This is a genomic window from Conservatibacter flavescens, from assembly GCF_002795425.1.
Classification (GTDB): Bacteria; Pseudomonadota; Gammaproteobacteria; order Enterobacterales; family Pasteurellaceae; genus Conservatibacter; species Conservatibacter flavescens.
In genome coordinates this window covers 346028-403698 of the sequence record NZ_PHHA01000002.1, presented here as the reverse complement: position 1 = coordinate 403698, position 57671 = coordinate 346028, and the positions used below count along the sequence as shown (strand labels likewise).

The following is a 57671-nucleotide window of genomic DNA, read 5'->3' as shown; positions in this document are numbered from 1 at the left end:
AACCAATTAAAGCTCCGACAATAATAGCTGCAATCCAGCCCATAATAATTTCTCCTATTTAAAAATATAAGACTTGTCCTGAATGCTACAAGTCTTATTTAGTCTAACGTGTTTTAGGAGGAAAATGCAAATTTTTGTCTATTTATTCGCTTCATGAGGGGATAATTTGCGAACAGATTTGCGGGACACTAACTCAGGGTGCATCTCGATACGAGTGCGTTCATGTGCTAAACCATTAATCCGTTGAAGGAGTAAATGTAGTGCCATGATACCCAAACGGGTTTTGGATTGATGGATAGTGGTCAACGGTGGTGAATAAAAACGTGAGGCATGAATGTTATCATAACCGATGATGGAAATATCTTGTGGGACAGATAGGCCTTTTTCATTGATCGCAGAAATTGCCCCCAGCGCCATGACATCATTGCAACAAAAAACGGCGGTGGGTAATGTCCCTTGAACAAGTATTTTATTCATGCACTCATAGCCGTCTTCCGGTTCAAAATGGCCTTCCATAATCCAATCAGGATTAACAGTAAGATTGGCATCATGCATGGCTTTGACAAATCCATCATAGCGTGTTTTTGCTGTTGTTTTACTTAAATCACCTGTAATTAAACCAATTTTAGTGTGTCCATGTTCAATCAGGTGTCGGGTTGCTAAATAGCCACCATCAAAGCTATGATCTAAAATAAGATCGGTTTGCTCATTGTCTGGTCCCCAATCCATCACCACCATAGGGAGTGAGGCAAAGTTTGATAATAAATCAAGGGAGTCAGTAGTATATTCAGAACACATGACTAATACGCCATCAACACGCTTTTGAGCAAGCATATCCAAATGATTTTTGATTTTCTCTGCGTTATTTTGAGTATTACATAAAAACAAGGAATAACCTTGACGGTAGCAATGTTCTTCTACTGCGTGGATAATTTCGGCAAAATAAGGCGCTTCGCTGGTGGTAACTATCATGCCGATTGATTTCGTTGTATTCACTTTTAAGCTACGAGCCACCGCACTTGGCGAATAATTTAACTGTTTAATAGCATCTAAAACCAGTTGTTGGGTTTCTTCTGCGACAAAGCGTGTTTTATTGATTACATGAGAGACTGTGGTGGTTGATACGCCAGCCATTTTTGCTACATCTTTAATTGTCGCCATATTATATTCCTGATCATTTTTTATAGTTATTATAATGCTTCACTTTCATGAAGCGAATTGAATTCTTTGGTTTTCTCTGAAAATAGTGTGTTAAGTCACATTTTTGCGCTATTTTAGGAGAAAAAATAGCTTTTTATGCAAGACTTTGATAAAGTTATCCTATCATTTTTAATGTTTATTCGTGAGGTGAGTATGAGTGATTTTGGCTATGCTATGATGATGGTTGTTTTTTCTTTAGGTATGATTTTAGTGTTAGCGCTGTCTATTTTCTAAAATTATCAAAAAAATAACCGCACTTTTTTGTATTTTATACGTAATAGGCCGATAGTTTCGGCCTATTCTGTTTTTAAATTTAAGTTAGTTCTGTTTGGGCTGTATCGCTTAATAACCGCGCGATGGTATTACGATAAGAGATTTCTAAGCTTTCTCTGCTAGTAGCGGTAACACCTTGATCCAATAATAAACCATCATTGACATCGTAAACCCAACCATGTAACGATAATTTTTTTCCCTTACGCCAAGCCGATTGAATAATAGAAGAGCTTCCTAAGTTATAGACTTGTTCTGCGACGTTAATTTTAGTCAACATATCTGCTCGGTGTTCGGGGGAGAGTTTGCCTAAAAGGTGGCTGTGTTTGTACCAAATGTCTCGAATATGTAACAACCAGTTATTAATTAATCCCAAGTCTTGATTGGACATAGCGGCATGGATACCACCACAATTCGTATGTCCACAAATAATAATATGTTCAATTTCAAGTACATCTACAGCATATTGTACAACAGAGAGACAGTTTAAATCGGTATGAATGACTTGGTTGGCCACATTACGATGTACGAACAATTCACCAGGACCGAGATTTGTTAACTTTTCAGCAGGAACACGACTATCGGAACAACCTATCCATAAAAAGCTAGGTTTTTGTTGATTTGCAAGGCGCTCAAAATAATCTGAGTTTTCATCTTTCATGCGCATTGCCCAGCGATGATTATTTTCAAAAAGCTGTTCGATTTTTTTCATTCTTAGTCCTGTATTTGTTATACTTTATTTTTAAAATCAATAGATCCTATTGTATGTAATCTTTTTTATTATCTCAATTATTATAAGTGATTATCTATTATGAATGCGTTAGAAATTGATGGATTAACCAAAGAATATCGTAATGGCGTTAAGGCGTTACATGGCATTCACTTGACTGTTAAAGAAGGCGATTTTTATGCGTTATTAGGCCATAATGGTGCAGGGAAATCAACGACAATTGGCATTGTCAGTTCTTTAGTGAATAAGACCAGTGGTACAGTGAAAGTGTTTGGTTATGATTTAGATCATGACTTGCTCGCACTGAAACAACAAATAGGCCTCGTGCCACAAGAGTTTAATTTTAACCAATTTGAAAAGGTGATTGATATTCTCATTAATCAAGCCGGGTATTATGGCATTGCGCGTGCTGAAGCGCTAAAACGAGCTGAAATTTGGTTAAAAAAATTAGATTTGTGGGATAAAAGAGAGCAAAAATCAATGCGTTTATCTGGCGGTATGAAACGACGCTTGATGATTGCTCGCGCACTAATGCATCAGCCAAAACTATTAATTTTAGATGAGCCTACTGCTGGGGTGGATATTGAATTACGTCGGACTATGTGGGCTTTTTTAAGAGAGTTAAATCAACAAGGGACAACAATCATTTTGACTACTCACTATTTGGAAGAGGCTGAAATGTTATGTCGTAATATCGGTATTATTCAGCAAGGGCAACTTGTGGTGAATACAACAATGAAAGATTTGCTCTCTAAGCTAGAAACAGAAACATTTATTTTAGATTTAGCTGAAAACAGCGCCTTACCACAGGTTAAACACTATGTTGTCACACCATTAGATAGCAATACTATTGAGGTGGAAGTGAAACGTCAGCAAGGACTGAATGATTTATTTGCACAATTATCAGCACAGGGAATAGAAGTACTCAGTATGCGAAACAAAGCAAATCGTTTAGAAGAATTATTTGTGACTATGTCGCTCAATAAACCGGTAGAGGGGGTATAAGATGAAATTGGCTTGGGTGGCATTTAACACGATTTTATATAAAGAAATTCATCGTTTTATGCGTATTTGGGTACAAACTTTAGTGCCTCCAGTAATTACAATGACTTTATATTTTGTGATTTTCGGACAGCTCATAGGTAGCCGTATTGGAGAGATGGCGGGAGTGAGTTATATGCAATTTATTGTACCGGGATTAATTATGATGTCGGCTTTAACAAATTCATTTACGAATGTTGCATCCTCTTTTTATAGTACAAAATTTGCTAAAAATGTAGAAGAATTGCTGATCTCTCCAGTATCTACACATATTATTATTTTAGGCTATATTGCTGGGGGAATGGTGAGAGGATTGGCTGTAGGGGCTCTAGTCACAGCCGTATCATTATTTTTTGTGTCTTTTGAGATTCAATCTTGGACCGCCATTTTTATGACCTTATTAATGACAACCGCAGTATTTGCATTAGGTGGGTTAATTAATGCGGTCTTTGCCCGTTCTTTTGATGATATTAGCATTATTCCCACTTTTGTTCTAACGCCATTAACGTATCTTGGTGGAGTATTTTATTCTATTTCTTTATTACCGGCATTTTGGCAAGGCGTGTCAAAATTAAACCCTATTGTTTATATGATCAATGGTTTTCGTTATGGTTTTCTCGGTATTTCAGATGTGAGTCTGGTGTATACTTTTGGCGTATTAGCGCTGTTTATTGCGGTTTTATATGCCATTGCATATTATTTAATTCATCGGGGTGTTGGATTAAGAACATAATCATCATATAACGCAAGTTTTCCTCTTGTATTGTCATCAAATCGTCATAATTGATTCCTATAATTGGCGCTGCTGATTTTAGGTTTTATGGCGCTTGCAAAGAAGATAGGCAGGATAATAGGAGAGGGATTTATGGTAAATACATCAGCAAAACAGAGTACGCCGATGATAGCGAATGTGTTATTTGGCTTCTTATTGGCGGCAATGAGTATTTATTTTATTACTTGGGGATTAGAATACACACTAAATCAACAAGTTTTATTATTTATGGTGTCCACCTTTTTTGGCATTTTTATGGCATTCAATATTGGTGGAAATGATGTCGCTAACTCTTTTGGTACGTCAGTCGGAGCGGGAACATTAACGGTAACTCAAGCATTAGCCGTAGCCGCCATTTTTGAAGTATCAGGAGCAGTATTAGCTGGGGCGGCAGTAACTGATACCATTCGCAGCGGGATTGTGAATATTGGGGACTTGGGTGTTTCACCAAACCAATTTATTTATTTAATGTTATCAGCACTTGCAGCCGCTGCATTTTGGTTATTATTTGCGACTAAAAAGGGATTACCCGTTTCAACAACGCATGCCATTATAGGCGGGATCGTCGGTTCCTCTATCGTTTTGGGAATTAACATTGGTGGTACAGAGTTAGCATTTTCAACCGTAAAATGGTCTAAAATCGGTGAAATAGCGATTTCTTGGGTTGTTTCTCCTGTATTAGGAGGCGCATTGTCTTATGTGTTATATGGTTTAATTAAACGTAAAATTTTAGCTTATAACGAGAGAATTGAAGAGAAAGTTAAACATTTAAAATCACAGAAAAAACAACTCAAACGTAATCAAAAATCGTATTTTGAACGTTTACAAGATTCAGAAAAATTACCTTATACTACCGCGCTATTACGTGATCAAGAAACATTCAAAGATGCAGATGTTGTGCGTGAAGAGCTTGAAACGGATTATTATAAACACCTTTATGATTTAGAAAATGAGCGTGATAGCTTAGATACATTGAAAGCTTTAAAAACATGGGTACCATTAATCGCCGCTTTTGGCGCAGTGATTATGAGTGCCATGGTTGTGTTTAAAGGCTTAAAAAATACAGGTGTGAATCTCTCAAACTTACACGCAAGTTTAATTATGGGAATGATTGGCGCAATGGTTTGGTTGACCGCCTTTATTTATACTAAAACCATTCGTGGAAAACATAAAGAGGATTTAGGGAAAGCCACCTTTATTATGTTCAGCTGGATGCAGGTTTTTACCGCTTGTGCTTTCGCATTTTCTCATGGTTCAAATGATATTGCTAACGCGGTTGGGCCTTTTGTTGCAATAATGGATGTTATTCGAACCAACGCTATCGCGGCAACAGCCGAAGTACCGGCACCCGTTATGATTACATTTGGTGTAGCCTTAATAGTCGGTTTGTGGTTTATCGGTAAAGAAGTTATCCAAACGGTTGGAACGAATTTAACTAAAATGCACCCAGCTTCAGGTTTTTCTGCTGAATTAGCTGCGGCCGCCGTAGTTATGGGCGCTTCAAGTTTGGGTATTCCTGTGTCAAGTACGCATATTTTAGTTGGAGCGGTATTAGGAATAGGTCTAGTTAATCGCAATACAAATTGGAAATTAATGAAGCCTATTGGTATGGCGTGGGTAATTACCTTACCAGCAGCAGCCATAATCAGCGCGCTAATGTTCTTAATTTTAACAAATATATTGTAAAAGAAATCGTCTATTACGAGTAGAGAACGTTTATAAAATACACGGGTATTTGGGTAGAAAATTAATGTTGATGAAATTTAATGCAATTAGTCGAATTTACCATGTTTTTACTTGCAAACAATTCATCGCAGGTTATAATTCACTACATTGAATAGGATATTACATTATAGTAAATCAACATTAGCCTGAGTGACGAAATTGGTAGACGTAGCGGATTCAAAATCCGCCGCCCTTAAAAGCGTGCCGGTTCGAGTCCGGCCTCAGGCACCAATATTCCAACCTATGTATAAAAAGCCAGTTTTAAAAACTGGCTTTTTTAGTCTTAAAACCCCTCTAAAATCAATAACTTAAAACTATATACTGTAAATAACAACACTGTTTATTATTTAGGGTGTTTACATTGTAAAACGCTTGTTTTATGATCTAAAAGGATCACGAATACAGCAAGTTTGCACCCGAATTTGCACCCGATTGCACCCGAATTTTAATCCTTAAAAAGGTTATGAAATGGCTACTCAGTGTTTAGCAAAGTTTAATTTTGAAGCAAATAATGCTGAAGTTTCTGAAACATTATTTGTTGAGCTGAGAGCTTTTCTTGGGAAACAATTTTACTAAGGTAAAAATTATTACTGAACAGCAGTGGTTGCAATATGCAAAATAGATTAAGGAGTTACAATGAAAAAATATCTTCTAATTGTTACCGCACTTTTTCTTTCATCATCGCTTTTTGCGGCGGAATATAGTTGCGAAAATTCAAGAAAATATTGCAAGGAAATAAAATCTTGTGCGGAAGCGAAATATTATCTTAATCAATGTGGTGAAAGCCGTTTAGACAGAGATGGTGACGGTATTCCTTGTGAAAATATCTGTGGCAAGGGGAAAAAGAAGAAATAGATAGAGAGATGGCAGTCATTTAATAATCTGTAGGTGACAAGGTCGAAAATGTACTTGGCTAAAGCTTATAAGAAGTGCATTGTAATTGACATTAAAGGAAGGAAAATCTGCATCTTATTAAATTGGAAGTTAGTCCAACTTTTTGGGATGCAGATTATTTCACAAACTATTCAGCAGTGGCTTGATTCCATTGACGCTCGTGCTCAGGCCGTTTGATTTGTAAGAGGAAACGTTGTCCTGATTTTGCCACAGGCTGTACAACTCGTCCTGATGGTGTTGCGAATGAAATTCCTCCTTTGAGGAATTGTTGTACAGAACCCGTGTTAAATTGTGCGCCTTGCCAACCTAGCTCAAAATTGTAACCAGATGAAATCCAAAATTGCGAGTTTTGTCGTACAAGATGATGGTGCTTATTGGCGATGAGGATATGTACCAATACTCGATCTCCGAGACTATTCAACTCCATGCGGTTAATTTTACCCACTTCAATACCTCGATAATAAATCGGTGAGCCTGATGTTAAATTCAGCGCATCATTAGTCTCTAATATGAAAGGAACACCATTATCATATTTATTATTACTTTCAACACTTTGGCGTAATGTAAATTGTGTTTTTCGTTTACCTGAACCGGCATCAATATCAATATAAGGTTGAAGTAAACTATCTAAATTTTGAATGCCGCCTGCGGAAATTTCAGGAGAAATGACTTGAAAACGGCTGTTTTCTTTTGCCACAATATCCATATAATTTGGATTGATAAGTGCCTTAGCAATAATACGGTTATTGTTTTTATCTAGATTAATTTGTTCTATTTCACCGACATTTAACCCCATATAACGTAGTGCCATGCCTTTGCTTAAATTAGAAGCGTTGGTTGTAATTAAAGTAATTTCTTGTCCTGCAGATTTTGCACGTAATTCATTAACATATAGTGTCTTATTTTGTGTATTTGAGCCTTCATTATCAAAACTAATTGCGCCTTTAAGTGTTCTAGCAAGAGGAGAGGCTTGGATGCTAATTCCTCGAGTTGTAATATCCACTTGTGCCGCACTTTCTACCCAAAATCTACTTTTTGTCGTCAGTAAATGTCGGTATTTAGGATAAATGAAGACATCAATGTCAAAATGTTTATTTTGTGGGCGAATATCTAAAATTTTCCCAACTTCGTATTGACGATAAAGCACTAAAGAGCCCTGACTGATACTTGGTAAGTTACTAGCTGTTAATGTAATAGTCGGTGTTAATTGTGCGCTAGTAATCCCATTTTCAGCTGATTCTACATTACGATATAGAGGGTAGCTAGAAAGAGGAGGATTTTTTGCTGATGTTTTCGCTAATATACGAACACCGCCTTCTAACCATTTTTCTGGTGGAGCAGCTTGTACGTTAAGTCCATCTAAACCAAGAGATAGGTCAAGATTAGAGGCCGCAACAAATTTTGTATCAGCTCCTATTAGTTGACGATATTCAGCAGAAATCGCAGCTTTAAATGTTACACCATCAATGGTAATGTCTTGACTAATTAATTCCCCAATAATGATACCATTATAGTAAATAGGCTGTCCCGCGCTCACCCCATAAGTTTCTGGTGCGGTAAGTGTAAAAACTAGGCTATTAGGCTGTTTTAATAATAATTCAGATTGGCGAATAACGGTAAATTTATCTTTGGGGTTTCCATCACCAGCGATAATCTCAAATGAATAACCTTTGAATAGATCCCAAACACTGTTTAGATTACCGAGAGTGAGTTTTTTATCACGTAAAATAATCGTGCTATTTTCTTTTAATAACCCTGACATATTAGGATTAATTAAGAGCTTACCTTGAATATGATTTTGTTGGTTATCTTGAGGTGGCATGGTCGGATCTTGATCATTTTTAACGCCTAATTCAGATAAAACGCCAACAGGCATACCTTGATAAAACACGAGGGTTTTATTAGGTTCTAATCCTGTAATATTCGGTAGCGTAATATCGACATTAATGCCACGTTTTGCCGCTTGTAAGTTAGGATATAGTGTATAGCGTTGTTGGGATTCAGCTTTCGGGCTGTCATCGGGAGAGTCAAAAGAAACCGCACCTTGTACAACGGAATTTAAGCTTTCCATATTCACTGAAATACCACCAAGATTAACATCCGCTTGAAAACCACTAATATTCCAAAAGCGTGAATCTTTTTTGATCAAGTTTGCATAGTTTTTTTCGATAACCACATCAATTTCGACTTTTTCTTGATCTTTGGTGAACCGATAATCAGCGATTTTTCCGACAGGCATTTTTTTATAATATACACTTGCGCCGGCAGAAATTGAACCGAGATCGTCTGCAATCAAATGAATGAGCAGATCTCCCTCGTTGACTTCAGCAATTGGACCTTCATTTTCAGCAATAAACTCATTTTCTTCTTCCCCATCACCAGGTTGAAGAGTAATATAATTACCAGAAACTAAAGCATCAAGACCAGAAATCCCCGCGAGGGAGGCACTTGGTTGCACTAGCCAAAATTTTGTATTTTCACGTAAAACACGGCTAGCTTCAGGATAAATATTAGCAATAACTTCAACACGTTTTAAATCAGGCGTAAAGTTGACTTTTTTGACTTCACCGATTTGTAAGCCTTGAAATCGAACTTGTGTTTTGCCTGCAACTAGCCCTTCGCCATTTGTGAAAGTAATTTTGATACTCGTTCCTTGTTCTTGAATAATTTGAAAGAACAAGATCGCACCAATACACAGGGCAATAAATGGAAGTAGCCAAAATGGTGAGATGCGTTTAAGCTGGCGAACCTTGGCAACATGGTTAGTGTTTTGTTCCGGTGTTTGAGTATTGTTTGTCATAAATTTTCCAAAGTAAACGACTGTCAAAAAGTGATGTAGAAATCATAGTTAAAAAAACAGCAGCCCCAAAGTATAAAGCTGCAGGGCCGACGGAGAATGTGATAATTTGTCCTCGAGTGACTAAAGACATCATTAAAGCAAGAACAAATAAATCTAACATAGACCACCGCCCAACAAAGTGTACTATATGTAATAATCGCATTTGCCATTTAATAGAATGACGCCATTGAAAATGAACTGACAGCAATAGATAAATCATAATTAATATCTTACTGATAGGTACAAAAATACTGGCGGTAAATACGACAAAAGCGACGAAATAACTTCCCATATTAATAAAAGAAATCACACCAGACATGAGTGTGTCCGCTGAAGGCGCACCTGCGAGATAAATACTGGAAATAGGGAGTAGATTCGCCGGAATAAGCATAATGATACCAGCAATTAATGTGGCCCAAGTCCCTTGTAAAATTAAGCTATCGTCTATATTTATTCGGTGTAAACAACGTGGGCAAGTCGGTTGGTTCTTGCGGTTTAATATGGCATGCTCAAAAGAGTATTCACAATTAGTACAGCAGCATAAGGCGTTTTGCTCTGACATATTTTGGATATGTTGATGTTCGGGATAAAAATCATTCCAAAGTGCTTTAGGATTAATTTTAATAAATAAGAGCGTAGTTAATAGGGCTGTAAAAACAAAGGCAATCAGATAAATATCAATATGTAGATCGGCATATTCACGCACTTTAAATGCAGCAACACCAATCGAAACGAGATAAACATCAAGCATCACCCATGGCTTGAGATAGTTAATTGTCAATAAAACGTTACGTGGTTTGATATTAAGCATTTGTGAAATACGGAGTAGCAGTACTAATAACGCAAAAAAAACAGGCGTAACAATTGCGCATAAAAAGACTAAAAATGCGGTATAGGGAAACCCAGCTGTTGCCATTTTCCAAACACCGTCCCAAACGGAGGCGTGGATAGGTGAACCGAGCAAATTGATACTAATGAGTGGAAACTTAAGCGCAAAAGGCATTAAAATTAAAATAGATAATGCAATAAAAGCACAGCGTTTAAGGCTCCAGCGATCAGCGGATTTTAATGTATGGTGGCAACGCGGGCATTCAGCAGTTTGTCGCGCGACTAGGTTAGGCACAGACACAAGCGCACCGCATTCTGTACAATGCGTTAATTGATGAAAGGTATTTTGGGGAGCTGTTGTGTCCATATATAATCGTCTATCAGTTTAAAATAGGGCGTTTTCATCTTAAAATCGCAAAGGCATAGTATATAAATCAGCAAAAATTTCTCAAGCGCTTTATCAAAAAATTATGTATTTATTGAACCGATAATATAAAGTGCGGTCTAAATCTGAAAGAGATTTTAAAAATTGATACTTTAGACGTGATTAACAATTGTCATTTAATCCGAAAGTACGATACACTATAAAGAGAAGATTTGATTATATTGGTTTTTTAGGATATCACATGGCAGACGTTGAAGTTGTTGAAGTTCAAACGCAAAAGTTTACAAATAATAAAGAGATTATTGCCTATTTAGCTGAGAAGTTTCCACTTTGTTTTTCAACTGAAGGAGAAGCTAAACCGCTTAAGGTTGGGATTTTTCAAGATTTATCAGAAGCATTGGAAGGTGATGAGCGTGTTAGCAAAACTCAGTTGAGACAGGTATTACGTCAATATACATCAAATTGGCGATATTTACATGGTTGTCGAGAAGGAGCGCAACGCGTTGATTTACAAGGTAATGCTTGTGGCGTACTAGAAAAAGAACATGCGGAACATGCGGCTGAGCAATTACAAACAGCAAAAGCAAAATTGGCAGAAAAACGCGCAGCCGAGAAAGCAGCCAATGCAAAACCACATAAAAAAGGACGCAATAAAATATCAACAAGTGGTCAAGAGGCTCAATCTCGAAAAACAAATACGCATTTAAAACGTAAGCCTAAGTTAGATTTAACCTCTGTGGATATGGAAAAATTATCGGTTAATGATGTGGTTAAAGTGAAAGCTGGCGATCGTACACAACATGCGACAGTGCTTGAAGTATATAAGGATTCAGCGCGTGTGCAGTTAAATAATGGGCTTGTAATCAGCGTGAATGCTGATCGTCTTTTTAACAATAACTAGGTGTATTTACTAAGATACTACAAAGCATCGATATGGGCGTTTATATGCTTGTCGGTGTTTTTTTATCTTTATCTGATTGAAAATTAAAGGATTCTATTAGAATGAAATTTACTCAGTCAAAACATTATTTAGCGACAATGTTATTGAGTTCAATTTGTTTATTATCGACTCACCCAGCATACGCGGTTGAGCCTAAAATTAAATTGAATGAGATTGTATTGCCTGTGCCAACAGAAGAAAACAGTTTAGCGACTAAGCGTGCAACGGCAAGATTAACTCAATCGCATTATCGTAAATTTACCCTTGATGATGCCTTTTCGCAAAAAATCTTTGATCGTTATTTAAACGCATTAGATTATAACCATAATACTTTTATTCAATCAGATATTGATGAAATGCGAGCGAAGTTTGCCGATAAAATTGATGATGAATTAAATGAAGGAAAATTAGATATCGCTTTCGCTATGTATGATCTCATGATGAAACGTCGTTATGAGCGTTATCGTTATGCGTTATCGTTATTAGATAAAGAGCCTGATTTAAAAGGGCATGATCAACTAGAAATTAATCGTGAAAATGCGCCATGGCCGAAAACAGAAGATGAAGCCAACAAATTATGGGAACAGCGCGTGAAAAATGATGTCATTAACTTATTACTCAAAGATAAGAAATGGCCTGAAGTGAAAAAGACATTGACTAAGCGTTATAACTTGGCCATTCGTCGTTTGACACAGACAAAAGCTGATGATATCACGCAGCTCTATTTAAATGGGTTTGCACGAGAAATTGATCCTCATACTAGCTATTTAGCACCAAGAACAGCGAAAAGTTTTAATGAGGATATGAATTTATCCCTAGAAGGGATTGGGGCAACTTTACAATCCGAAGATGACGAAACCATTATTAAGTCTTTAGTGCCTGGCGCACCTGCAGATAAAAGTAAAAAATTAAGTGCGGGTGATAAAATTATTGGTGTAGGCCAAGAAAAAGGTGAAATTGAAGATGTTGTTGGTTGGCGTTTAGATGATGTCGTTGACAAAATAAAGGGAAAGAAAGGAACAAAAGTGCGGTTAGAAATAGAACCTGCTAAAGGAGGAAAACCGCGTATTGTGACTTTAGTTCGAGATACAGTGCGCATTGAAGATCGTGCAGCCAAATTAACGGTTGAAAAAGTTGATGGGGAAAATGTCGCAGTAATTAAAATTCCAGGTTTTTACATTGGTTTGACTAAGGATGTTCGAAAATTACTGGAAGAAATGAAGGAGAAAAAAGCAACTTCATTAATTATTGATTTGCGTGATAATGGTGGTGGCGCATTAACGGAAGCTGTTGAGTTGAGCGGTTTATTTATCAGTGATGGACCGGTGGTACAAGTACGTGATGCTTTTGGCCGTATTCGAGTACATGAAGATCCGGATGCAGCACAAGTATATAATGGCCCACTTATCGTGATGATCAATCGTTTTAGTGCTTCAGCTTCGGAAATTTTTGCAGCGGCAATGCAGGATTATAATCGCGGAATTGTCATTGGACAAAATACATTTGGTAAGGGGACGGTACAACAAAGTCGCCCGCTGAATTTTGTTTATGACTTGAATCAAACACCATTAGGCTTTTTACAATATACTATTCAGAAATTCTATCGTATTGATGGTGGAAGTACTCAATTGAAAGGGGTTGCGCCGGATGTTCGTTTTCCTGAAATTATTGATACAAAAGAATATGGTGAAGACAAAGAAGATAATGCACTACCTTGGGATAAATTACCTCCAGCGCCTTATGCGCAAGTGGGGAACGCTAAAGCGTTTATTGGTGAGTTAACCAAAAAACACGAAGAGCGTATCGCTAAAGATCCTGAGTTTATTACATTAGCGGAAGATTTAGCCATTCGAAATGAACGTCGAGATCGCAAATTTATTTCCTTAAACTTTGCGGAACGCAAAGCGGAAAATGATAAAGACGATGCTAAACGTTTGAAAGATTTGAATGCGCGTTTTACTCGTGAAGGCAAGAAGAAGATTAAAGATATTGATGATTTGCCAAAAGACTATGAAGCGCCAGACTTTTTCTTAAAAGAAGCTGAAAAAATGGCGGCGGATTTAGCTAAATTGTGGAATTAAACTATTTATTTTTAGAGACAGAAATGGGGGCCTTGCCCCCAAATTTGAGTTTAGAGCGTATTGCTCTTTGTTGATTTTTAAAGGAACTTTTATGTTGAAGAAAACACCCTCTTTTAAGTTGGCACAGCTTGCCGTATTAAGCTCTGCTCTTTATATATCAAATATATGGGCAAATGAGCCTAATGCTAACGCGCCTTTTGAGGTAATGAGCGAAAAAGTGGAGGTGGCTCAGTCATTAACGGAAGAAGTGGGTGAGAATATTGCGCAATTAGAAGCGGAATATCGCGCAGAAGAGGAACGTAAAGCAGAATTAGCACGCCTTGAAGCGGCAGTGTTAAAAATTCAAGAAATTGTTGGGCAAAATGAATTACAGTTTAAACCGGCTGTTGCCAAGATTTATCTCGATAATGATTATCAAAAATTATGGACAGATGCTTCGGCTGAAAAACAATTTTTACGCGAGTATGCCGCAATTGTGGTGAGTGGGATTTCCCGGAAAGCACCTAAAATTCTAGAAGAAATTAGCCGAACAGATCCAAACAGTTTAGCTTATGATGTGTTATTAACTGATGCATTTCTAGATTATATGTATTATTCCCATAATATTTTAAAATCCGCGCAGCAGTGGCTTTATACAGCTAATGCTTATCGAGCAAAGTTACCAAGTGAAGTGCAGATCGCAGAATGGTTAGCGGCATTTAAATCGGGAGAGGCTTTTCAATTTGTTAAGAACTTGTCTTCGAATAACCCATTATATTTGCAAACGTTGGAGCGTTTAGCACAAATGCTACCTAAAGATGGCAAAGTTCAGCCAGTTCAATATGAAGAAGTTGAAGTGGTTGAAACCGTACCAGCAAAATCTCAGCCTGTTTCTAAAGGACCTTCCGCTGGGCTAACGACAACCTTGTATCCTGGCGATGTTTCTCAAGAAGTGATTTTATTGATTCGAGCGTTAAAACAGCGCGGTTATTTAAAAAATCATATTGATGGTCAATATTATTCCGAAGGTGTATTAGCAGCTGTAAAGGATTTCCAAACGAAAAATGGTTTGGCAGCTGATGGTGTGGTTGGGGCAAATACACGTGCCTTGTTAAACGGTGAAAGTAGACCACAACAGAAAGTGACTAAAGTCAAGAAAGTCGTAAAAACGCCACAAGGGGACAAAGTGTCCACCGCGCAATTGTATAAGTTAGCTATAAATGCTCAACGTTTGCGCGTGATTCCTGATTTTAATGATGGAATTTTTGTCAATATTCCAAGCTATCAATTACAGTATTATCGTGATGGTAATCTTGTTTTACAATCCCGCGTGATTGTGGGTAAAGATGCACGTCGTACACCTGTAATGTATAGCGAATTAAGTAATGTCGTTGTGAATCCACCTTGGAATACGCCAGCACGTTTAGTTAACGAAGATATTATCCCGCGAGCGCGTAAAGATCCTAGTTATCTTGAGCGTCGAGGCTATACTATCTTAGATAAACAAGGACGAGCGATTAACCCGAATAGTTTAGATTGGAGTAAAATTGATCCGAAAAAATTCCCATATCGTTTACGCCAGCGTCCAGGCGATAGTGCATTAGGGAATTACAAATTTAATATGCCAAGCTCTGATGCCATTTTTTTACATGATACGCCATCGCGAGGCTTATTTAATCAAAAAAATCGTGCATTAAGTTCAGGGTGTGTACGTGTAGAAAAATCAGATGAGCTTGCGACGATTTTATTAAAAGAAGCGGGTTGGAGTGATTCTCGTAAAAAGAATGTATTGGCGAGTAAAAAAACGACTTCCGCCCCAGTGAAATCTCATAATCCAGTTTATCTGTACTATGTGACGGCGTGGGTAGATAACGGGACGTTACATACTTTGCCGGATATTTATAAATATGATGTTACGCCAAATTTATCGCACATTAATTGGCAGACAGTGAATAAATATCTGTTGTAATTTTCAGCAAAATTTTAGTAGAATGGAAAGGTCGTTTTCTGACCTTTTCATATTTTTTTATTAGCTTTTAAAATTACGAACTTTTGATGAAAAGTGCGGTCGAAATTTTGTCATTTTTTAGGGTTAAAAATAGGAATTATGTACAATGAATGAAATAAACCGAACCCGCCGTAAATGGTTGTCTTTGGGAGGCATCATTTTAGGTGCCTCGTTATTGCCAAATACTGTATTGGCTTCTATTTCAACACCTAAACCTCGCTTATTAAATTTTAGAAATATTAATACTGGTGAAAAATTGAGTTCGACTTTTGTAGATGGTAAGGGCTTTTCAGCAGCAACTTTAAAAAAATTAGATCATTTATTACGTGATAGACGTTCCAATCAAATTCATAAAATGGATCCTAATTTATTTTCGAAGCTTTACCGCATTCAATCTCAACTGGGTTTACGTCAGGCTGAGATTTTAATTATTAGTGGTTATCGAGCGCCAGCAACAAATGCAGCAATGCGCCGTCGCAGTCGTGGAGTGGCGAGTAATAGTTATCATACTCGTGGGCAGGCTATTGATTTCCGTATTGAGGGAGCCTCACTTGCTAAGATAAAACAAGTTGCGGAACGCCTTAAAAATGGTGGTGTAGGCTATTATCCTCGCAGTAATTTTGTCCATATTGATACGGGGCCAGTCCGCACTTGGCGCGGTTCATAATTAAAAAAATAATGAAAAATAGACCGCACTTTTGCGGTTTATCTTTTTTAGACGAATAGAAATTGAGACTCATTATGCATTTAGAAATTATTCCAGTCACCGCATTTCAGCAAAATTGTTCATTGATTTGGGACGAACAAAAGAATGCGGCTATTATTGATCCTGGTGGCGAAAGCGAAAAGTTAATTCGTCGTATTGAAGAGTTAGAACTAAATTTAACCGCAATTTTATTGACCCATGGGCATTTAGATCATGTAGGCGCTGCACCAAAGTTAAAGGCGCATTTTGGGGTAGAGATCATAGGGCCTCATATTGCAGATGATTTTTGGTTTGAAGGTTTACCCCTACAAGCACGGAAATTTGGCTTATTTGAAATTGAGGCATTTGAGCCAGATCGCTGGTTGCCAGCACAGGGGGAAACATTAAATATTGCCTCATTTAATTTTGAAGTTCTACATCTTCCCGGTCATACACCTGGTCATATTGGTTTTATTGAGCATCAACATAATATAGCCTTTACGGGAGATGTTTTATTTCATGGTGGGGTTGGGCGGACCGATTTTCCAAGAAGCAATCATCAGGATCTATTAACCACAATTCGAGAAAAGCTTTATCCACTTAATGATGACATGGTGATTATTGCAGGACATGGGCCTTATACAACGATTGGGGCAGAAAAGCAGCATAATCCTTTTGTTAAAGGCTAAATTATAGGTAAATGCATGAAGCCCATTTTTCTTGAACTTCGACATTTGAAAACCCTGGTGGCTCTTAAAGAGACGGGCAGTGTGTCACTTGCAGCAAAACATGTGTATTTAACTCAGTCTGCATTATCACATCAAATTAAACTATTGGAAGATCAGTATGGTTTAACGTTATTTGAGCGTAAAACCCAGCCTTTGCGTTTTACCGCAGCAGGAGAGCGCTTGATTCAGTTAGCTTATGAAATTTTGCCGAAAGTGATTGAAGCTGAACGCGATTTATCCCGTGTGAAACAGGGAGAAGTCGGTGAATTGCGGATTGCCGTTGAATGTCATACTTGTTTTGATTGGCTCATGCCTGCAATGGATTCTTTTCGTCAAAATTGGCCATTGGTGGAATTAGATATTGTTTCGGGATTTCACACGGATACCGTTGGGTTATTGTTGACACACCGTGCAGATTGGGCGGTTGTTGCTGAAATTGAAGAAACGGCAGGCATAATACATAAACCGTTATTTGCTTATGAAATGGTTGGATTGTGTTCCAAAGATCACCGCTTGGCAAATAAAGAAGTTTGGCAAGCAGAAGATTTTATCAACGAAACATTAATCACTTATCCTGTTCCAGATGATATGTTGGATTTGTTGCGCAAAGTCTTACATCCAAAGGGGATTAATCCTACTCGTAGAACAAGTGAACTCACGATTGCGATTATTCAACTCGTAGCCAGTAAAAGAGGGATTGCCGCCTTACCTTATTGGGCCGTTAAACCTTATTTAGATCGCGGTTATGTGGTGGCGCGTAAAATTACTTCTGATGGTCTTTATAGTAATTTATATGCAGCTTACCGAGAAAGTGATGGGACGGTAGCGTTTGTTGACGATTTTTATGAGACTGTAAAAGCACAAAGTTTTTCGACACTACCGGGCTTATCCCTGCTTGAATAGTGAAATGCGGGTGGATAAAACCCAAAGTGCGGTCTTTTTTCGGAATTTTTTATTATGTCTAGTGTAGTCATTCAAGCAGCAAAAGCTGCTTTCCCTTATACCTTACCGATGTTTGCCGGCTTTGGTTTTTTAGGTGTCGCCTATGGGATTTATATGAAATCATTGGGTTTTGAGGCGATTTATCCCATCTTGATGGCTGCCAGTATTTATGCGGGATCAGTAGAGTTTATTACCGCGAGTTTATTGGTTATGCCTTTTTCACCATTTAATGCTTTTTTGATTGCGTTAATGGTGAGTGGTAGACAAATTTTTTATGGTATTTCTCTCTTAGAAAAATTTCGAGATGTGGGAAAGAAAAAATGGTTTTTAATTCCCACAGTCGTAGATGAAAGTTTTTCACTGAACTACATGGCGAATATCCCACCGAATATTGATAAAGGGTGGCACATGGTTTTTGTTAGCCTTTATCTATATTTGTATTGGATTTTTGGGGCGAGTATGGGGGCATTGTTTGGAGCAATCTTGCCTTTTGATTTGACTGGAATTGAGTTTGCAATGACAGCGTTATTTTTGGTGATTTTTGCTGAAAATTGGTCAAAGGAATCTTCCCACGAAAGCTCCATTTTGGGTTTGGGCATTACGTTCACCGCTTTGTTAATTTTTGGTAAAGCGCATTTTTTAGTGCCGACATTAATAGGTATTTGGGTGGTTTTAACTCTGCGACGTGGGCAGTTAAAAAGTAAAATTGAATCTATATAAGGGAAAGCATGATGACCTTAAGTGAACAAATTATTACTATTGGTGTATCGGTATTAGCGGTACAACTTTTCCGCTGGCTACCTTTTATCGCTTTTCCAGCCAATCGCCCTATCCCAGATTATATTCGTTATCTCGGTAAGGTCTTGCCTGCTGCGATGTTTGGTATGCTAGTCGTCTATTGCTATAAAGATATTGATTTATGGACTGGGAATCATGGCGTGCCAAATTTTCTTGCCGGTGCGTTAACCCTAGCCTTGCATTTTTGGAAAAAGAACATGTTTCTTTCTATTGCGGCAGGGACAGGGTTTTATATGTATTTGGTTCAGGGAGTATTTGTATTATAACTGTTGAAGTATTTTTTCAATATGTGCAAATCCATTTAATCGACTTGCACTTAATCGCTGGGCAATACCCAGTTGAGAAAGATAATTTTTGATAGAAAACTCTCGCAATTGTGTTGCACTTTTGTCTTGAATTTCGAGTAAAATAATCCACAATAATCCATTTATAATGCGAGATTCGCTATATGCATAAAATTGAAAAGTGCGGTTATTTTTTTCTAAATATTTAAACCATACTTTTACTTCACAGCCCGGAATAAGTTGCATTTGGGAAAGAGATTCTTCATCTGGTCGGGGAAGATTTTTAGCTGCTTGAATAATGCAACGGTAGCGTTCTTCCCAATCTTTTGCATTGAATAATTTTTGTTGTAATTCATTCTTCATTTAATAAACTCAAACTTTTATCTAAAGCCGTAAAAAAGGCATTCACATCTTGTTCAGTATTATAAGGCGCAAAGGACAAACGTAAAGTGGAAGATTGCCCTAAACGAGCGATATAAGGTTGTGCGCAATGTTCTCCTGTACGTAGGGCAATTCGTTGTTCAGCAAGCAGGGTGGCTAAATCAGCACTTGCTATATTGTTAAACACAAAACAGACTATAGTACTCGGTTGAGGAGAATTAAATAATCGGCAATGGGCATAATGGGCTAAGCGTGCTTTGACGGTTTCGGCTAACTGTATAGCATGGTTTTCAGCGGCTTGAAATGGAATGTTTTTTAACCACGTTAGTGTCGCATTAAACCCAATTACACTAGCAATATTGGGCGTACCGGCCTCTAAACGATAGGGAAGCGGAGCAAAGACAATATTTTCATGGGAAACCTGTTCTATCATTTTTCCGCCATAAAGTAATGGCTGTAGACGTGTTAAGGCGTTGAGTTTTCCGCTTAAAACGCCGAGACCGTTAGGGCCATAGAGTTTATGAGCAGAAAAGGCGATGTAATCAGCATCAAGATCTTGAAGATCAATGGGAACATGGCTAATGGCTTGAGCGGCATCAACCAATACTAACGCGTTAGAATATTGGCGGACCAGTTCAATCAGCCGTTTAAGAGGTTGTTCTGTGCCTGTCACATTTGAGATAAAGTTTAACGCCACAATTTTAGTTTGTGTATTTAATGCTTGAATCAAGGCATTTTCATCAATGAGCCAATTATCTAAAATAGGTAAAATTTTGATTTTCGCACCGCACTTTTTAGCAATTTCGTGCCACGTAACGAAATTCGCATGATGATCCGCTTCAGAAATGAGAATTTCATCATTTTCCTTGAGTTCAGATAATAAGCCATAAGCAACTAGATTAATGGCATGGGTTGTTCCTGATGTCCAAATAATGTGTTGTGAAGATTCTGCATTGATAAGTTCTGCACAATGTTGCCGAGCTTGTTCATAAAGTGCGGTTTGTTTTTCTTCATATTGGCTGCGATGTACTGATCCGGCAGATTGATAAAATTGTACCGTTGCCTCAATTAATATTTGTGGTTTGAGTGCGGTTGCTGCTGAATCCAAGTAAATGGCGGCATCTGCAGATTGCAAATAAGGGAAATATTGACGAAATTGTTGCACATCAAAAGACATAAAAAATTCCTAATGTTTAGAATATGTTGATTTTTGTTTGCGCCATAGGCTTGGCGGGATAGGTGCGGGATCTCGCCATAAACCGATACGCTGGCGTTCGGCTTTTGCTTGAGCTTGAAAATAAATGGGTGATTTTACGTATTGATGATATGCCCAAGCCATACCCGATTGTACCATAATTAAATTGATATTTTGTCCATGCTGATTATACACTGTTGCGAGGGTTCGTTGATAACGATCATAGCCTGAAATGTGTAGGCGCACAGGTTGTTTGTGAATTAATTGAGCAAGTGTTTGTCTTGCACGATGACCAAAAGGTTGGGCGCTTTCTGGCGCATCAATTTCATTTAAACGCACTTTAATGGTTTTTTTATTATTTAATAAACAGGTAAAAGTATCGCCATCAGAAATAGAGATAACCCGACAATGTAACGTACGATTACTGAAAGAGGTGAGGCTAAAACAAAGACATATCAAAAATAAAATCAATCGCATAATTATTAAGGATAAAGAAATTTTCCCTAAAAAGATAACATAAGTTATAAAATAAGCGTAAAATTATTTTGTTTTGATCAAAAGCTTGAGAGTGATGTCATGATAAAGTATGTGTTTAATCTTTGTCGTTCTATAGTGATTTTATATGTCATGTTATGGCTTGGCGAAAGAGTAGAAACTTGGTTGCCTATTGGTGTACCGGCGAGTATTTGGGGATTATTATTCCTTTTTTTAGGACTTGTTTTACAATTAATTAAGGTCCGCTGGATCCAAGTCGGCGCAAATTTGTTTATTCGTTATATGGCTCTGTTATTTATTCCAATTTGTGTCGGTATTATCCAATATACAGATTTGTTAGTCGAGCAAGGAAAATCATTACTTATTCCGAATATCGTCAGTACATTAACGACATTGATATTATTTGCGTTATTATCCGACTATGTTTTTTCTCGTCGGGGTTATCAACGGGTTAAAAAAAGAACAAACCTTAAGAAAAATGGCTAAGTGAAATATGACATCAGAAATTTGGATTTATGGTTATAGTTTATTGACAATTGGTGTATTTGTATTCGCGCTTCAAATAGGGAAGTATTGGCGGTCATTGGTGTTTAATGCGTTTGTGCTAAGTGTTATTGCACTGGTTGTTATTTTGCTGTGTGCAGATTTACCCTATGAACAGTATATACGTGGAAATGCGCCATTAAATCACTTATTACCTCTAGGCATTGTTGCGTTAGCATTACCCTTGTATGAACAACTTGCACAAATTCGCAAGCAGTGGCGAGAGATTCTATTTATTACGACCACAGCTTCGTTGTTTTCCATGCTGACAGGGGGAATACTGGCAGTTATTTTAGGCGCAACACCTGATATCGCTGCGACATTATTGTCCAAGTCAGTCACTATGCCAATAGCAATGGCGATGACAGAAAATATGGGCGGAGTGCCAGCCATTGCAGCAATTGGTGTCATGTTAGCTGGGTTGCAAGGCTCTATTTTTGGATATGTGATTTTGAAAAAATGCCATATTCGTTATCGAGAATCTATAGGATTGTCTATTGGCGCCGTTTCCCATGTGTTAGGTACCGCAGCCATGATGCAACAAGATACGAAAATAGGGACATATAGTTCCTTAGCTTTGGTACTATGTGGCATAGTTAGCTCATTATTTGCCCCGATGGTGTTTAAACTGGTGTACTTCTTGTTTTAATTTGTTAGGCGTCGGATAAGTTGATCCATGCCTTGTTGATCGTAGCCTTCAAAATCTTGATCGTTGTCTTCAGTAATCACAACATTATTGGCAGCCAAGCAGCCATAAGATTCTAATTTATGTTTAGTAAAATTAGAGCGAGCAGCGGAGCTTGCGTTATTTAGACTAATCACCCCAATAATTGCGTTATTACAACGATGTTTATTGATGAATACTAAGTTATAGCCAGATTCGCGGATATAGCCGGTTTTGCTAATGGCGGCAGCAAACATATCTTCACGCACTAATTTATTCGTATTCGGCATAAACACATTTTTACGATTGGTTTTTATATAAGTCGATTTTGTATTAGAAAGTTCGCTAATTTCCGGTTTTTGCATGGCATACTTAGCGAGTTTAACGAGATCCATAGCGCTAGAGACATTTTGGCTGGATAAACCCGAGCTATCAATAAAACGGGTTGAGTGCATGCCCAATTGTTTGGCTTTTTGGTTCATTTTATAAATAAACTCTGTGCGACTCATGCCGGCTGAACGTGCTAGCGCGTGTGCGGCATAGTTATCCGAATGTATAAACATCGCTTTTAAAAGCTCAGAGCACGCAATAGGAGTATGTTTAGGCAGTTTTGTTCTCGTTCCTTTGATGTAGTCTGCATCGTCATCAGTTAACGCCGTGCTGCAATGTCTTTTAGCATTATTTTCAAGAAAAATGATAGCCGTCATGAGTTTCGTTACTGAAGCAATAGGGCGTACATTATTTGAAGCGCGACTTTCTAAAACGCGATTATGCGTAAAATCATATACGACATATGATTGCGCAAGAACAAGGGGAGAACTCATCAGCAGTAATGAGCAAAACAGTGATTTTTTCAACATCTTTGAAAGGACCTAAACTTAACGAATGCGGGGCATTATAGCGGTTTTTTGAGGGTAGATCACTTCGATTTTTGAAAAGTGCGATACAATTTTAAAAATTTTTAAAACTTACCGCACTTTGAGGAAATTCTACTTAAACACGTTCAAATTTAAACAAGATCGCAGTGGCAGGATCAAGATGAATCAAGGTTAACCCTACTTTAGTGAGCCACTCACCTGTGAATTCAAGACTTTCTCCTTGTAAAGCTTTTTGCAACCATTGCGGATATTTTTTCATTAAATGGCCTGATGTGCCATTACGCAATCCTGTTGGCAAATCCAGCACGTGAACGCGATATGTCGCATTAGGCTGTAATTCTGGGACCTTGAATATACCTGGAAGTAAATATTCAGGCATAGCAAGTTGTACAAAACAGAAAATAGCCTCAGATTGGTCTTGAGCGACAACACCATGAATTAACTGGGTTTCATCCCGTGTATCGACACGTACGACATTCCCACTGTGTAACAATGTGCGCAGGGATTTGTGTAAGGCAATGTATTTGGCAAATCCTGCTTTTTCTGCCGCTTCTTTTACGGGATCCAGTTCAACCCCCATATGCCCAAAGAGGGCGGTTAGGCCGCGAAATTGTAGATCGAGTGTGCGCCCTGTAGAGCAGTTTTGGGGGCTAGAGATATGTGCACCCATAGTTTCCGGTGGAAAGAAATAGCTCATGCCACGTTGAATTTTTTGTCTCTCTAAGGCTTCGGTATTATCTGATGTCCAAAAACGTTGTGTACGTTTGAGGATTTCATAATCAATACGTCCTCCTCCTGAGGCACAAGCTTCAATTTCTACATGTGGGTGACGTTTGCGGATTTCATCGTGTAAGCGGTACATTGCTCTGGTTTGTCCATCAAGGGAACTACGTCCGTTGTGTCCGGGTTGCACGATACGGCGGTTCATATCCCATTTGATATAGTCAATTTTGTGTTCACCCAGCAGCCAATTCATACGCTCAAGTAAATAATCAAATACTTGTGGATTTTGCAGATCAAGGGTGTATTGGTGGCGTTCTTCCGGTTGATCGTATCCTTTTATTTCCAATAGCCAGTCTGGATGGGCCTGATAAAGCTTGGTGGGTTTATTGATCATTTCTAATTCAACCCAAATCCCAAATTCCATACCTAATTCATGTACACGATTAATCACGGGATTAAGGCCTTGCGGATATTTATTTTCATCTAAATACCAATCACCCAATCCACCGAAATCGTCATTACGCCCGATAAACCACCCGTCGTCAATAATAAAGCGCTCTACACCCATTTCAGCCGCTTTTTCAGCCATCGCGATAATATGTTCAACTTGATGATCGAAGAAAACACCTTCCCAAATATTTAAGTGTACAGGGCGAGGGCATGGACGTGGATATTTAACAATATGCTCTCGGACGTGGCGATGAAATTGTTGACTCATGCCATTCAGACCGCGTGATGAATAGGTGGTGTATAACCAAGGTGTCGTATAGCTTTCCCCTTCGGCAAGCACGATTTCACCCGCAAACAACAGCGACTCAAATTGCACAAAACGTCGACCATCAATGCGTACATCAGCGCGTAGGCGAGTATTTCCACTCCAAGCAAAGTGGAATCCCCATAGATTACCCTGCTGCTCACTAAAATGTGGTTCACCCACAATGAGTATTGGGGGATATTCATGAGAGCTTCGCCCCATTCGGTTTTCCTGTATGACCGCACCATGTTTTAATAAGGTGCGATTAGGTTGAAATTCACGTAGCCAACGGCCATAGAAACTCATGACTTCTTCAGCATGATCGGGAAGGGGAAAGGTGATCCCAAGTCGATCTAGGGTGTAATCACCTCCTTTTTGGTTGGTGATGGTATTACGCATTTTTAACACGCCATTGTGATCAAGGGTAAATTCGGTGGCAAAGGCTAAGCCCGCGATAGGATCAAGTGCGGTCAGTTTGACAAAATTTTTTTCAAATTCAACCGCACTTGTCTGAAAGACGGGAGACCAATCCATGCCATTACGGTGTCCTTCCAATGTTGGGCTATAGAAGTTGCCGCGCCCATGCTCTGCGGCAAGGGTTAATGGTACATCAACATCTAGTCCCCCATTGGGTATGGCACGTCCAAGACTAAGAATATCAGCTTCATCAAACTGTTCTAAATGTTCACCAAAATAGAGAATTTCAGGATAAGGCGCTGTGCGTAAGATAAGATCATTTACTGGGCTAGTTAAACGGATATATTCTTGCATTATCAAATCCTCCATTAAGCATCGATTTTACGGTATTTATCAAGCAAGCGAATATTGACTTTAGCCAATAAATCACCATGAAGTTTGTAGAAACGAAAATACACAAGCAGCTTGATTACATAGAAGAATATCGGGAGGGCAATCATGATCATTTCCATCCAGAAAATTGTATTTTCACTTTGTGGGACATTAGGTACGTAGTTGATCGCGGTGAGTAAGACCCCAATAAGGAAAGCGGAAACGGCAGAACCTGCTTTTACCACCATAGTTTGTACAGCATAAGCAATACTTTCAGAGCGAATGCCTAGTTTGTATTCGCCATAATCCACTGTATCTGCAACCATAATGACTTGTAATGTCCAAAATAGTGCGCTGCCGATTTGCATGAAAATGCCTGCGGTGATGATTAAGAAAACATTACCACGATCAATGATACCGGTATAAGCGAGTAGCGCACAGCTTAAAATGGAGAAAATAGAGATACTGGTCCATAAGGTTTTACGTGAGAAGAATTTTGCTAAACGGGCAAAAAGAATAATGATGGCCAGATTTGCGATCCCTGCATAGGACATAAAATAACGGAACATATCTTTGTCACCTACTACATAGGTGAAATAATAAATCGCAAAACCTGAAATAATGTTGCCAGCAATGTTATAGCATAACGCCATGACTAATAAACTGGATAGTTGATCATTGCGTGGAATGAGTGATACTAACGTTTTAAGTGGAATCTTGCGTTTAGGGATATGGCTATCTTTTTCTAAGTTATCAGAAGAGTATTTTTCCTTTACATTGACTAAGGTAATAATCGTGGAGATAACAAAAAAAGCGATAATGACTAAGGTAAACATACGGAAACCATAACCTTTGTCTTCCCCGCCTACATAATCAACAAATGGCATACAAATCCCAGCGGTAACAAACCCGGCTAAGCTGGCAAAAAATCGTGGGTATGGGACGAGTTCTTCACGTTCTCTTTGATCGAGGGTTAAAGTGGGAGTAAGAGACCAAAATGGGATATCCATTAATGTATAAGTCATGCCCCAAAGAATGTAGGTAACAGCAATATAAATGATTTGTTCCGTACCGCTAAAGTAATCGGCACAAAATAGAGAAAACAGCGCGATAGAGTTCACAATCGTCCCGATTAAAATCCAAGGCTTAAATTTTCCCCAACGGGTGCGTGTATTGTTGACTATCCACCCCATAATCGGATCATTTAGCGCGTCCCATACTCGCGCAACCATAAAAATGGTTCCGACAATGGCTGCGCTAACGCCTAATACATCGGTGTAGTAGTACATTAAGTACATATAAACAATACCGATTGCAAAATCTTTACCATATGCGCCTAGTCCAAAACTTATTTTGGTTTTCATTGATAGTGCCATATTGAACTCCTTATTTATTTTTGATTTATCCACGCAGGTAGCCAATCTTTATGCGCAAGTAGTAATTCATCTACTAATGCATAGATTTCATCAAGACTTAATACTGCGGCAGTATGAGGATCTAACATTGCGGCATGATAAATTCGCTCTCGATTTTCCGTCAGAATTGCTTCAGTTGTTAAACGTTGTACATTGATGTTCGTTTGCATAAGGGCGGCTAAATGGTTTGGAATAGCCCCAATTTTGGTCGGTTGAATACCATTAGCATCAACTAAGCAAGGGACTTCAACACAGCATCCCTGTGGCAAATTATCAATTAAATTTTTATTTTCGACATTGCCATAAATAACGCTTGGTTCGTTAGTCCAAATAGCATTGATAATAGTGCTTGCATATTCTCTAGAAGCCGGTAATGAAATACTTTCGGCTTGTTGATAGGTTTCAAAATCGGCTTTCCATTGGGCAATTTGTTCAACACAACGTTTAGGATATTCATCCAGTGGAACTTGGTAACGTTCAATTAAATCTGGACGATTGGGTTTGATGAAATAAGGAGTATATTCTGCAAAATGCTCAGAAGATTCTGTCACAAAATACCCTAATTTCTTAAACATTTCATAACGGACAATATTTTGGCAACGAGGATTGTGCGGATTCGGTTTGGGAGCAGATCCGTTTTCATAGGCATTAAGAAGGGCTGGATAGATACTTTCATACTGACCATCGGCGATTTTTTTCTCAATTTCTAAATAAAATGCCATATGGTTGATCCCTGCGCAGCGATAGCGTAAATCACGATGATCAATGTCTAAGTCATGGGCTAATTCTTCAGCGGTTCCTTGTACAGAATGGCACAAACCTACTTGTTTTATATGAGGGAATTTTTCAAACATTGCCCATGTATTCATGGCCATTGGATTGACATAATTGAGCATGGTGGCTTGTGGACAAACGTCCGTCATATCTTCACAAATTTTCCAGAGGTGTGGAATAGTACGTAATGCCCTCATAATACCGCCTACTCCTAATGTATCTGCAATGGTTTGTTCCAATCCATATTTCTTGCAAATTTCAAAATCCGTCACAGTACAAGGTTCATAACCGCCGATTTGAAAAGCAACGACGACAAAATCCGCGCCATCTAGTGCCGCTTTTTGATCGGTAAAACATTGGATATGGCCTTGTGAACCGGCAGAGCGCATGAGTTTTTGTATGACAACATGAGATTCTTCCAAGCGTACAGGATCGATGTCCATCAACGCGATATTGGCATGGCGTAGGGCGGGTTTGTGAAATACATCGTTTAAAATATTTTTTACAAACACCGTTGAACCGGCGCCAATAAACGTAATTTTAGGATATGACATAATCTATTCCTCCTGAAGTGAACTTATTTTCTAGAAACAATTTAATCATGTCACAGGCTTAATGGTTTTTCTATCCCGAACTTTTAGGGATAATTCCTGAAAGCTCAGTTTTGGTGATTATGATGATATAAAATGAGTTTTCAGGATTATTTTGCTAAAAAACGCGATTTTTATTAACATGTAGTTGTTTATCTAATTTCAAAAAGTGCGGTTAAAAATGGAAAAGAAATCAGAACACAGCTTACAATTTAAAATTAATGATGAAAATAAGTATGGCAGTGAAGCTATTAGCCCGCTTTCTCTTTGTTTGGCACACTATCCATTAAATGTTGTTTTACAACATCCTCCGGGCGTGATGTCTGGTTATCACTGGCATGGTCATATGGAAATTAATATTCCTTTTGATGATGATGTGGAATATTTGTTTAATGGTAAACCTGTGATTATTAAAGCAAACCACATCGCACTATTTTGGGCATCTGTGCCACATAGATTAGTCAATTTAAATGGGTGTACTAAAATGGCGGTAATTGATGTTCCCGTTCATCAATTTTTAGCTTGGACATTGCCTCAAAAACTGATTAATCATATTACACATGGTGTCGTGGTTGAGTCTCAACACCCAAATTTAGTCAGCCTTTTTGAAATTCAGCGTTGGGAGAGAGAATTGGCATTATCCGATGTAAATCGCCAGCAGTTAGTTCATGATGAAATACAATTAATGGTAAAACGGATTGCGTTTGATGGTTGGACGTTACGTTTAGAGCAGGGCTATGATATTGGCAATAACCTTCCGCATTCATCAAAATACAGCCAGCATTATGTTAGCTTAATGTTAGACTATATTGCTAATCATTATAATGATGCGCTTACCGTCAGCGATGTGGCGACGGCGGTAGGATTAAATACAAATTATGCAATGGGATTATTTCAGTCAGTGATGCAGTTAACCATTAAACAATATATTCTTATGATGAGGATTAACCATGCTAAAGCATTATTAAGTGATACAGATAAAACAATGTTAGATATTTCCTTAACGGTAGGCTTTAATGCCATTAGCCGTTTCTATGATAATTTTCAGAAATATACAGGGGTTTCCCCTCTGAATTACCGAAAGCTAAGCCGCGCGAATAGTCAGTGGCAAGCACAAGGGCTTAACCCTCTGACCCAAACAATAAAAGGCGCAAGCGATGGCAAAAGTTTGCTTTTACCTGATGCCTCGTTGTAATGCGGATATTCCATCACGAGAGATGAGAGTCCTGATGGCGATAGTGGTGTAAAAGCGCTGTGTTTTATGGTTATTTAGCGTAATTTGCTATAAATTCATTTCTAACCCTAATTGATATAATGCATTTTTTTTATAATCATAAAGCTCTGCGACGATAGCAGCTGCTTTTTTTAGGGGGAGTTCTTGACTAATCAGTTTGAGGGCTTGAATAGCTTGAGGATTAAACTGTTTTTCTTCAGAATTTATTTTACCCTCAATAATGAGCACCATTTCCCCTTTAGTGCGATTGGGATCAGCTTTTAGCCATGCTAATAGTTGTGCTACCTCGTTACCTGTTATAGTTTCCCACGTTTTTGTAATCTCACGGGCAAGTACAACATAACGTGTTTCACCGAAAACCGTTTTAATATCCTCTAAAGTATCTAAAATACGATGAGTGGACTCATAAAAAATCAATGTACGTTCTTCTTCTACTAAGCGTTGTAATTTATCACAACGGGCTTTTGATTTAGCCGGAAGAAATCCCTCAAAGCAAAAGCGATCAGAAGCAATTCCAGCCGCACATAATGCTGTAATAGCGGCACAAGCACCAGGTAGAGGGCTGACCGTGATGCCTGCTTGACGACATTTACGTACTAAATGAAATCCAGGATCACTGATTAAAGGTGTGCCCGCATCAGAGATAAGAGCAATATTCACCCCTTGTTGTAATTTTTCTACCAGTAAGTCGGCTTTTTGCTGTTCATTATGATCATGTAGGGCGAAAAACGGTTTTTTAATACCATAATGGCTCAGTAGTAGCCCACTGTGACGGGTATCTTCTGCGGCAATCAGATCCACTGATTGAAATGTATCAAGGGCCCGTTGTGTAATGTCTTGTAAATTTCCAATAGGGGTTGCTACGATGTATAGTATTCCGAATGATTTCTGCATAATATAGGTCTTTAAATTTGATTTTAATTGTCGAGAAAGTTAAGATCCCTTTGTTGTTAACAATAATGTATGACAACAATGAGCTTATCAATCCTTACGGAGTAATTATGTCTACTATTTTATTACAACGCATTAATTTTAAAAATCTATTAATGCCTTTTTTCTGTGCGTTATTTTTAGCAGGTTGTACCACAGGAGGGCTTTTTAGCTTTGGTAGCGGTTTAACTGATTTATTAAAGAATGATGCACATGCCAGTTCGGATTTTTATTTAGGACGAGTTGCACAACAACAAAATCCAGAAGATAAAATCACTTATCAGCTTTTGGCTGCTCGCGTGCTTGTGACCGAAAATAAAATCTCACAAGCAGAAGCGGTATTAGCCGAATTGGGTAAGGTGGAGAACAAGGAACAGTTATTAGACAAAGCATTAATTGAAGCGGATATTGCTGCTGTAAAACGCCAAAATGACAAAGCAGAATCTCAATTAAAAGCGATTAACCTGTCACAATTAAGCCCGTCACAAACGGCTCGCTACTACCAAACAGAAGCACGTATCGCGGAAAACCGTTATGACGTAGTCGGCGCAGTGCGTGCACGCGGTAAAATGGATGCGGTGTTGACGGATACGCAAAAAAAACAAGAAAATAATGACCGCACTTGGGCATTATTGCGCCATGCAAATAAAGGGATCATCAATAATACTGATGCGCAAGGCGATGTGACATTAGCAGGGTGGTTAGCATTGGCAAAGGCCTATAACGATAATGTTGCTCAACCCGCGCGTTTAAATGAAGCATTGCAAAATTGGCGTGCCGCTTATCCTAGCCATACTGCGGCGTATTTATTCCCAACGGAATTACAAAGTATTTTTAATTTCCAACAGACACAATTAAATCAAATTGGTTTGTTATTGCCGCTTAGTGGTAATGCGCAATTGATTGGAAATACCATTAAATCAGGATTTGATGATGCACGTGGTGAAAATGCAATGCCAGTGCAAGTTTTTGATACAGTGGCAACACCGGTTGCAACTATTGTTGAACAAGCTAAACAAGCGGGTATTACTGCCTTAGTTGGGCCATTAATTAAAAGTAATGTGGATACCATGCTAAGCAGTGATATTCAGGGATTAGATATTTTAGCGTTAAATTCAACACCAAATTCTAGAGCATTAACCCAAGTATGTTACTACGGTTTATCACCAGAAGATGAAGCAGAATCTGCGGCAAATAAAATGTGGAATGATGGCGTGCGTGAGCCATTAGTGATCGTGCCACAAAGTGATTTAGGACAACGTACCGCTTCAGCATTTAATATTCGTTGGCAACAATTGGCCGCAACAGATGCTAATATCCGTTTCTATACAAACGCTGATGATATTGTGTTTGCTTTGCAAGAGAACTTAAATCAAAATGTACAAGCCTTATATATTGTTGCCTTAAGTGAGAATTTACCGTCAATTAAAACGGCGATTGACAATAGTAACCGCAATTTGAAATTGTATGCGAGTTCTCGTAGTAATTCGAGCAATAACGGCCCTGAATATCGCTTATTAATGAATGGGTTACAATTTAGTGATATTCCATTCTTTAAAGATACAAGTTCTGAGCAATATAAGAAAGTTGAAGCGTTAACAAATGGCGATTATTCTTTAATGCGTTTATATGCGATGGGATCGGATGCTTGGTTGTTAATCAATCAATTTAATGAGTTACGTCAAGTACCAGGCTATAGTATTACGGGTTTAACGGGGACATTAAGTGCTGGACCGAATTGTAATGTAGAACGCGATATGACTTGGATGCAATATGAAAATGGTGAAATCAAAATTTTGAATTAACTATGTTTTCATTAAAGCGTCAACAAGGGGCGAAGTTTGAGTATCAAGCTCGCCTCTTTTTAGAATCTCAAGGACTTCGGTTTATTGCCGCAAATCAGCAATTTAAATGTGGTGAAATTGATTTGATTATGCAAGATGGGCAAACTCTTGTCTTTGTTGAAGTTCGTCAGCGTAAAAATCAAAAATTTGGTACAGCATTAGAAAGTATCAATTGGGCAAAACAGCAAAAATGGATTAAAGCGGCTAATCTTTGGTTAGCGCAACATGACACCAGTTTAGAAGAAGCCGATTGTCGCTTTGATGTGGTTGCATTTGGCGGTTCTGCACAAGAAATGCAATGGTTGCAAAATTTTATTGAATTTAATAATTAGGGTTTTTATGCGCGATAAGATTAAAGATCTTTATACAGAAAGTTTACAAACTCAGATTTCTGCAGCGGAATTATTGCCTGATGCAATTATGCGAGCGGCGGAAAAAATGGTGGAATGTTTGATTAGTGGACATAAAATCATTGTATGTGGTCACGGGCGTGGCTATGCAAATGCACAAATTTTAGTGGCCAATTTGCTCAATCGCTATGAATTTGAGCGTCCAAGCTTTCCAGCGGTATTACTTTCATTAGATAGTGCGGTGGGTTCCGCCATTATTTTTGATGATAACCATATGCAATTGTACCAACGCCAGTTTAATGCGGTGGCTCAAACCGGTGATCTTTTGATTGTTCTGGCGTCGGGTAATGAAGAGGTTATTGTGAATGTCATTCATGCGGCTGCGGGAAAAGATATTCCTGTTGTTGCATTAACAAATGCACAGAATGATCATGTACATGGTGCATTATCTGAAAATGATGTGGCCATCGCGTCGCCGGCTACTAAAGAAAGTCGTATTTTAGAAAATCATCTTTTTGTGATTAATGCATTGTGTGAATTAGTGGATTATCAGATTTTATTTGCGCCAAGCGCGCCATCAGAATAAAGGAGAAAATCATGCAAAGAAAATTTAAATTAGCTATGTTATTAAGTGCCGCGTTAGTATTACAAGGCTGTGTTACGGCCGCTGTGGTGGGTGGTACGGCTGCTGTGGCAACCAAAGTTGCAACAGACCCAAGAACATTGGGGACCCAAGTAGATGATGAAACCCTAGAAGAAAGAGTTTCTTCTGCAATTAAATCAGATGAGCAAATTAAAGAAGAAGGCAGAGTGAATGTGATTTCCTATAACGGACGTGTGCTGTTAATTGGACAAGTACCGCAAGAAAGCCTCAAAGAAATTGCAAAAAACCTTGCCAGTGGCGTGGAAGGGGTGACAGATGTGTATAACGAAATTCGTATTGGCACACCGATTTCCATTGGACAAGTGAGTAAAGACAGTTGGATTACTACACAAATTAAATCAAAGTTATTGGTTAATTCTCAAGTGAAGTCAACCAGCGTTAAAGTGATCACGGAAAATGGTGAAGTCTTTTTAATGGGAAATGTGACACAAGATCAAGCCAATGCAGCAACAGAAGTTGCGCGTAATGTTGCAGGGGTTCAAAAAGTCATTAAAGTATTTGCCTATATTAATTAAGCATAAAGTGCGGTTTGTTTGGGAAAAGTTTTGGCAAACAGACCGCACTTTTAACCCCTAACGTTTTGATTTTTTAATAAACTTCATCAAACGCTTACGCTTGCGTAATTGGTTTGGTGTTAAGGTATTACGACGTCCAGCAAATGGGTTATTGCCTTCTTGAAATAAAATTCGGATAGGAGAACCCACAATTCTTAAACTACGACGATAGTAATTGGATAAATAGCGCTTATAAGAGTCAGGCAATTTGTCCATCTGATTTCCATGTATCACAATAATCGGTGGATTATATCCGCCGGGATGGGCGTATTTTAATTTAATACGTCGGCCAGAAACCATTGGTGGCTGGTGCTCATCGGTAGCCATTTGCAGAATGCGCGTCAACATGGAGGTTGTCATTTTTTGAGTTGCACAGGCATAAGCTTCTTGAATGGAATCAAATAAGTTACCCACGCCACTACCATGTAGTGCAGAGATGAAGTGAACACGCGCAAAGTCAATAAAATCTAAACGACGATCGAGTTCCGATTTAACTTGATCTTTGACCTCATGATTGAGACCGTCCCATTTATTGATCACTATAACTAATGAACGCCCTGCATTCAGGATAAAACCAAGAAGAGACAAATCTTGATCAGAAATGCCTTCGCGAGCATCTATTGTTAAGAGTACAACGTTGGCATCTTGAATCGCTTGTAAGGTTTTGATTACCGAAAACTTTTCTACGGTTAAGGTGACTTTTCCACGCTTACGTACACCTGCGGTATCTATAATTGTATAATGTTGGCCATCTCGCTCCATAGGGATATAAATACTATCCCGTGTAGTGCCGGGCAAATCATATACTACCACGCGATCTTCGCCTAAAATTCGGTTGGTTAATGTGGATTTTCCGACATTTGGACGGCCGACAATAGCAATTTTGATATTTTTATCTTCTACGGTCTGTTCATTTTCTAATGCTTCATCTAAAAGTGCGGTATCATTTTCGTTAGAAAAATCGAAATCATGCTCCCATTCATCAGATTCATCAACATTTTCATTATTTTCCACCGCACTTTCTGCTGATTCTTCATGTTGTTTGAGATTCTCAGCGAAAGGGGCAAGGACATTTTCCATTAATTGATGCACGCCACGCCCTTGAGAGGCGGCAATTTGCGCAATTTCTCCTAGACCGAGCTGATAAAATTCTGCACAATGGGAATCCGCATCAATGCCATCAGTTTTGTTAGCGACGACAATAGTGGTTTTATTTTGACGTTGGCGTAGATAATGTGCAATACCAATGTCAGCAGCAGTTAAGCCAGCGCGTGCATCAACTAAGAATAGGACAATATCCGCTTCTTCAATTGCTAGCAGGGATTGTTCTGCCATTTTTTCTTCCACGCCTTCTTCAGTGCCATCAATACCACCCGTATCAATAACAATAAATTCATAGCCGGCTATATTGGCTTGACCATATTTACGATCTCGGGTTAAGCCTGGAAAATCAGCAACTAAGGCATCACGCGTACGCGTTAGGCGGTTAAATAAAGTCGATTTGCCAACATTCGGACGACCGACAAGGGCAACAACAGGAGTCATAAAAAACCTCAAATATATTTAGGGGCGATGATTGATTGAGAATTTGCCCAATAAAATAGCTGTTATTATAACGGAAAAATAGGGAATTGGCGATGTTGGTACAAGGAATTGAATTAAAGTGATTCATTTAAAAAATTGACGTATTAAAAGTGCGGTAAATTTTAGTCGAGTTTATTGATTTTAAAGCGCGGATCTGTGTCATTCTGTACTTTTTTTATTAAAATAAACTCGCTATAATTCTTAAAACCATTAACATAAACCTAACTTAACATTTAAAAGGAGTGAAATGTGAAATTAGATGAACTTGCCAAACTGGCCGGGGTATCTCGGACTACAGTAAGCTATGTCGTTAACGGCAAAGCAAAAGAATATCGCGTCAGTGATAAAACAATTGAAAAAGTAAGTGCGCTAATTAAGCAATATAACTTTAAGCCAAACGCTATGGCGGCCGGCTTAAGGGTAGGACGAACGAATACTATAGGGCTCATTATTCCTGATTTTGAAAATATGAGCTATGCAAGAATTGCTAATCACCTTGAAAATCGTTGTCGCGAAAGAGGTTATCAATTAATTATTGCTTGTTCAAATGATAACCCAGAAAATGAGATGAACTGCGCAACGAATTTATTTCAACGTAGAGTAGAAGCGCTGATTGTTTCGACTTCCTTACCGGTAGATTCGACGTTTTATCAAGAAAATTGTGGCGAAACACCTTTAATCTATTTTGATCGTCGTAGTAATTCAGAACAAGGCATGAAAGTGTTATCTGATGATGAAAACGATGCTTATTTATTAGCGGAGAAGTTATTTTCCGTGCAAGATAATATTAAAAATGTCTTGTTTTTAGGCGCGGTTGCTGATTTAGATATGAGCCATCATCGTCAACAAGGTTTCGAGCGTTCCGCTGCACGACACAATGTGAATGTGGAATATCTTTACGCCAATCGTTTTCATAAATATGAAGCGACGGAAGCGTTTGTAGATTGGTTGCAGAATAATCCTTTACCTGATGCGATTTTTGTGACATCGCTAACGCTCATGCAAGGTGTATTTGCGGCGTTATTGAAAGTGTTTAAACACATTCCAGAAGACATGGTTATTGCAACATTTGGAAACCATGAGATGTTAGACTTAGTCCCAAATAAGGTGGTTTGTAGTGTGCAACACCATGATAAAATTGTGGAAGCTTTGTTGCGCTCTGTGGAGTTTAAGTTAAAACGTAAGAAATTACAGTATGATCAAGAAGAGGTGATTCCTCGTCAGATTCTGTGTAATAACTGCGAGTAACTGATTCAAATCCCTCTTTGTTGTGAAATAAGAGGGATTTGGATAAAAAGTGCGGTGATTTATCAGAATATTTTTTATTGACGATATATCTCTTGGTAAATGCTGTTTTCAAAGCGATTTAGGGGGCCTCGTTGTGTGCGGCTTTCGTGTTCTCCAGTGGAATAACCATTAATAAATTGGACGAATGCAATGTGTTCGCCTTGTGCGTTGGTCATAAATCCGGCTAAATTATACACTCCTTTTAATGCGCCTGTTTTCGCTTTAATATTTTTCACAAGGGGTTCATTGATCATCGAACCCCGCCCGCTTAATGTGCCATCTACTCCGGCAATAGGGAAAGTGGCCATCAAGTTTAATGTTTCTTCATTCCTCGCAATATATTCAAGTATTTGTAACATGGTTTCTGGCGCAATTAAATTATGACGAGAAAGCCCTGAGCCATCAGCAATCACAGAATGGCCAAATTGGATACCCGCTTGAGAGCTCAATACTTTTTTCATGGCGAGTGTGCCTAATTGAAAAGAAGCTGGGCGTTTGTAAGTATGGTAAGCAACAGTGCGAAAGAGCGCATCGGCTATTTGGTTATCCGATTTTTTCATCATTTTAGTGAGTAAATCTGGCAAGGGCGCAGATAAATGCTCTGCGAGTAATTTTCCTTGTTGTGGGGTCAACGGTTGCTGAACTTGCCCCTTGAATTCAATATTAAGTCGTTTTAATTGACGCTGAATGATGGCGGCAGCATAAGCATCGGGATCTTGAACCGCAAAACTGAGTGCAAAAGGTTTCGTTTGTCGAGCAAGACAGCCTTTTATTTGGTAGCGATTATTATCATGCACTACAGCATCCAGTTGGCAATAGCCTGCTTCTTTTTTATCTGCAATGCGTACTTGTCCGAATACTTGCACAGGAAATGCGGCGGGAACATTAAATTTTACATGTTGTCCAACATCCTGATTTGCCTCTAAATCAACGTAAAAACAGTTATTGTCAATATTCACTGCAGCGGGAGGCGAATTAAAGCACATGGTTAAATCATTCCAAATCCAACCTGGCGCCCGATCGTGACTTGCAAACACAGACGTATCTAAAATTAAGTTACCATTGATTTTTTGAATACCTTGTTTTTTCAGTTCACTTAATAGATTGGCTAACTGACCGCTGGTGAGATCGGGATCTCCCGTAAATTTGGCGATGAGATCACCTTGTAATATACCATTTTTTATTGTGCCGTTAGTTAAAAGTGAAGTGGAAAAACGAAATGAATCGCCTAATGCTAATTTTGCAGTGAGTGCGGTGAGTACTTTTTGCGTACTGGCAGGTAGCATGAAGGTATCTGAGTTGTATTGGGCAATAACCTGGTTTTGCGTTAAATTTTTTGCGATAAAACCGAGACTTGTTCCTTGAGGTAGAGGTTGAAGAAAGGGTTTTATATCGCTGATTTGAGCCGTAGCGGTGTGAAAGAACAAGCTACCAATAACGAATGTTGATTTAAGTAATTTAGACATAGATTCATTTAACATGATAAGGCAAAGGAATTATTATAACATCGCTATACGAAAACCCTATTAGCTATGTTATAATCATTACTAAATTTTACGTTGGCCAATGGGCCTTAAATCATTCAGCCTTATTAGGTAAAATAGGGCTGGATTTCTTTTTGTTTAATTTTTATGGGAAAGTAATCATGAAACAAATTCCTATGACGGTTCGTGGTGCGGAACAATTACGAGAAGAATTAGAATTTCTTAAAACAGTGCGTCGCCCTGAAATTATTAATGCGATAGCCGAAGCACGTGAACATGGTGATTTAAAAGAAAATGCAGAATATCATGCTGCTCGTGAGCAACAAGGATTTTGCGAAGGACGTATTCAAGAAATTGAAGGAAAATTAGCTAACAGTCAAGTGATTGATGTGACCAAAATCCCCAATAATGGCAAAGTGATTTTTGGTGCGACGGTTGTGTTATTAAATACCGCCTCAGATGAAGAAGTGACTTATCGCATTGTTGGTGATGATGAGGCTGATATCAAAGCAGGACTAATATCGGTTAATTCACCCATTGCGCGAGGATTGGTGGGAAAAGAAGTGGATGATACAGTAACCATCACAACACCGGGCGGCACAGTTGAATTTGATATTATTGAGGTAAATTATCTCTAAATATTGTGCCTACTATGCGGAAGCGAAAATAAACGATTAGTTTAGGACTGCTATGTAATTTAGCAGTCCTTTTTACTATGGGGGATTATTCATTCCCTCCTTTGATATCTAGTTGGATATCTAGGGCTTTGAGTAATTCTTGTTCTTCGTTGAGATCCGTTAGTAATAGAGGATTGCGCGCAAGATAGCCGTTTTCAAACTCAAGTTCCCATTGTGTTGCATCATGATTAACGTGCAAAATATAGTTTTCTGTGAGTTCAGTGGCCTGACGAGAGCGATTAATGATGACCGCAAGCCGCATAATTAAGGTTAAAGCAATGATGTCTTGGCGATGAAAATAGCTTTCATGTTGTGGTAATTCCATATTTTTAAAGGATTTTACATGAAAACGCACAAGATGAACCAACAATTGTTTCTGCTCTGGAGAAAAACCGGGTAATTCCATACTTTGCAACATGTAGGCTGAGTGTTTTTGTATCCCACTATGGTTGAGCACTAATCCTATTTCATAGAGTTTTGTGGCCGCGATGAGAATGCTTTGTAGCTCATCTGTTTGGGTTAGATTTTGCCAGCGCGCGTATTTTTTAAATAATAAATTAGCTGTATTGCTTACACGCATCGCTTGCTCACGATCAACTGCAAAATTACGCATAATGCTGTTGATTGTGCGTTCTCGAATATCATCTACTTGGAAGCTTTGTTCTAAACCATACATCACACCTTCACGTAATGCGCCATCAGAATAGCGCATTTGTTCAATGCGGAAAGTTTCAAAAACAGCTCTTAAAATGGCCAAGCCGGGTAGAAATAAGTTCACGCGATCGTCGCTTAAACCGGCAATTTTAAGCTTATCTAGGCTGTCAGTCTTTAGCACCAGTTCGGTTAATTGACGTAAATTTTCAGCGGTAATAATGCCATCTTTATTAAAATTTTCCAGCATAATTTGGCTAATGGTTTTGATGGTACCTGACGATCCTAAAACAGATTGCCAGCCTAAATTGCGATAATCCCATGATAAATCTTCAATACGGGTTAGCGCTTCTTGATAGGCATGATTAAACTGTTTTTCACTGATTTTATTTTCGTCAAAAAATTGTTTAGCAAAGCTAACACAGCCAATGTGACGACTTTCCGCACGTAATGGTGTAAAGTTATCACCAATGATCATTTCGGTGGAGCCACCACCAATATCAACAACCAGCTTACGCCCGTTTTCAGGTTGGGTATGAGAGACGCCTGAATAAATCAATTCGGCTTCTTCTTGACCAGAGATAATTTGAATATCGAAAGGATAAACCGCTTTTGCGGCGTCTAAAAAATCCTGATTATTGACCGCTCTTCTCAGGGTGTAAGTGCCAACCGTGCGTATATTGGCTGCAGGAATACCTTGTAAGCGTTCAGCAAATAGGGCTAAACAAGCGACACCACGCTCGATTGCAGCTTGATTCAGATGATTTTTTTCATCTAATCCTTCGGCTAATTGTACACGCTGTTTAAGGCGCGATAATACTTGAATGGAACCGTTAACAATACGAACGATGATCATATGAAAGCTGTTTGACCCAAGATCAACAGCTGCAAATAGTTGTGGTGTAGCTTGTTTACTCATAATTTAATCTTTAGTTTTTTTCGTTTTATCCATGAGATATTGATGTATTGCAATTTGTGAACGACAAGGCGGATTGTCATTTCTCACATATTCATTTTTTTCTTGAGCGTCAATAATACGGGCTTTTATATTATCCGCAAGTTGAATATTGAGAATATCAATCACACATTGCTTCGTGTCTTCGTCATAAATTGGCACACCGACTTCAATGCGGCGATCCAAATTGCGTGTCATTAAGTCCGCAGAAGATAAAAAGACATCAGGATTACCGTTATTCTCAAAATAATAGACCCTAGGGTGTTCGAGGAAACGATCCACAATACTAATAATATGAATATTTTCACTCAACCCTTTCACACCCGCGCGTAATGAACACATACCGCGAATGATCATTTGAATTTTTACCCCAGCTTGGCTTGCGCTGTATAATAGATCAACCATTTCTTGATCTACCAGATTATTCACTTTAAGAATAATACCACTTTTTTTGCCTTTTTTTGCATTTTTCATTTCTCGCTTGACTAACATGGCAAATTTGTCACGCACATTGACAGGAGAAACGAATAATTCATTGAATTGGCTTGGGCTAAATGGCATTTCAATAAAGCGAAAAACATTGCTTACCTCTTTGGTAATCACAGGGTTTTGAGTTAATAAAGCAAAATCAGTATAAATTTTTGCTGTATTTTCATGGAAGTTTCCTGTGCCAATATGAGCATACTCCACAAGCTTATTCTCTTCTTGTCGGGTGATTAAAAAGAGTTTAGAGTGAATTTTAAATCCAGGTGATGAAAAAACCACTTTTATATTATTATCGGTCAATTTTTTAGCCCAGTGAATATTCGCTTCTTCATCAAAACGTGCTTGTAATTCAATAATTACCGTCACTTTTTTGCCATTATTGGCAGCATTGATTAAGGCTTCAATAATACGAGAGTGGGAAGCGACACGGTATAAATTGATTTTTAAAGATACCACATAAGGATCAAAAGATGCTTGTCGGAATAGCTCACAAATCGTATCGAAACTATGGTAAGGATAATAGAGCAAAATGTCTTTTTGACGAATCGCATCTAAAATAGGGTAGCCAGGTTTGATTTGTGGGTGATTAATGACCGCTAGAGGCTCGTTTAATAATTCTTTTTTATCTAATGAAGGAAATTGTAATAGATGCCTAAAGCTTAAATAACGTTCACCCGCCTCAATAGAATCAAGACTCGTCATGTTTAGCCGTTCTTTAAGAAGATTAAGTAAGGCTTTAGGCATGGTTTTTTCATATAAAAAGCGTACTGGTTGTGCGGCAATACGTTGTTTAAGACTGGAAGACATCAGTTCTAATAAGCTATATTCTACTTCAGTAATCAAGTCATATTCAGCATCGCGAGTCATACGAATCGCATAGGCATTGATTTCATCATATTTGAATACAGAATTAGAGAATAAATCTTCCAGACAAAGACGCAAAATATTATCCAATAGAATAATGCGCTGGTGACGTTTATAGCGTTCTTTGGGTAAGACGACAAAACGAGGAATTTTATCAGACGGAATAGGAAGTACGGCTAACTGTGTAATTTTATTATTTTTCTTTAATACCACGATTAAGTTGGAATTGTGGGAACTTAATGAAGTGGAAAGATCGATCTCTTCATTTAAGATGATGGGAAAAATATATTTTTTGATTTCTTTACGAAAATAATCTTTTAACCAATTTTGATGATAACTGGATAATTGATTTTCATTGATTAAAAAGATTTTATGTTTTGCCAAGCGTAGCATTAAACGGTTGTATATCTCTGAGAATTTTTTATTGAGTTCTTCCGTTCTTTTTTGAATAGACTTAATGTATGAACGTATTTGTTTTGCCTGTTCAGAATGTTGCTTAGGAATAAGCAAAAGCTGGTGTTTTAAATTTGCAAAACGCACTTGATAAAATTCATCTAGGTTGGAGGCAAAAATACCTAAAAAGCGAATGCGTTCCAATAGGGGATTATTTTCATCAGCTGCTTCTTGTAATACTCGTTCATTAAATGCAAGCCAGCTGATCTCTTTTGCGGTGTATTTTGTGTCATTATCTTTCAAAACGAACATTGGGAATTCTCCATATGATTATAAGGGGAAGTTTTGAAAAATTAGTCTATCGTCTGCAATTGAATTCTATAATTAATTGATTATATTAACAATATTTTATCTGGTCTAACCTTTAAAAATGAGAATTGTCATTAAATTGTCATAAAAAATTGTTAAGCTCGTACGGCCGAAAGGAAAATTATGTCTATTGTTTCGTTTAATCTTTTTAAAACTGCATTCATGTCACAATGAAAGCAAGTCCTTATATGTGTTAAATTTAGCATAAATGTCGTTTTCACAATATCATTATTATTTTTTATAAATAAAGGTTATATCATTAACAGAATCGTGTATAATTCAGAACCAATTTAGGTCGTTAATAAAAAGTAAGCGGAATATTTTGGGTTTAAGAGATGTGAAATAACTGCTGTGACCGCTTAAAAATACACATCAAATAATAGATTGAGATGAAGTGGGGCAAGTAATGAGCCAATTTTTTTATGTGCATCCTGAAAATCCGCAAGGGCGCTTGATTAAGCAAGCTGTGGACATTTTACAAAATGGTGGTGTCATTGTATATCCAACAGACTCAGGTTATGCTTTGGGTTGTATGATAGGGCATAAACATGCGATGGATCGCATTGTTCAGATTCGACAGTTACCAGAAGGGCATAATTTTACCTTAGTGTGTAGTGATTTATCGGAATTATCACATTATGCCGTAGTGAATAATTTAGCTTATCGTTTAATTAAGAATAATACACCTGGTCGTTATACATTTATTCTCACCGCAACTAAAGAGCTGCCACGCCGTTTAATGACATCTAAGCGTAAAACCATCGGGATTCGTGTACCTGATAATCGTATTGCGTTGGATTTGTTATCAGCATTAAATGAGCCAATATTATCTTGTTCTTTAATGTTGCCGAATGAAGAAAATATCACGCAATCGGATCCGGAGGAAATTCGGAATTATTTAGAACATCAAGTGGATTTGATTATCCATGGGGGATACTTGGGGCAGGAACCTACAACCGTAGTGGATTTAACCAGTGATAGCCCTATTATTTTACGTGAAGGAAGTGGTAGTACCGCACCTTTTATTTAAATTTGAAAAAACATGACGCTTGGGAAAGCGGCAATTAGAGGAATTATGAAGTCAAAAGCAGTATTTAAGCCTAATCGTGCAACAACATTTGCCAATTCGAACTCAAATACCCAGTCTAAAAGTAGAAGAGGAACGTCTAGATTGTCAGAACAAGAGTCGAACTCTCACAGAGAACCCAAAGGCAAATTACCCTTAAAACAATCTATATCAAATTCAACAGATAAAAAAACATCAGCTCCTAAAGCGAGTGTGAGCGGCGAAAAACTGCAGAAAGTGCTTGCGCGCGCAGGGCAGGGGTCTCGCCGTGAAATTGAAGCAATGATTGCGGATAATCGCGTGAGTGTGGACGGAAAAATGGCAACATTGGGCGATCGTATTAATGTGAATGCCAATGTCAAAGTGCGTATTGATGGGCATCTAATTAATTTAAATCATGCCCAAAAAGAAGTTTGTCGCGTATTGATGTACTATAAACCGGAAGGTGAATTATGTACGCGACATGATCCAGAAGGGCGACCAACTGTTTTTGATCGTTTGCCTAAACTGACTGGCTCTCGTTGGATTGCGGTGGGGCGTTTGGATATTAATACCTCCGGTTTATTACTCTTTACAACCGATGGGGAATTAGCAAATCGACTTATGCATCCAAGTCGTGAGGTTGAGCGTGAATATTCTGTTCGGGTATTTGGCGAGGTTGATGACGGTATGATTCAGCGTTTACGCAAAGGCGTGCAACTGGAAGATGGCCCTGCAAATTTTAAAGCGATTAAAGCGGTTGGCGGAACTGGATTAAATCAATGGTTTGATGTGACTTTAGTTGAAGGGCGAAATCGAGAAGTCCGCCGTCTTTGGGAGTCTCAAGGGATTCAAGTTAGCCGCTTGATTCGCATTCGCTATGGCAATATTAAATTGATGAAAAGCTTGCCTCGTGGAGGCTGGGAAGAAATGGATTTACAAAATGTGAATTATTTACGCGAGTTAGTGAGTTTACCTCCTGAAACCGAAAGTAAATTGGATGTCACAAGACAGCGTCGTCGTCCGAAAACAGGACAAATTCGTCGAGCAGTAAAACGTTATTCTGAACAGTCAAAACGTTATAAAAAATAAAATCAAAAAAGTAACCGCACTTTAAAAAGTGCGGTACAAAATGAGAAAGTTTTATTATGAAGATACAACAACTACGTTACATAGTTGAGATTGTAAATCAAAATCTCAATGTAACAGAAGCAGCAAACGCATTATATACATCGCAACCAGGTATTAGTAAGCAAGTACGTTTATTAGAAGACGAATTAGGGTTAGAAATTTTTGAGCGTAATGGTAAGCATATTAAGAGTATAACGCCTGCGGGAGAAAAAATCGTGGGAATCGCGCGAGAAATGCTGGTTAAGATTCAAGCTATTAAAGCCATTGCCAATGAGTATACGCAGCCTAATCATGGTATTTTACGTATTGCAACGACCAATACTCAAGCGCGTTATGCTTTACCGAATGTCGTTGAGCGCTTTTCTCGACAATATCCTGACGTGAGTCTACATATTCATCAAGGTTCACCTAATCAAATTTATGATGCTTTGCTTTCAGGCGAGGTGGATTTGGCCATAACAACAGAGGCGCAGTATCTATTTGATGATGTCGTGCTACTACCATGTTATCGTTGGAATCGTTCGATCATTGTGAAGCCCGATCATCCATTAGCACAATGTAAACATTTGACCATTGAAGAATTAGGAAAATATCCACTTGTGACTTATACATTTGGTTTTACGGGGATTTCTGATTTAGATTATGCTTTCAACCAAGCAGGTATTTTGCCAAATATCGTGTTTACGGCGACAGATGCTGATGTGATTAAAACCTATGTGCGCTTAGGTATTGGAGTGGGAATTATGGCATCTATGGCACATACACCGGCTGATGAGGATTTAGTGGCTATTGATGCAAGTCATTTATTTAAAGCAAGTAATACCCAAATTGCATTTAAACATAGCACTTTTTTACGTAATTATATGTACGATTTTATTCATTATTTTTCACCCCATTTAACTCGCCCCCTTGTGGAGCAGGCGGAAAGATTACGTGATAATGCCGCAATACAAAAGTTATTTGATGGAATTGAATTGGAAATGAAATAAAAAAGCCTTAGGGATAATGAGCTATATATAATTAACAAAGGCTTATGTTTGGATAGTAAGACAAAGTGCGGTCAATTTAAAAACGTTTTTAAAATTGACCGCACTTTCGTTAATGAAGGTGATATTATTTAGAAATTCGCATTGCGCGGTGAGCGCGGGAACGGAATCACATCACGGATATTTTGTACCCCTGTAACATATACGATTAAGCGCTCAAAGCCTAATCCGAATCCTGAGTGTGGCACGGTGCCGTATTTACGTAGATCGCGATACCACCAATAATCTTCAGGATTTAATCCCATTTCTGCCATACGTTTATCTAAGATTTCTAGACGTTCTTCACGCTGTGAACCCCCAATGATTTCACCGATACCAGGCGCAAGAACGTCCATCGCCGCAACGGTTTTACCATCATCATTTAGGCGCATATAAAATGCTTTGATGTCTTTTGGATAGTTTTTAACCACTACAGGCGATTTAAAATATTCTTCAGCTAAATAGCGTTCATGTTCAGAAGATAAGTCGATTCCCCAAGAAACCGGAAATTCGAATTTTTTACCTGATTTTAATAATACATCAATTGCATCAGTATAATCAATTTGCGCAAAATCAGAATTAATAAAATGTTCTAGGCGGCTAATCACATCTTTATCGACATGTTTTTCAAAGAATTTTAAATCATCTTGACGTTCAGCCAGTACTGCACGGAAAACATATTTCAACATATCTTCAGCGAGTTTAGCGTTATCTGCAAGGGTAGCGAAAGCGATTTCCGGTTCTACCATCCAGAACTCAGCTAAGTGACGTGTCGTGTTAGAGTTTTCTGCACGGAATGTTGGGCCGAACGTATAAATTTTACTTAACGCACAAGCATATGTTTCACCGTTAAGCTGGCCTGATACGGTTAAGAAAGATTCTTTACCGAAAAAATCTTGAGAAAAATCGACCGCACCTTGTTCATTACGTGGCAAATTCTCTAAATCTAGCGTAGAGACACGGAACATTTCTCCAGCGCCTTCCGTATCGGATGCGGTAATTAATGGAGTAGCGACCCAATAAAATCCTTGTTCATGGAAAAATCGGTGAATAGCTTGTGCTAAACAGTGGCGAACGCGGGCGACAGATCCGATAATATTTGTGCGAGGGCGAAGGTGGGCAACTTCGCGTAAGTATTCGATAGAATGGCGTTTGGCTGCCATAGGATAGGTATCTGGATCCTCGACCCAGCCAGTAACTTCTACTTGTTGCGCCTGTAATTCAACAGATTGCCCTTCTGCTGGAGACTCAACGACAGTTCCGGTTACGACAACGGAACATCCAGTAGTTAAACGTAATACTTCATTTTCATAGTTCACAATGTCATTATTGACAATAACTTGAATTGGGTCAAAACACGAGCCATCATAAACGGCAAGGAAAGAAAGTCCGGCTTTAGAGTCACGGCGCGTACGAACCCAGCCGCGTACGGTCACGGTTTCGCCAACGTTCACTTTTTCAGTTAGCACATCAACTACTGATGCTATTTTCGTCATAATTACCTCAAAATGCTTGAATCTATTTAAATACAAAAAAGTGCGATTAGTTTACCTCAAGTTTTCGGGAATACCAAAATCAATTCGGAAAATTTTGTGAGCTATTACGCATAATCGAAGGAAAATACTTGTTATTTATAGGGGTATACGTATAACATAGTGGGCTTTTAAAATAACATATTTCAGTATATTGTCTGAATTGGAAGATTTATGCCTAAAAAGAAAAAGGAAGAAGGGCGTTTTGCATTAAAAGTGCAACATCTTGGAACGATTTATCGTCTGATTGAACAATTTGAACTTATTTCACGAATTGACTTATCTAAGTTATCTGGTTTTGCGCCAGCCAGTATTACGGCTATTACGAAAGAATTAATTCAATTACAATTGATCACGGAGCGAGCGGTTCAAACCACTATCGTTAGAGGTAGACCCGCAGTGGGATTGTGTTTATCTTCGTCACATTGGCGAACAATTTGTGGGACGTTATTAGAAAATACGTTTGAATTAACATTATGTGAATTGAATGACAAGGTCATTGAAAAAAGAAGTTTTTCGTTGCAGGCGGAACACATGGCGAACCTTGATGTTTTCTTAGTTCAATCACTTAAGCAATTTTTGGCCGATATTAAAATTGATACCCTTTCTCTGTTAGCATTTTCCTTGACGGTTGCGGGAAGATTTGATCGTACCCATACACGTTTAGTAAAACTTGGGCAATATGATGTGGATATTGATCTCTCTGCTGTTTTTGTACCGCACTTTTCTGTTCCTGTGTTTATTCGTGAATATTTTCAAACATGGTTATTTGCCGAATCAACTTTAGGTAGCATTATTAACTGTAATAATGCGTTATTTTTGCAATTAGATGATGTGATTAATATGAGCGTGCTTGTGAAAGGGAAAATTCTCAACAGCGAAAAAGAAACACGCATGAATATTAATCGAGTGAATGTGCCTAAACTGAGTGAATTACAAGATAAAATTAATTTGGAACTGCCTGAAATTAAGCGTAATCAGTTACATAATCAAGTGACACATCAAAGTATTTATCAGATGGTGGATTTGCTATTTCCGCAAAATACATTGCCGAATAACTCACAGAAAATTGATTTTGTTTGTGAGCAGGCTAATCAAGGAAATCCACAGGCGATTCAAATTTTATATCATGTGGCAGATTGCGTTTCCTATGTGTTGATGAATTTAGTGAATATTTTTTCATCAGAAAAAGTCGTGATTAGTTCAAGTCTGTTACTTGCGAAAGATCTATTTTTAGCACGCTTGAATCAAAAATTACAGGAAAACTTATTACTAGATGATTTACATGTTGATATTGTGACGAGCCGTTATGCATGGAATAGCCCTATTTTAGCCGCTTCTGCGATTAAGCAGCGTATTTATGATGGTTCTTTGTTAATGAATTTATAAAAAATTCATAAAAATTTGTGTTAGCTCAATATTTGTCTTTGAGAATTCTTTTAAAATTCCCCTAAAAATTAAGGGGAAGAAGATATGGGCTGCTTTTTTATTACCGGCACAGACACTAATGTAGGGAAAACAATTGCTAGCCGGGCAATTATTCAAGCTCTGCAAAAACAACATGTTCAAATAGTGGGATATAAACCTATCGCTTGTTCAGAAAGTGAATCATTTTATGGTGAGAGCCAATCGGAGCAGGTCAATGATTATGGTAGTGCGGATAATCGTGATGTACAAATTTTAATTGAAAGTGCTAATCACAAATTGAATTATCAAGAAGCCAATAGTTATACATTAAGCCAACCCTTAGAACCCAATATTTTATTGGCAAAAACCATTAAAGTGGATATTGAAAAACTGAATTTTGACTTGAATCGATTAAAAATGCGTTACCAATGTGTCTTAGTGGAAGGGACATTTGGCTGGCTAACCCCTATTACAGAGCACAAAACCTTTGCTGATTGGGTCCGTATGCAAAATATGCCTGCGGTACTTGTTGTTGGGATTAAAGAGGGCTGTATTAATCATGCTTTACTGACTATGCAGTCGATTATTCAGATGGGCGTTCCTTTACTTGGTTGGGTGGCCAATCGCGTGAATCCCTGTTTGGGCTATTATGCAGAAATTATTGAAACATTAACCCAAAAAATTGATGCGCCTTTATTGGGGGAAATCCCTTATGTTCATCATCCTGAAACGCAAGATTTAAGTCGATATATTACCAATACGACACGATTAAGTTATATGAATACGGTGTTAAGTTAATACACATTATTAACGGGGAGATATCTCCCCGTTGGTTTGTTTATGGATTTGCCCATGTAGAGAATATGGATTCCGCTGCTTGTAATGTCCGATCAATATCTTGTTCAGTATGAGCGAGCGACATAAAACCAGCCTCAAAAGCGGAAGGGGCAAGGTAAATGCCTTTATCTAGCATAGCATGGAAGAATTGTTTAAAGCGTTCACTATCGCAATTCATAACATCTTCATAGCAAGTCACTTCGGTTTTATCCGTAAAGAAAAGGCCAAACATGCCGCCAACATAATTGACAACAAAAGGAATATTATGCTTTTCAGCGGCTTGCTTAAGCCCTAATGCCAGTTTTTCAGTAAGTTGCGCAAGGCGTTGCTCATTACCTGCTTTTTTCAACTCATTTAGACAAGCTAAACCTGCGCTCATGGCGATAGGGTTACCTGAAAGCGTGCCTGCTTGATAAACACCGCCTAATGGTGCGATATGTTGCATAATTTCTTTTTTACCACCAAATGCACCAACCGGCATACCTCCCCCGATGACTTTACCGAGCGTTGTTAAATCAGGCGTGACGCCATAGTATGCTTGCGCACCTTTTAGGGCAACACGAAAACCCGTCATGACTTCATCAATAATAAATACCGCACCATATTCCGTGCAAAGTTCGCGTAATCCTTGTAGAAAATTAGCTTGTGGCGGTATACAGTTCATATTACCAGCAACAGGTTCGACGATTAAGCAGGCAATATCATGGGGATATTGTTCGAAAGCTTGTTTAACGGAATTCAAATCGTTATAAGTACAGGTTAAGGTATGCTTAGCAAAATCGGCTGGCACTCCGGGTGAGTTAGGTTGTCCTAAGGTTAATGCGCCAGAACCGGCTTTAACGAGTAAGGCATCCGCATGTCCATGATAGCAGCCTTCAAATTTAATAATTTTATCTCGTCCAGTATAGCCACGCGCAAGACGAATGGCAGACATCGTCGCTTCTGTGCCAGAACTGACCATACGTACCATTTCAATAGACGGGATTAATTCGCATACTAATTCAGCTAATTCAATTTCTAACTCCGTTGGCGCCCCAAAACTTAGGCCATTTTCTACCGCACTTTTTACGGCATCGAGAATAGCGGGGTGGTTATGCCCTAAAATCATCGGTCCCCAAGAACCAACATAATCAATATAATTTTTTCCTTCGGAATCAGTAATATAAGCGCCTTTAGCTTTTTCAATAAATACAGGTGTGCCTCCTACGCCTTTAAACGCACGAACAGGAGAGTTTACGCCACCTGGAATAACTCGTTGGGCGCGAGTAAATAAATCGTATGAACTTGTCATAGTAAATATTCCTAATTAGAGTTGAAAGATGTTTTACTTATTGTACTGTAAAAATAAATTTTTGATGAGTTTTATTAAATATTCGGGAAATTATAGCGAATTCATGCGTTTTTAGACAGTGAATCAATGCCTAGATGGTCAGTCAATATCATAATGTAATATGACACTATGTGTTTGGCTTATATAAATAGAAAAGTCCGGTTTTCTGTTTAAATTTGAGAACCGGACTATCACTGCTAGATTAATTTAATCGGTTTTTACAGATTAAAATCGCCAAAATCATTAGAGTCTACTTTAGAATCGATTTGGCCAACTAAATAAGAGCTGACTTCGACTTCTTGTGGTGCAACCTGTACATTATCAGAAACTAGCCAAGCGTTGATCCAAGGAATTGGGTTTGAACGCGTTTGGAATGGTAATGGTAAACCTACAGCTTGCATGCGGATATTGGTAATGTACTCAACATATTGGACTAAAATATCTTTATTTAACCCGATCATTGACCCATCTTTGAATAAATAATCGGCCCAATCTTTTTCTTGTTCAGCGGCAGCGACGAAGAGATCGTAAGCTTCTTGTTTGCATTCCTCCGCAATTTCAGCCATTTCAGGATCGTCTTGTCCGGCAGCCATGATATTAAGAATGTGCTGGGTACCAGTTAAATGTAAGGCCTCATCTCGTGCAATGAATTTGATAATTTTTGCATTACCTTCCATTAGCTTACGCTCAGCGAAAGCGAAAGAGCAGGCAAATGAGACATAGAAGCGGATAGCTTCTAAGGCATTTACGCTCATTAAGCAAAGATAAAGTTGCTTTTTCAAATTGCGTAATGAAACAACGCATTCTTTACCGTCAACGGTATAAGTGCCTTCACCGTATAAGCTATAAAGTTGGCTATCGCGAATTAAATCATCATAATAAGCGGAAATATCTTTTGCACGTTTGATAATTTCTTCGTTAGTGACAATATCGTCAAATACAATAGACGGGTCGTTGACAATATTACGGATAATATGGGTATAAGAACGAGAATGGATCGTTTCTGAGAATGTCCAAGTTTCAATCCAAGTTTCTAATTCAGGAATTGACACTAATGGCAATAATGCGACGTTTGGGCTGCGGCCTTGAATGGAATCTAATAAAGTTTGATATTTTAAGTTACTGATAAAAATATGTTTTTCATGTTCAGGTAAAGCAGCATAATCAATACGATCTTGCGATACGTCCACTTCCTCAGGTCGCCAAAAGAAAGAAAGTTGTTTTTCGATTAACTTTTCAAAGGTTTCATATTTTTGTTGATCGTAACGAGCCACGTTCACATTTTGCCCAAAGAACATCGGTTCTTTTAACTGGTCATTTTTATTTTGTGAGAAAGTAGTGTATGCCATAGTGTTTTCCTTAATATTTTGTTTATATTTGACAATAAATATCAACAAAAGGTAAGTGGAAGCATGTGTTCCACATACCTTATCCTGCTTTTTGACACGCTATAATCTTTGTTAGATGGTGGTAGATGTTACCGTGTCAAAAGCTGACTTAAATCTTACATGCACCGCCAGCACAACCGTCATCTAAATCTTCTTGACCATCGTCTGCGCCATCACGCGTGTTTTGATAATAAAGGGTTTTTAGACCATATTTATAAGCGGTAAGCAAGTCTTGTAACAAGGTTTTCATTGGTACTTTACCATCAGAAAAACGCGTTGGATCGTAGTTGGTATTTGCTGAAATCGCCTGATCCACGAATTTTTGCATAATGCCGACTAATTGTAAGTAGCCATCCATATTCGGAATATTCCACAAGAGTTCATAATTTTCACTCAAGTTTTCATAATCAGGTACAACTTGTTTTAAAATACCATCTTTAGACGCTTTGATACTAACATGGCCACGTGGTGGTTCAATACCATTTGTTGCGTTGGAAATTTGTGATGATGTTTCCGATGGCATTAATGCAGTTAAAGTAGAATTACGTAAACCGTGAGTTTTAATGTCTTGACGCAAGGTTTCCCAGTCTAAATGCAATGGTTCTTGTGTTAAATTATCAATATCTTTTTTATAGGTATCAATAGGTAAAATGCCTTTGGCATAAGTGGTTTCATTAAAGAAATCACACGGACCTAATTCTTTGGATAAATTCATTGAAGCTTTTAATAAATAATATTGGATCGCTTCAAAAGTGCGATGGGTTAAATCGTTAGCTGAACCATCTGAATAGCGTACGCCATTTTTAGCCAAATAGTAGGCATAGTTGATGACACCAATTCCTAAAGAACGACGTCCCATAGAACCTCGACGCGCAGCTTTAATCGGGTAATCTTGATAATCTAATAAAGCATCTAAACCACGCACGGCAAGATCGGCGAGTTCTTCTAACTCATCGAGGCTTTCTAATGTCCCTAAGTTAAAAGCAGAGAGCGTACATAATGCGATTTCCCCTTCTTCATCGTGGAAGTGTGTAAGAGGTTTTGTTGGTAAGGCAATTTCCAAACAAAGATTGGATTGACGTACCGGCGCAACAGCAGGATCAAACGGTGAGTGAGTATTACAATGGTCAACGTTTTGAATATAAATTCGTCCTGTTGAAGCGCGTTCTTGCATTAAGAGTGAAAATAATTCAACCGCTTTTACGCTACGCTTGCGAATACTCGGATCTTGCTCATATTTTGTATAAAGCTCTTCAAATTTATCTTGGTCTGCAAAGAATGCAGTATACAGGCCAGGCACATCTGATGGGCTGAATAAAGTGATGTCTCCACCTTTGATTAAGCGTTGGTACATGGTTTTGTTAATTTGCACACCATAGTCCATATGGCGTGCGCGGTTTTCTTCTACACCGCGGTTATTTTTTAACACCATCAAACTTTCAGCTTCTAAATGCCACATAGGGAAAAAGACCGTAGCGGCACCACCACGTACCCCGCCTTGTGAACAGGATTTCACGGCAGTTTGGAAGTGTTTATAAAATGGAATACAGCCAGTGTGGAAAGCTTCTCCCCCTCGAATAGGGCTACCTAAGGCACGAATTGCCCCAGCATTAATCCCGATACCAGCACGCTGTGAAACGTATTTGATGATTGAGGCCGAAGTGGCGTTAATAGAATCTAAGCTGTCGCCACATTCAATTAAAACACAGGAGCTAAATTGACGTGTAGGTGTACGCACTCCTGCCATAATTGGAGTTGGCAAAGAGATTTTAAACGTAGACGTCGCATCATAAAAACGACGTACATAACTTAAACGCGTTTCTTGTGGATATTTAGAGAATAAACTGGCCGCAACTAATAAATAGAGGAATTGTGCAGACTCATAGATTTCGCCAGTCACACGGTTTTGTACTAAATATTTACCTTCTAACTGCTTAACTGCGGCATAAGAAAAGGTCATATCGCGCCAATGATCTAAATAGCCGTCCATTTCGTCCCATTCTTCACGGGAATAGTCCGTTAATAACGCTTCATCATACTTGCCCATACGCACTAATTTTTTGACATGATCGTATAAACGAGGTGGATCAAAATGGCCATAGGCCTTTTTACGCAAATGGAAAATCGCTAAGCGAGCGGCGAGAAATTGATAATCAGGCGTATCTTTACTAATTAAATCCGCAGCAGCTTTGATAATTGTTTCATGAATATCAGAAGTGCGGATCCCTTCGTAAAATTGAATATGGGAACGAAGTTCTACTTGAGAAACAGAAACATTTTCCAGTCCCTCTGCTGCCCAAGTAATGACACGGTGGATTTTATCAAGGTCGATAGGCTCGACGCGCCCATCACGTTTTGTGACCATTAATGCATTATTCATAGCGTTTACAGACCTTTTCTGTTGATGTGTTTAACACAATATATGGGTGTGTGATTAAATTTGGATACAAGATAATGTGTTGTGGCGGAAAGTTCAAGTATAAAATTTTTTACTTAAATTATTGACATAAACTAACTTACTTATTTATTTAGAAAAATTTTATTTTATTGAAATGTAAAGGTTGAAAAAAATAATTTGAATGAAAATTAACCTTACTTTAAGTAAGGAAATGGGGGCGATGCCCCAAGTGTTTAAGCTAAAATTTTCACGGTATCACCAACTCGGATAATCCCCGTATTGGTAGGAAGTAAATGGATTCCAAATATAGGTTCCCCTTTTTCATTACAATGATATTTTTTTAATGTACGAAATGGTTCGAGTTTTTCATGATTTAAACCCGTTTCCGGATCTCGGCTAGTTAAGACACAACGTGTACAATTTTTAGTGCGAATAAATGTGACGTTGCCAATTTGAATTTTATTCCATGTCTCTTCAACAAAAGCAGAATAGTCATCTATAACAATATTGGGTCTAAATTGTGACATGCTAATAGGCGCAGGGCATTGTGCTTGAAGCGCTTGTAAAGATTGCACATTGGTTAATAGTACAGGATAACCGTCGGCAAAACTTACTGTTGAGTCAGGGTATTTTTGTATATAGCGCTGAGATTGCTTGCCTAACCAACGGAGTTGCACTGGCTGATTAAGTTTTTGGCTAAACCAATGGTTAATAGACTCATTTGCCACAAAGGAAGGAAATTGCGTACCCCAAACTTCACAGCTCGCAAGTTGTTGGAAATCTTCGTAATTAATGACACAGTGTTCTCCATTTTTATGTTGAACAAATAAACCATTTTCGGTGGGATAAGCAAAAAGTGCAAAAAGCTCAGCCGTTTTACGTGCAGTGATAAATTTACCATCAGGTTCTGTAAGCATAAAAGTGCGGTCGAAATTAAAGCCTTTTTCTTCAATAATACCTTGAGAAATAGGGTAGGCTTGAGTAGATTTAATGGGATAAATAAAGAGTTGTGTGATCATATACTATCTCCGATGGCATGTTTCGGACTATGGTACACAATGGTCAATAATAAAGCGAGTTTTTTGTTATTGAGAAATGAGGTGAATGGGGGAAATTAAAGATAAGTAGGAACAAGTTGTATCTTGTTCCTACCCATTATTACATTATTGGATTAGCAAATAGAAGTTGCTGCCATCGCGTAAAATATTTAAGGCAACAGCAGAAGGTTTGCTGTCTAAAATTTTACGGAATTGACCAATATTTTCTACACTGCTGCGGTTGACTCCAACAATAATGTCACCATTGCGTAAGCCACGTTGTGCAGCTAAGGAGTTTGGTGCGACTTTAGTAATCTCAACACCGGTAACGCCCTTGCTATTGTAGTTACTCAGCTCAGCCCCTTCTAATGCAGGGATTAGATTGGTTGCAGATGCTTGATTTAATTCATCAGATTGTAACGTTACTTTGACATTATGAGATTTATCATCACGTAAATACGTTAATTCTACTTCCTTGCCCGCACCAGAAGTGGCAATTTTAGCGCGCAGTTCTGCAAAACTTGCGATTTTTTGACCGTTTAATGCAACAATCACATCACCCGCTTTGATACCGGCTTTAGCTGCCGCAGAGTCAGGAATCACTTCGCTAACGAATGCCCCTTGTTTTGCAGTCACATTAAATGCTTCTGCTAAATCGGCATTGAGTTCTCCGCCTTTAATTCCTAGCATGCCACGGCGAACTTCACCAAATTCAATAATTTGTTGAACAAGATTATTTGCCATATTACTTGGGATAGCAAAAGCGATACCCGCATTGCCGCCACTTGGCGAAATAATCGCGGTATTAATACCGATTAACTCACCTTGTAGGTTAATTAATGGCCCGCCTGAGTTGCCTCGATTGACGGCGGCATCTGTTTGAATGTAGTTTTCGTAGCTGCCACTATCTGAACCGGTAGAGCGTCCCAAAGCAGAGACTATACCTGAAGTCACTGTTTGCCCTAAACCAAAGGGATTACCGATCGCAACAGTAAAATCACCGACTTTTAGTTTGTCAGAGTCTGCGATTTTGACTGCAGTCAAGTTATTGGGTTTTTCCACTTGAATTAATGCAACATCAGATAAGTTATCTGTACCGATAGTTTTGGCTTTAAACTCTCGGCCATCGGACAGTTTTACTGTGATTTTATCTGCGCCATCAATTACGTGATTATTTGTAATAATATAACCTTTCTCTGCATCAATGATGACACCTGAGCCTAAGCCTCTAAATTGGCGTGGGGAACGATCAGCAAATGGCTCACCAAAGAAGAAACGAAATTCTTCTGGGATATCATTGCGTTGCGCACCTTTTTGTTGCCCTTCTACTGAGATAGATACCACAGAAGGGAGAACCTTTTCCAGCATTGGCGCAAGGCTTGGGACAGCTTGTCCTTCAACAACGGTTGGCAAGCTGGCTTGAGCTAACATTGGGGTGGATAATACGCTTAATCCAAGCGCAATACTTGTTAATATAAAATGTCTTTTTTTCATTGAGTTATCCTAAAATAAGTAAAATATTAAAGTAGCTTTGAGCTACGCGATTCGCATGGATTAAGACAGAAAAAAGTTAAAAATGTTCCCGTTTTTTTGATTTTTTACATGAGTTTTAATCTGTTTAATTAAAGGTTGTTTTGTGAAGAAGAGAAAAACAAGGTATGAGCTAATTTAAGAAATTTAGATGATACTTTAAAATAGGCTGAATAATAGTATGATATTTTATTCAGCGCTATTTTTTATGAAAATGGTTAAGAATCTTTTAATTCAATTCAGTTATCTTTCTGCTTTGAGTAAACCTGAAGAGCCTTCGGAGTAATCTTTTGGCTCAAGTCTTGCAGGGTTAATATGTTCACCTGTTTCAGCAGAGGCTTCTTGTGACTCATTG

At 38.4% G+C, this 57671-nt stretch carries 49 protein-coding genes, 1 tRNA gene and 3 pseudogenes (2 of these 53 running past the window's edge); 29 read left to right on the top strand and 24 right to left on the bottom strand.

Annotation, left to right across the window (positions count from 1 at the left end):
- Both CVP05_RS01895 and purR read right to left on the bottom strand, forming a co-directional pair.
- Nucleotides 1-43: the start of a GlsB/YeaQ/YmgE family stress response membrane protein gene (locus tag CVP05_RS01895; RefSeq protein WP_100287858.1), read on the bottom strand. The gene continues 218 nt to the left of window position 1, outside the view; only the first 43 of its 261 coding nucleotides appear in the window; its start codon is at nucleotides 41-43; the stop codon falls past the left edge of the window.
- Nucleotides 44-138: 95 nt separating this feature from the next.
- Nucleotides 139-1161 carry an HTH-type transcriptional repressor PurR gene (gene purR / locus CVP05_RS01890; protein WP_100287857.1) on the bottom strand — a complete coding sequence of 341 codons (1023 nt, stop codon included), beginning with the start codon at nucleotides 1159-1161 and terminating at the stop codon, nucleotides 139-141.
- 135 nt (nucleotides 1162-1296) lie between these two features.
- Here purR and CVP05_RS12560 point away from each other — a divergent pair, with 135 nt between their 5' ends.
- Nucleotides 1297-1434 (top strand): hypothetical protein, encoded by a 138-nt coding sequence (locus tag CVP05_RS12560; RefSeq protein ID WP_165773105.1) that lies wholly within the window; start codon nucleotides 1297-1299, stop codon nucleotides 1432-1434.
- A 79-nt stretch (nucleotides 1435-1513) separates the two neighbouring features.
- On the opposite strand, the gene can is transcribed toward CVP05_RS12560, so the two are convergent.
- A complete protein-coding gene (gene can, locus CVP05_RS01885) occupies nucleotides 1514-2182 on the bottom strand; it encodes a carbonate dehydratase (RefSeq protein ID WP_100287856.1) in 669 nt (222 codons plus the stop codon).
- A gap of 99 nt (nucleotides 2183-2281) precedes the next feature.
- On the opposite strand from can, the gene CVP05_RS01880 reads away from it, so the two are divergent.
- The 5 genes from CVP05_RS01880 (at nucleotide 2282) to CVP05_RS01860 (ending at nucleotide 6593) form a co-directional block, all read left to right on the top strand.
- Nucleotides 2282-3205: an ABC transporter ATP-binding protein gene (locus CVP05_RS01880; protein ID WP_100287855.1), complete on the top strand. Its 924-nt coding sequence runs from the start codon at nucleotides 2282-2284 to the stop codon at nucleotides 3203-3205.
- Nucleotide 3206: 1 nt separating this feature from the next.
- Nucleotides 3207-3974, top strand: coding sequence for an ABC transporter permease (locus CVP05_RS01875; RefSeq protein WP_100287854.1), 768 nt, complete (start codon nucleotides 3207-3209; stop codon nucleotides 3972-3974).
- Between the two features lie 132 nt (nucleotides 3975-4106).
- A complete protein-coding gene (locus CVP05_RS01870) occupies nucleotides 4107-5699 on the top strand; it encodes an inorganic phosphate transporter (protein WP_100287853.1) in 1593 nt (530 codons plus the stop codon).
- Between the two features lie 183 nt (nucleotides 5700-5882).
- Nucleotides 5883-5969: transfer RNA gene (locus CVP05_RS01865), tRNA-Leu, on the top strand.
- A gap of 405 nt (nucleotides 5970-6374) precedes the next feature.
- On the top strand, nucleotides 6375-6593 hold the full coding sequence (locus tag CVP05_RS01860) for an excalibur calcium-binding domain-containing protein (RefSeq protein WP_100287852.1): 219 nt from the start codon (nucleotides 6375-6377) through the stop codon (nucleotides 6591-6593).
- Between the two features lie 166 nt (nucleotides 6594-6759).
- Here the strand turns inward: CVP05_RS01860 and CVP05_RS01855 are convergent, their stop codons facing one another.
- Both CVP05_RS01855 and CVP05_RS01850 read right to left on the bottom strand, forming a co-directional pair.
- Nucleotides 6760-9432 carry a PqiB family protein gene (locus tag CVP05_RS01855; protein WP_100287851.1) on the bottom strand — a complete coding sequence of 891 codons (2673 nt, stop codon included), beginning with the start codon at nucleotides 9430-9432 and terminating at the stop codon, nucleotides 6760-6762.
- On the bottom strand, nucleotides 9395-10666 hold the full coding sequence (locus tag CVP05_RS01850) for a paraquat-inducible protein A (protein WP_100287850.1): 1272 nt from the start codon (nucleotides 10664-10666) through the stop codon (nucleotides 9395-9397). Before CVP05_RS01850 ends, CVP05_RS01855 begins: the two co-directional genes overlap by 38 nt.
- A gap of 259 nt (nucleotides 10667-10925) precedes the next feature.
- Between CVP05_RS01850 and proQ the strand changes: the two genes are divergently transcribed.
- The 9 genes and pseudogenes from proQ to CVP05_RS01810 all read left to right on the top strand — a co-directional run bounded on the left by proQ (nucleotide 10926) and on the right by CVP05_RS01810 (nucleotide 19111).
- Nucleotides 10926-11585, top strand: a complete 660-nt coding sequence (gene proQ, locus CVP05_RS01845; RefSeq protein ID WP_100287849.1) for an RNA chaperone ProQ — start codon at nucleotides 10926-10928, stop codon at nucleotides 11583-11585.
- A 101-nt stretch (nucleotides 11586-11686) separates the two neighbouring features.
- On the top strand, nucleotides 11687-13705 hold the full coding sequence (prc, locus tag CVP05_RS01840) for a carboxy terminal-processing peptidase (RefSeq protein ID WP_100287848.1): 2019 nt from the start codon (nucleotides 11687-11689) through the stop codon (nucleotides 13703-13705).
- A 91-nt stretch (nucleotides 13706-13796) separates the two neighbouring features.
- Nucleotides 13797-14786, top strand: a pseudogene (locus CVP05_RS12915) (peptidoglycan-binding protein); the annotation flags it as partial.
- A gap of 105 nt (nucleotides 14787-14891) precedes the next feature.
- Nucleotides 14892-15653, top strand: a pseudogene (locus tag CVP05_RS12910) (L,D-transpeptidase family protein); the annotation flags it as partial.
- 145 nt (nucleotides 15654-15798) lie between these two features.
- Entirely contained in the window at nucleotides 15799-16359 is a 561-nt protein-coding gene (gene mepK, locus CVP05_RS01830; RefSeq protein WP_100287847.1) for a peptidoglycan L,D-endopeptidase MepK, read from the top strand.
- Between the two features lie 74 nt (nucleotides 16360-16433).
- The gene (locus CVP05_RS01825) at nucleotides 16434-17066 is read left to right on the top strand and encodes an MBL fold metallo-hydrolase (RefSeq protein ID WP_100287846.1); all 633 of its coding nucleotides are present in this window, start codon (nucleotides 16434-16436) and stop codon (nucleotides 17064-17066) included.
- Between the two features lie 15 nt (nucleotides 17067-17081).
- Nucleotides 17082-18008 (top strand): LysR family transcriptional regulator, encoded by a 927-nt coding sequence (locus CVP05_RS01820; RefSeq protein WP_100287845.1) that lies wholly within the window; start codon nucleotides 17082-17084, stop codon nucleotides 18006-18008.
- 54 nt (nucleotides 18009-18062) lie between these two features.
- Entirely contained in the window at nucleotides 18063-18767 is a 705-nt protein-coding gene (locus CVP05_RS01815) for an AzlC family ABC transporter permease (protein WP_100287844.1), read from the top strand.
- Between the two features lie 11 nt (nucleotides 18768-18778).
- Entirely contained in the window at nucleotides 18779-19111 is a 333-nt protein-coding gene (locus CVP05_RS01810) for a branched-chain amino acid transporter permease (RefSeq protein WP_100287843.1), read from the top strand.
- Here the strand turns inward: CVP05_RS01810 and CVP05_RS01805 are convergent.
- Genes CVP05_RS01805 through CVP05_RS01795 form a run of 3 tightly spaced genes read right to left on the bottom strand, consistent with a single transcriptional unit; the run spans nucleotide 19106 to nucleotide 21182 of the window.
- Nucleotides 19106-19492 carry a SufE family protein gene (locus tag CVP05_RS01805; RefSeq protein WP_100287842.1) on the bottom strand — a complete coding sequence of 129 codons (387 nt, stop codon included), beginning with the start codon at nucleotides 19490-19492 and terminating at the stop codon, nucleotides 19106-19108. The genes CVP05_RS01810 and CVP05_RS01805 overlap by 6 nt on opposite strands.
- Nucleotides 19482-20687, bottom strand: a complete 1206-nt coding sequence (locus CVP05_RS01800) for a cysteine desulfurase (RefSeq protein WP_100287841.1) — start codon at nucleotides 20685-20687, stop codon at nucleotides 19482-19484. The genes CVP05_RS01805 and CVP05_RS01800 overlap by 11 nt, the downstream gene beginning before the upstream one ends.
- Before the next feature lie 9 nt (nucleotides 20688-20696).
- A complete protein-coding gene (locus tag CVP05_RS01795; protein ID WP_100287840.1) occupies nucleotides 20697-21182 on the bottom strand; it encodes a thermonuclease family protein in 486 nt (161 codons plus the stop codon).
- Nucleotides 21183-21281: 99 nt separating this feature from the next.
- Between CVP05_RS01795 and CVP05_RS01790 the strand changes: the two genes are divergently transcribed.
- Together CVP05_RS01790 and CVP05_RS01785 are read left to right on the top strand one after the other, a co-directional pair.
- On the top strand, nucleotides 21282-21686 hold the full coding sequence (locus CVP05_RS01790) for a CidA/LrgA family protein (RefSeq protein ID WP_100287839.1): 405 nt from the start codon (nucleotides 21282-21284) through the stop codon (nucleotides 21684-21686).
- Nucleotides 21687-21693: 7 nt separating this feature from the next.
- Entirely contained in the window at nucleotides 21694-22392 is a 699-nt protein-coding gene (locus tag CVP05_RS01785) for an LrgB family protein (RefSeq protein ID WP_100287838.1), read from the top strand.
- On the opposite strand, the gene CVP05_RS01780 is transcribed toward CVP05_RS01785, so the two are convergent.
- The 4 genes from CVP05_RS01780 to melA form a co-directional block, all read right to left on the bottom strand.
- The gene (locus tag CVP05_RS01780) at nucleotides 22389-23267 is read right to left on the bottom strand and encodes a D-alanyl-D-alanine carboxypeptidase family protein (RefSeq protein ID WP_100287837.1); all 879 of its coding nucleotides are present in this window, start codon (nucleotides 23265-23267) and stop codon (nucleotides 22389-22391) included. The genes CVP05_RS01785 and CVP05_RS01780 overlap by 4 nt on opposite strands.
- A 133-nt stretch (nucleotides 23268-23400) precedes the next feature.
- A complete protein-coding gene (locus tag CVP05_RS01775) occupies nucleotides 23401-25533 on the bottom strand; it encodes an alpha-galactosidase (RefSeq protein WP_100287836.1) in 2133 nt (710 codons plus the stop codon).
- Between the two features lie 14 nt (nucleotides 25534-25547).
- Nucleotides 25548-26927: a melibiose:sodium transporter MelB gene (gene melB / locus CVP05_RS01770; protein ID WP_100287835.1), complete on the bottom strand. Its 1380-nt coding sequence runs from the start codon at nucleotides 26925-26927 to the stop codon at nucleotides 25548-25550.
- Between the two features lie 14 nt (nucleotides 26928-26941).
- Entirely contained in the window at nucleotides 26942-28294 is a 1353-nt protein-coding gene (melA, locus tag CVP05_RS01765; protein ID WP_279324771.1) for an alpha-glucosidase/alpha-galactosidase, read from the bottom strand.
- 217 nt (nucleotides 28295-28511) lie between these two features.
- On the opposite strand from melA, the gene melR reads away from it, so the two are divergent.
- Nucleotides 28512-29525 carry a transcriptional regulator MelR gene (gene melR / locus CVP05_RS01760; RefSeq protein ID WP_100287833.1) on the top strand — a complete coding sequence of 338 codons (1014 nt, stop codon included), beginning with the start codon at nucleotides 28512-28514 and terminating at the stop codon, nucleotides 29523-29525.
- Between the two features lie 87 nt (nucleotides 29526-29612).
- On the opposite strand, the gene rsmI is transcribed toward melR, so the two are convergent.
- Entirely contained in the window at nucleotides 29613-30458 is an 846-nt protein-coding gene (gene rsmI, locus CVP05_RS01755) for a 16S rRNA (cytidine(1402)-2'-O)-methyltransferase (protein ID WP_100287832.1), read from the bottom strand.
- Between the two features lie 107 nt (nucleotides 30459-30565).
- Between rsmI and CVP05_RS01750 the strand changes: the two genes are divergently transcribed.
- From CVP05_RS01750 to dolP, 4 genes are read left to right on the top strand one after another with little or no spacing between them, the layout of a single operon-like run.
- A complete protein-coding gene (locus tag CVP05_RS01750; protein WP_100287831.1) occupies nucleotides 30566-32299 on the top strand; it encodes a penicillin-binding protein activator in 1734 nt (577 codons plus the stop codon).
- Between the two features lie 2 nt (nucleotides 32300-32301).
- Nucleotides 32302-32670 (top strand): YraN family protein, encoded by a 369-nt coding sequence (locus CVP05_RS01745; protein WP_100287830.1) that lies wholly within the window; start codon nucleotides 32302-32304, stop codon nucleotides 32668-32670.
- Between the two features lie 7 nt (nucleotides 32671-32677).
- A complete protein-coding gene (locus tag CVP05_RS01740; protein ID WP_100287829.1) occupies nucleotides 32678-33274 on the top strand; it encodes a D-sedoheptulose-7-phosphate isomerase in 597 nt (198 codons plus the stop codon).
- Between the two features lie 11 nt (nucleotides 33275-33285).
- Nucleotides 33286-33867, top strand: a complete 582-nt coding sequence (dolP, locus tag CVP05_RS01735; RefSeq protein ID WP_100287828.1) for a division/outer membrane stress-associated lipid-binding lipoprotein — start codon at nucleotides 33286-33288, stop codon at nucleotides 33865-33867.
- A gap of 57 nt (nucleotides 33868-33924) precedes the next feature.
- Here the strand turns inward: dolP and der are convergent, their stop codons facing one another.
- Nucleotides 33925-35451, bottom strand: coding sequence for a ribosome biogenesis GTPase Der (gene der, locus CVP05_RS01730; protein WP_100287827.1), 1527 nt, complete (start codon nucleotides 35449-35451; stop codon nucleotides 33925-33927).
- A gap of 288 nt (nucleotides 35452-35739) precedes the next feature.
- On the opposite strand from der, the gene cra reads away from it, so the two are divergent.
- Nucleotides 35740-36738, top strand: coding sequence for a catabolite repressor/activator (cra, locus tag CVP05_RS01725; RefSeq protein ID WP_100287826.1), 999 nt, complete (start codon nucleotides 35740-35742; stop codon nucleotides 36736-36738).
- Between the two features lie 74 nt (nucleotides 36739-36812).
- Here the strand turns inward: cra and dacB are convergent, their stop codons facing one another.
- Entirely contained in the window at nucleotides 36813-38243 is a 1431-nt protein-coding gene (dacB, locus tag CVP05_RS01720; protein ID WP_100287825.1) for a serine-type D-Ala-D-Ala carboxypeptidase, read from the bottom strand.
- A 179-nt stretch (nucleotides 38244-38422) separates the two neighbouring features.
- Here dacB and greA point away from each other — a divergent pair, with 179 nt between their 5' ends.
- Nucleotides 38423-38899: a transcription elongation factor GreA gene (greA, locus tag CVP05_RS01715; protein WP_100287824.1), complete on the top strand. Its 477-nt coding sequence runs from the start codon at nucleotides 38423-38425 to the stop codon at nucleotides 38897-38899.
- An 85-nt stretch (nucleotides 38900-38984) separates the two neighbouring features.
- Here the strand turns inward: greA and ppx are convergent, their stop codons facing one another.
- Together ppx and ppk1 are read right to left on the bottom strand one after the other, a co-directional pair.
- Nucleotides 38985-40508, bottom strand: coding sequence for an exopolyphosphatase (ppx, locus tag CVP05_RS01710; RefSeq protein WP_100287823.1), 1524 nt, complete (start codon nucleotides 40506-40508; stop codon nucleotides 38985-38987).
- A 3-nt stretch (nucleotides 40509-40511) separates the two neighbouring features.
- On the bottom strand, nucleotides 40512-42599 hold the full coding sequence (gene ppk1, locus CVP05_RS01705; protein WP_100287822.1) for a polyphosphate kinase 1: 2088 nt from the start codon (nucleotides 42597-42599) through the stop codon (nucleotides 40512-40514).
- Nucleotides 42600-43062: 463 nt separating this feature from the next.
- Between ppk1 and CVP05_RS01700 the strand changes: the two genes are divergently transcribed.
- The 3 genes and pseudogenes from CVP05_RS01700 to cysB all read left to right on the top strand — a co-directional run bounded on the left by CVP05_RS01700 (nucleotide 43063) and on the right by cysB (nucleotide 45821).
- A complete protein-coding gene (locus tag CVP05_RS01700; protein ID WP_100287821.1) occupies nucleotides 43063-43686 on the top strand; it encodes an L-threonylcarbamoyladenylate synthase in 624 nt (207 codons plus the stop codon).
- Between the two features lie 201 nt (nucleotides 43687-43887).
- Nucleotides 43888-44793: pseudogene (gene rluB, locus CVP05_RS01695) on the top strand (23S rRNA pseudouridine(2605) synthase RluB); the annotation flags it as partial.
- A gap of 56 nt (nucleotides 44794-44849) precedes the next feature.
- Complete coding sequence (gene cysB, locus CVP05_RS01690; RefSeq protein ID WP_100287819.1) at nucleotides 44850-45821, top strand: HTH-type transcriptional regulator CysB; 972 nt, start codon at nucleotides 44850-44852, stop codon at nucleotides 45819-45821.
- Between the two features lie 128 nt (nucleotides 45822-45949).
- Here cysB and asnS read toward each other — a convergent pair whose 3' ends face one another.
- Nucleotides 45950-47353 carry an asparagine--tRNA ligase gene (gene asnS, locus CVP05_RS01685; RefSeq protein ID WP_100287818.1) on the bottom strand — a complete coding sequence of 468 codons (1404 nt, stop codon included), beginning with the start codon at nucleotides 47351-47353 and terminating at the stop codon, nucleotides 45950-45952.
- A 210-nt stretch (nucleotides 47354-47563) separates the two neighbouring features.
- On the opposite strand from asnS, the gene CVP05_RS01680 reads away from it, so the two are divergent.
- Both CVP05_RS01680 and bioD read left to right on the top strand, forming a co-directional pair.
- The gene (locus CVP05_RS01680) at nucleotides 47564-48778 is read left to right on the top strand and encodes an ROK family protein (RefSeq protein ID WP_100287817.1); all 1215 of its coding nucleotides are present in this window, start codon (nucleotides 47564-47566) and stop codon (nucleotides 48776-48778) included.
- An 84-nt stretch (nucleotides 48779-48862) separates the two neighbouring features.
- Nucleotides 48863-49594 carry a dethiobiotin synthase gene (bioD, locus tag CVP05_RS01675; protein ID WP_100287816.1) on the top strand — a complete coding sequence of 244 codons (732 nt, stop codon included), beginning with the start codon at nucleotides 48863-48865 and terminating at the stop codon, nucleotides 49592-49594.
- Nucleotides 49595-49634: 40 nt separating this feature from the next.
- Here bioD and hemL read toward each other — a convergent pair whose 3' ends face one another.
- The 6 genes from hemL to CVP05_RS01645 form a co-directional block, all read right to left on the bottom strand.
- Nucleotides 49635-50924 (bottom strand): glutamate-1-semialdehyde 2,1-aminomutase, encoded by a 1290-nt coding sequence (gene hemL, locus CVP05_RS01670; RefSeq protein WP_100287815.1) that lies wholly within the window; start codon nucleotides 50922-50924, stop codon nucleotides 49635-49637.
- A gap of 257 nt (nucleotides 50925-51181) precedes the next feature.
- Nucleotides 51182-52312: a class Ia ribonucleoside-diphosphate reductase subunit beta gene (gene nrdB / locus CVP05_RS01665; protein WP_100287814.1), complete on the bottom strand. Its 1131-nt coding sequence runs from the start codon at nucleotides 52310-52312 to the stop codon at nucleotides 51182-51184.
- Nucleotides 52313-52460: 148 nt separating this feature from the next.
- Nucleotides 52461-54731, bottom strand: coding sequence for a class 1a ribonucleoside-diphosphate reductase subunit alpha (gene nrdA, locus CVP05_RS01660; protein WP_100287813.1), 2271 nt, complete (start codon nucleotides 54729-54731; stop codon nucleotides 52461-52463).
- 251 nt (nucleotides 54732-54982) lie between these two features.
- Nucleotides 54983-55768 (bottom strand): MOSC domain-containing protein, encoded by a 786-nt coding sequence (locus CVP05_RS01655; protein WP_100287812.1) that lies wholly within the window; start codon nucleotides 55766-55768, stop codon nucleotides 54983-54985.
- Between the two features lie 144 nt (nucleotides 55769-55912).
- Nucleotides 55913-57280, bottom strand: a complete 1368-nt coding sequence (locus tag CVP05_RS01650; RefSeq protein ID WP_100287811.1) for a DegQ family serine endoprotease — start codon at nucleotides 57278-57280, stop codon at nucleotides 55913-55915.
- 279 nt (nucleotides 57281-57559) lie between these two features.
- Nucleotides 57560-57671, bottom strand: partial view of a Z-ring associated ZapG family protein gene (locus tag CVP05_RS01645; protein ID WP_100287810.1) — the end only. 317 nt of this gene lie beyond the right edge of the window; only the last 112 of its 429 coding nucleotides appear in the window; the start codon falls outside the window, past its right edge; its stop codon occupies nucleotides 57560-57562.

Excerpts from the sequence above, each read along its gene's own strand:
- purR (WP_100287857.1), bottom strand. The coding sequence starts at position 1,161 with ATGGCGACAATTAAAGATGTAGCAAAAATGGCTGGCGTATCAACCACC.
- CVP05_RS12560 (WP_165773105.1), top strand. The coding sequence starts at position 1,297 with ATGCAAGACTTTGATAAAGTTATCCTATCATTTTTAATGTTTATTCGT.
- can (WP_100287856.1), bottom strand. The coding sequence starts at position 2,182 with ATGAAAAAAATCGAACAGCTTTTTGAAAATAATCATCGCTGGGCAATG.
- CVP05_RS01880 (WP_100287855.1), top strand. The coding sequence starts at position 2,282 with ATGAATGCGTTAGAAATTGATGGATTAACCAAAGAATATCGTAATGGC.
- CVP05_RS01875 (WP_100287854.1), top strand. The coding sequence starts at position 3,207 with ATGAAATTGGCTTGGGTGGCATTTAACACGATTTTATATAAAGAAATT.
- CVP05_RS01870 (WP_100287853.1), top strand. The coding sequence starts at position 4,107 with ATGGTAAATACATCAGCAAAACAGAGTACGCCGATGATAGCGAATGTG.
- CVP05_RS01860 (WP_100287852.1), top strand. The coding sequence starts at position 6,375 with ATGAAAAAATATCTTCTAATTGTTACCGCACTTTTTCTTTCATCATCG.
- CVP05_RS01855 (WP_100287851.1), bottom strand. The coding sequence starts at position 9,432 with ATGACAAACAATACTCAAACACCGGAACAAAACACTAACCATGTTGCC.
- CVP05_RS01850 (WP_100287850.1), bottom strand. The coding sequence starts at position 10,666 with ATGGACACAACAGCTCCCCAAAATACCTTTCATCAATTAACGCATTGT.
- proQ (WP_100287849.1), top strand. The coding sequence starts at position 10,926 with ATGGCAGACGTTGAAGTTGTTGAAGTTCAAACGCAAAAGTTTACAAAT.
- prc (WP_100287848.1), top strand. The coding sequence starts at position 11,687 with ATGAAATTTACTCAGTCAAAACATTATTTAGCGACAATGTTATTGAGT.
- mepK (WP_100287847.1), top strand. The coding sequence starts at position 15,799 with ATGAATGAAATAAACCGAACCCGCCGTAAATGGTTGTCTTTGGGAGGC.
- CVP05_RS01825 (WP_100287846.1), top strand. The coding sequence starts at position 16,434 with ATGCATTTAGAAATTATTCCAGTCACCGCATTTCAGCAAAATTGTTCA.
- CVP05_RS01820 (WP_100287845.1), top strand. The coding sequence starts at position 17,082 with ATGAAGCCCATTTTTCTTGAACTTCGACATTTGAAAACCCTGGTGGCT.
- CVP05_RS01815 (WP_100287844.1), top strand. The coding sequence starts at position 18,063 with ATGTCTAGTGTAGTCATTCAAGCAGCAAAAGCTGCTTTCCCTTATACC.
- CVP05_RS01810 (WP_100287843.1), top strand. The coding sequence starts at position 18,779 with ATGACCTTAAGTGAACAAATTATTACTATTGGTGTATCGGTATTAGCG.
- CVP05_RS01805 (WP_100287842.1), bottom strand. The coding sequence starts at position 19,492 with ATGAAGAATGAATTACAACAAAAATTATTCAATGCAAAAGATTGGGAA.
- CVP05_RS01800 (WP_100287841.1), bottom strand. The coding sequence starts at position 20,687 with ATGTCTTTTGATGTGCAACAATTTCGTCAATATTTCCCTTATTTGCAA.
- CVP05_RS01795 (WP_100287840.1), bottom strand. The coding sequence starts at position 21,182 with ATGCGATTGATTTTATTTTTGATATGTCTTTGTTTTAGCCTCACCTCT.
- CVP05_RS01790 (WP_100287839.1), top strand. The coding sequence starts at position 21,282 with ATGATAAAGTATGTGTTTAATCTTTGTCGTTCTATAGTGATTTTATAT.
- CVP05_RS01785 (WP_100287838.1), top strand. The coding sequence starts at position 21,694 with ATGACATCAGAAATTTGGATTTATGGTTATAGTTTATTGACAATTGGT.
- CVP05_RS01780 (WP_100287837.1), bottom strand. The coding sequence starts at position 23,267 with ATGTTGAAAAAATCACTGTTTTGCTCATTACTGCTGATGAGTTCTCCC.
- CVP05_RS01775 (WP_100287836.1), bottom strand. The coding sequence starts at position 25,533 with ATGCAAGAATATATCCGTTTAACTAGCCCAGTAAATGATCTTATCTTA.
- melB (WP_100287835.1), bottom strand. The coding sequence starts at position 26,927 with ATGGCACTATCAATGAAAACCAAAATAAGTTTTGGACTAGGCGCATAT.
- melA (WP_279324771.1), bottom strand. The coding sequence starts at position 28,294 with ATGTCATATCCTAAAATTACGTTTATTGGCGCCGGTTCAACGGTGTTT.
- melR (WP_100287833.1), top strand. The coding sequence starts at position 28,512 with ATGGAAAAGAAATCAGAACACAGCTTACAATTTAAAATTAATGATGAA.
- rsmI (WP_100287832.1), bottom strand. The coding sequence starts at position 30,458 with ATGCAGAAATCATTCGGAATACTATACATCGTAGCAACCCCTATTGGA.
- CVP05_RS01750 (WP_100287831.1), top strand. The coding sequence starts at position 30,566 with ATGTCTACTATTTTATTACAACGCATTAATTTTAAAAATCTATTAATG.
- CVP05_RS01745 (WP_100287830.1), top strand. The coding sequence starts at position 32,302 with ATGTTTTCATTAAAGCGTCAACAAGGGGCGAAGTTTGAGTATCAAGCT.
- CVP05_RS01740 (WP_100287829.1), top strand. The coding sequence starts at position 32,678 with ATGCGCGATAAGATTAAAGATCTTTATACAGAAAGTTTACAAACTCAG.
- dolP (WP_100287828.1), top strand. The coding sequence starts at position 33,286 with ATGCAAAGAAAATTTAAATTAGCTATGTTATTAAGTGCCGCGTTAGTA.
- der (WP_100287827.1), bottom strand. The coding sequence starts at position 35,451 with ATGACTCCTGTTGTTGCCCTTGTCGGTCGTCCGAATGTTGGCAAATCG.
- dacB (WP_100287825.1), bottom strand. The coding sequence starts at position 38,243 with ATGTCTAAATTACTTAAATCAACATTCGTTATTGGTAGCTTGTTCTTT.
- greA (WP_100287824.1), top strand. The coding sequence starts at position 38,423 with ATGAAACAAATTCCTATGACGGTTCGTGGTGCGGAACAATTACGAGAA.
- ppx (WP_100287823.1), bottom strand. The coding sequence starts at position 40,508 with ATGAGTAAACAAGCTACACCACAACTATTTGCAGCTGTTGATCTTGGG.
- ppk1 (WP_100287822.1), bottom strand. The coding sequence starts at position 42,599 with ATGTTCGTTTTGAAAGATAATGACACAAAATACACCGCAAAAGAGATC.
- CVP05_RS01700 (WP_100287821.1), top strand. The coding sequence starts at position 43,063 with ATGAGCCAATTTTTTTATGTGCATCCTGAAAATCCGCAAGGGCGCTTG.
- cysB (WP_100287819.1), top strand. The coding sequence starts at position 44,850 with ATGAAGATACAACAACTACGTTACATAGTTGAGATTGTAAATCAAAAT.
- asnS (WP_100287818.1), bottom strand. The coding sequence starts at position 47,353 with ATGACGAAAATAGCATCAGTAGTTGATGTGCTAACTGAAAAAGTGAAC.
- CVP05_RS01680 (WP_100287817.1), top strand. The coding sequence starts at position 47,564 with ATGCCTAAAAAGAAAAAGGAAGAAGGGCGTTTTGCATTAAAAGTGCAA.
- bioD (WP_100287816.1), top strand. The coding sequence starts at position 48,863 with ATGGGCTGCTTTTTTATTACCGGCACAGACACTAATGTAGGGAAAACA.
- hemL (WP_100287815.1), bottom strand. The coding sequence starts at position 50,924 with ATGACAAGTTCATACGATTTATTTACTCGCGCCCAACGAGTTATTCCA.
- nrdB (WP_100287814.1), bottom strand. The coding sequence starts at position 52,312 with ATGGCATACACTACTTTCTCACAAAATAAAAATGACCAGTTAAAAGAA.
- nrdA (WP_100287813.1), bottom strand. The coding sequence starts at position 54,731 with ATGAATAATGCATTAATGGTCACAAAACGTGATGGGCGCGTCGAGCCT.
- CVP05_RS01655 (WP_100287812.1), bottom strand. The coding sequence starts at position 55,768 with ATGATCACACAACTCTTTATTTATCCCATTAAATCTACTCAAGCCTAC.
- CVP05_RS01650 (WP_100287811.1), bottom strand. The coding sequence starts at position 57,280 with ATGAAAAAAAGACATTTTATATTAACAAGTATTGCGCTTGGATTAAGC.